The 57671-nt window shown below is 61.9% G+C and carries 51 protein-coding genes and 1 pseudogene (2 of these 52 only partly in view); 18 read left to right on the top strand and 34 right to left on the bottom strand.

The genetic code is table 11. The annotated features are described in order from the left end of the window. From AACY19_RS14730 to AACY19_RS14705, 6 genes are all read left to right on the top strand, one after another. Positions 1-678: the 3' portion of an oligosaccharide flippase family protein gene (locus AACY19_RS14730; RefSeq protein WP_339451313.1), read on the top strand. 630 nt of this gene lie to the left of the window's left edge; 678 of the gene's 1308 nt are visible here — the last part of the coding sequence; its start codon lies beyond the left edge, outside the window; the stop codon is at positions 676-678. Next, positions 675-2597, top strand: coding sequence for a hypothetical protein (locus AACY19_RS14725; RefSeq protein WP_339451311.1), 1923 nt, complete (start codon positions 675-677; stop codon positions 2595-2597). The genes AACY19_RS14730 and AACY19_RS14725 overlap by 4 nt, the downstream gene beginning before the upstream one ends. A 68-nt stretch (positions 2598-2665) precedes the next feature. Then, positions 2666-3355 (top strand): N-acetyltransferase, encoded by a 690-nt coding sequence (locus tag AACY19_RS14720; protein ID WP_339451386.1) that lies wholly within the window; start codon positions 2666-2668, stop codon positions 3353-3355. Between the two features lie 4 nt (positions 3356-3359). Next, on the top strand, positions 3360-4544 hold the full coding sequence (locus AACY19_RS14715) for a GNAT family N-acetyltransferase (protein WP_339451309.1): 1185 nt from the start codon (positions 3360-3362) through the stop codon (positions 4542-4544). Beyond that, on the top strand, positions 4516-5307 hold the full coding sequence (locus AACY19_RS14710; RefSeq protein WP_339451307.1) for a ChbG/HpnK family deacetylase: 792 nt from the start codon (positions 4516-4518) through the stop codon (positions 5305-5307). Before AACY19_RS14715 ends, AACY19_RS14710 begins: the two co-directional genes overlap by 29 nt. Positions 5308-5420: 113 nt before the next feature. Then, positions 5421-6113, top strand: a complete 693-nt coding sequence (locus AACY19_RS14705; protein WP_339451305.1) for a GNAT family N-acetyltransferase — start codon at positions 5421-5423, stop codon at positions 6111-6113. Between the two features lie 81 nt (positions 6114-6194). Here the strand turns inward: AACY19_RS14705 and AACY19_RS14700 are convergent, their stop codons facing one another. Then, on the bottom strand, positions 6195-6992 hold the full coding sequence (locus AACY19_RS14700) for a class I SAM-dependent methyltransferase (protein WP_339451303.1): 798 nt from the start codon (positions 6990-6992) through the stop codon (positions 6195-6197). Positions 6993-7150: 158 nt separating this feature from the next. On the opposite strand from AACY19_RS14700, the gene AACY19_RS14695 reads away from it, so the two are divergent. After that, positions 7151-7498 (top strand): hypothetical protein, encoded by a 348-nt coding sequence (locus tag AACY19_RS14695; protein WP_339451301.1) that lies wholly within the window; start codon positions 7151-7153, stop codon positions 7496-7498. A 144-nt stretch (positions 7499-7642) separates the two neighbouring features. Here AACY19_RS14695 and AACY19_RS14690 read toward each other — a convergent pair whose 3' ends face one another. The 4 genes and pseudogenes from AACY19_RS14690 to AACY19_RS14675 all read right to left on the bottom strand — a co-directional run bounded on the left by AACY19_RS14690 (position 7643) and on the right by AACY19_RS14675 (position 12520). Further along, complete coding sequence (locus tag AACY19_RS14690) at positions 7643-9073, bottom strand: sigma-54-dependent transcriptional regulator (protein ID WP_339451299.1); 1431 nt, start codon at positions 9071-9073, stop codon at positions 7643-7645. After that, positions 9042-10535, bottom strand: a complete 1494-nt coding sequence (locus tag AACY19_RS14685; protein WP_339451297.1) for a sensor histidine kinase — start codon at positions 10533-10535, stop codon at positions 9042-9044. Before AACY19_RS14685 ends, AACY19_RS14690 begins: the two co-directional genes overlap by 32 nt. Positions 10536-10698: 163 nt before the next feature. Then, a pseudogene (locus tag AACY19_RS14680) lies at positions 10699-10905 on the bottom strand (hypothetical protein); the annotation flags it as partial. A 166-nt stretch (positions 10906-11071) separates the two neighbouring features. Then, positions 11072-12520 carry an ATP-binding protein gene (locus tag AACY19_RS14675; RefSeq protein WP_339451293.1) on the bottom strand — a complete coding sequence of 483 codons (1449 nt, stop codon included), beginning with the start codon at positions 12518-12520 and terminating at the stop codon, positions 11072-11074. A gap of 468 nt (positions 12521-12988) precedes the next feature. Here AACY19_RS14675 and AACY19_RS14670 point away from each other — a divergent pair, with 468 nt between their 5' ends. The 4 genes from AACY19_RS14670 (at position 12989) to AACY19_RS14655 (ending at position 18615) form a co-directional block, all read left to right on the top strand. Beyond that, a complete protein-coding gene (locus AACY19_RS14670; RefSeq protein ID WP_339451291.1) occupies positions 12989-14335 on the top strand; it encodes a hypothetical protein in 1347 nt (448 codons plus the stop codon). A 35-nt stretch (positions 14336-14370) separates the two neighbouring features. Beyond that, entirely contained in the window at positions 14371-16599 is a 2229-nt protein-coding gene (locus tag AACY19_RS14665) for an Ig-like domain-containing protein (protein WP_339451289.1), read from the top strand. A 72-nt stretch (positions 16600-16671) separates the two neighbouring features. After that, a complete protein-coding gene (locus AACY19_RS14660; protein WP_339451287.1) occupies positions 16672-17136 on the top strand; it encodes a curlin in 465 nt (154 codons plus the stop codon). A gap of 27 nt (positions 17137-17163) precedes the next feature. After that, on the top strand, positions 17164-18615 hold the full coding sequence (locus tag AACY19_RS14655; RefSeq protein WP_339451285.1) for a curlin: 1452 nt from the start codon (positions 17164-17166) through the stop codon (positions 18613-18615). 129 nt (positions 18616-18744) lie between these two features. Here AACY19_RS14655 and AACY19_RS14650 read toward each other — a convergent pair whose 3' ends face one another. The 22 genes from AACY19_RS14650 to AACY19_RS14545 form a co-directional block, all read right to left on the bottom strand. After that, a complete protein-coding gene (locus AACY19_RS14650) occupies positions 18745-19266 on the bottom strand; it encodes a hypothetical protein (RefSeq protein WP_339451283.1) in 522 nt (173 codons plus the stop codon). A gap of 7 nt (positions 19267-19273) precedes the next feature. Beyond that, entirely contained in the window at positions 19274-19642 is a 369-nt protein-coding gene (locus tag AACY19_RS14645) for a DUF6124 family protein (protein WP_339451281.1), read from the bottom strand. A 963-nt stretch (positions 19643-20605) separates the two neighbouring features. Further along, on the bottom strand, positions 20606-21466 hold the full coding sequence (locus AACY19_RS14640; protein WP_339451279.1) for a CsgG/HfaB family protein: 861 nt from the start codon (positions 21464-21466) through the stop codon (positions 20606-20608). Positions 21467-21494: 28 nt separating this feature from the next. Continuing rightward, on the bottom strand, positions 21495-21926 hold the full coding sequence (locus tag AACY19_RS14635; RefSeq protein WP_339451277.1) for a curli assembly protein CsgF: 432 nt from the start codon (positions 21924-21926) through the stop codon (positions 21495-21497). Continuing rightward, positions 21923-22315 carry a curli production assembly/transport protein CsgE gene (gene csgE, locus AACY19_RS14630; protein WP_339451275.1) on the bottom strand — a complete coding sequence of 131 codons (393 nt, stop codon included), beginning with the start codon at positions 22313-22315 and terminating at the stop codon, positions 21923-21925. The genes AACY19_RS14635 and csgE overlap by 4 nt, the downstream gene beginning before the upstream one ends. Continuing rightward, positions 22312-22851 carry a type II secretion system protein gene (locus AACY19_RS14625; RefSeq protein WP_339451273.1) on the bottom strand — a complete coding sequence of 180 codons (540 nt, stop codon included), beginning with the start codon at positions 22849-22851 and terminating at the stop codon, positions 22312-22314. Before AACY19_RS14625 ends, csgE begins: the two co-directional genes overlap by 4 nt. Further along, a complete protein-coding gene (locus AACY19_RS14620; RefSeq protein WP_007919395.1) occupies positions 22826-23200 on the bottom strand; it encodes a type II secretion system protein in 375 nt (124 codons plus the stop codon). The genes AACY19_RS14625 and AACY19_RS14620 overlap by 26 nt, the downstream gene beginning before the upstream one ends. 5 nt (positions 23201-23205) lie before the next feature. Continuing rightward, positions 23206-23679 (bottom strand): type II secretion system protein, encoded by a 474-nt coding sequence (locus AACY19_RS14615; protein ID WP_339451269.1) that lies wholly within the window; start codon positions 23677-23679, stop codon positions 23206-23208. A gap of 2 nt (positions 23680-23681) precedes the next feature. Next, a complete protein-coding gene (locus AACY19_RS14610) occupies positions 23682-25529 on the bottom strand; it encodes a secretin N-terminal domain-containing protein (RefSeq protein WP_339451268.1) in 1848 nt (615 codons plus the stop codon). Beyond that, positions 25526-26044, bottom strand: a complete 519-nt coding sequence (locus tag AACY19_RS14605) for a hypothetical protein (RefSeq protein ID WP_339451266.1) — start codon at positions 26042-26044, stop codon at positions 25526-25528. The genes AACY19_RS14610 and AACY19_RS14605 overlap by 4 nt, the downstream gene beginning before the upstream one ends. Further along, the gene (locus AACY19_RS14600) at positions 26044-26592 is read right to left on the bottom strand and encodes a GspMb/PilO family protein (protein WP_339451264.1); all 549 of its coding nucleotides are present in this window, start codon (positions 26590-26592) and stop codon (positions 26044-26046) included. The genes AACY19_RS14605 and AACY19_RS14600 overlap by 1 nt, the downstream gene beginning before the upstream one ends. Next, entirely contained in the window at positions 26579-27124 is a 546-nt protein-coding gene (locus AACY19_RS14595; RefSeq protein WP_339451262.1) for a PilN domain-containing protein, read from the bottom strand. The genes AACY19_RS14600 and AACY19_RS14595 overlap by 14 nt, the downstream gene beginning before the upstream one ends. 1 nt (position 27125) lies before the next feature. Continuing rightward, positions 27126-27929, bottom strand: a complete 804-nt coding sequence (locus AACY19_RS14590) for a hypothetical protein (protein WP_339451260.1) — start codon at positions 27927-27929, stop codon at positions 27126-27128. Continuing rightward, positions 27910-29616 carry a GspE/PulE family protein gene (locus AACY19_RS14585; protein ID WP_339451258.1) on the bottom strand — a complete coding sequence of 569 codons (1707 nt, stop codon included), beginning with the start codon at positions 29614-29616 and terminating at the stop codon, positions 27910-27912. The genes AACY19_RS14590 and AACY19_RS14585 overlap by 20 nt, the downstream gene beginning before the upstream one ends. 81 nt (positions 29617-29697) lie before the next feature. Further along, the gene (locus tag AACY19_RS14580) at positions 29698-30228 is read right to left on the bottom strand and encodes a response regulator (RefSeq protein ID WP_236431331.1); all 531 of its coding nucleotides are present in this window, start codon (positions 30226-30228) and stop codon (positions 29698-29700) included. A 219-nt stretch (positions 30229-30447) separates the two neighbouring features. After that, positions 30448-31209: a SurA N-terminal domain-containing protein gene (locus tag AACY19_RS14575; protein ID WP_339451255.1), complete on the bottom strand. Its 762-nt coding sequence runs from the start codon at positions 31207-31209 to the stop codon at positions 30448-30450. Between the two features lie 15 nt (positions 31210-31224). Continuing rightward, entirely contained in the window at positions 31225-32775 is a 1551-nt protein-coding gene (locus AACY19_RS14570; protein ID WP_339451253.1) for an ABC transporter substrate-binding protein, read from the bottom strand. Between the two features lie 9 nt (positions 32776-32784). Then, a complete protein-coding gene (locus AACY19_RS14565) occupies positions 32785-33405 on the bottom strand; it encodes an SCO family protein (RefSeq protein ID WP_339451251.1) in 621 nt (206 codons plus the stop codon). Further along, the gene (locus tag AACY19_RS14560) at positions 33402-34052 is read right to left on the bottom strand and encodes an SCO family protein (RefSeq protein WP_339451249.1); all 651 of its coding nucleotides are present in this window, start codon (positions 34050-34052) and stop codon (positions 33402-33404) included. The genes AACY19_RS14565 and AACY19_RS14560 overlap by 4 nt, the downstream gene beginning before the upstream one ends. A 14-nt stretch (positions 34053-34066) precedes the next feature. Continuing rightward, a complete protein-coding gene (locus AACY19_RS14555; protein WP_339451247.1) occupies positions 34067-35989 on the bottom strand; it encodes a YncE family protein in 1923 nt (640 codons plus the stop codon). A 276-nt stretch (positions 35990-36265) separates the two neighbouring features. Further along, positions 36266-42112, bottom strand: coding sequence for a manganese-oxidizing multicopper oxidase MnxG (gene mnxG, locus AACY19_RS14550; RefSeq protein WP_339451245.1), 5847 nt, complete (start codon positions 42110-42112; stop codon positions 36266-36268). A gap of 200 nt (positions 42113-42312) precedes the next feature. Continuing rightward, positions 42313-42921, bottom strand: coding sequence for a lytic transglycosylase domain-containing protein (locus tag AACY19_RS14545; protein ID WP_339451243.1), 609 nt, complete (start codon positions 42919-42921; stop codon positions 42313-42315). Positions 42922-43127: 206 nt separating this feature from the next. Here AACY19_RS14545 and gspG point away from each other — a divergent pair, with 206 nt between their 5' ends. The 3 genes from gspG to AACY19_RS14530 all read left to right on the top strand — a co-directional run bounded on the left by gspG (position 43128) and on the right by AACY19_RS14530 (position 45267). Beyond that, positions 43128-43556: a type II secretion system major pseudopilin GspG gene (gspG, locus tag AACY19_RS14540; RefSeq protein ID WP_007913548.1), complete on the top strand. Its 429-nt coding sequence runs from the start codon at positions 43128-43130 to the stop codon at positions 43554-43556. 14 nt (positions 43557-43570) lie between these two features. Continuing rightward, on the top strand, positions 43571-44758 hold the full coding sequence (locus AACY19_RS14535) for a type II secretion system F family protein (protein ID WP_339451240.1): 1188 nt from the start codon (positions 43571-43573) through the stop codon (positions 44756-44758). Between the two features lie 74 nt (positions 44759-44832). Then, positions 44833-45267: a hypothetical protein gene (locus AACY19_RS14530; protein WP_339451238.1), complete on the top strand. Its 435-nt coding sequence runs from the start codon at positions 44833-44835 to the stop codon at positions 45265-45267. A 135-nt stretch (positions 45268-45402) separates the two neighbouring features. On the opposite strand, the gene AACY19_RS14525 is transcribed toward AACY19_RS14530, so the two are convergent. Beyond that, positions 45403-46302 (bottom strand): LysR family transcriptional regulator, encoded by a 900-nt coding sequence (locus AACY19_RS14525; RefSeq protein ID WP_339451236.1) that lies wholly within the window; start codon positions 46300-46302, stop codon positions 45403-45405. 161 nt (positions 46303-46463) lie between these two features. Between AACY19_RS14525 and AACY19_RS14520 the strand changes: the two genes are divergently transcribed. Both AACY19_RS14520 and AACY19_RS14515 read left to right on the top strand, forming a co-directional pair. Beyond that, the gene (locus tag AACY19_RS14520; protein ID WP_339451234.1) at positions 46464-47486 is read left to right on the top strand and encodes an alpha/beta hydrolase; all 1023 of its coding nucleotides are present in this window, start codon (positions 46464-46466) and stop codon (positions 47484-47486) included. 108 nt (positions 47487-47594) lie between these two features. After that, on the top strand, positions 47595-49022 hold the full coding sequence (locus AACY19_RS14515) for a mechanosensitive ion channel family protein (protein ID WP_339451232.1): 1428 nt from the start codon (positions 47595-47597) through the stop codon (positions 49020-49022). A gap of 194 nt (positions 49023-49216) precedes the next feature. Here AACY19_RS14515 and ycaC read toward each other — a convergent pair whose 3' ends face one another. From ycaC to AACY19_RS14485, 6 genes are all read right to left on the bottom strand, one after another. Further along, positions 49217-49840, bottom strand: a complete 624-nt coding sequence (gene ycaC / locus AACY19_RS14510; RefSeq protein WP_339451230.1) for an isochorismate family cysteine hydrolase YcaC — start codon at positions 49838-49840, stop codon at positions 49217-49219. Positions 49841-49907: 67 nt separating this feature from the next. After that, entirely contained in the window at positions 49908-51746 is a 1839-nt protein-coding gene (locus AACY19_RS14505; protein ID WP_339451228.1) for an amidohydrolase, read from the bottom strand. A gap of 43 nt (positions 51747-51789) precedes the next feature. Continuing rightward, a complete protein-coding gene (locus tag AACY19_RS14500; protein WP_339451226.1) occupies positions 51790-52416 on the bottom strand; it encodes an antibiotic biosynthesis monooxygenase in 627 nt (208 codons plus the stop codon). Beyond that, positions 52409-52825, bottom strand: a complete 417-nt coding sequence (locus AACY19_RS14495; protein WP_339451224.1) for a DoxX family protein — start codon at positions 52823-52825, stop codon at positions 52409-52411. The genes AACY19_RS14500 and AACY19_RS14495 overlap by 8 nt, the downstream gene beginning before the upstream one ends. 214 nt (positions 52826-53039) lie before the next feature. Beyond that, the gene (locus AACY19_RS14490) at positions 53040-53399 is read right to left on the bottom strand and encodes a DUF6124 family protein (RefSeq protein ID WP_339451222.1); all 360 of its coding nucleotides are present in this window, start codon (positions 53397-53399) and stop codon (positions 53040-53042) included. A gap of 515 nt (positions 53400-53914) precedes the next feature. Beyond that, positions 53915-54838 carry a LysR substrate-binding domain-containing protein gene (locus tag AACY19_RS14485; RefSeq protein WP_339451220.1) on the bottom strand — a complete coding sequence of 308 codons (924 nt, stop codon included), beginning with the start codon at positions 54836-54838 and terminating at the stop codon, positions 53915-53917. A 209-nt stretch (positions 54839-55047) separates the two neighbouring features. Here AACY19_RS14485 and AACY19_RS14480 point away from each other — a divergent pair, with 209 nt between their 5' ends. Both AACY19_RS14480 and AACY19_RS14475 read left to right on the top strand, forming a co-directional pair. Next, on the top strand, positions 55048-55479 hold the full coding sequence (locus tag AACY19_RS14480; RefSeq protein WP_339451218.1) for an AraC family transcriptional regulator: 432 nt from the start codon (positions 55048-55050) through the stop codon (positions 55477-55479). A 128-nt stretch (positions 55480-55607) separates the two neighbouring features. After that, on the top strand, positions 55608-57671 hold the 5' portion of the coding sequence (locus AACY19_RS14475; RefSeq protein ID WP_339451216.1) for an ATP-binding protein. Its footprint extends 789 nt past the window's final position; 2064 of the gene's 2853 nt are visible here — the first part of the coding sequence; it begins with the start codon at positions 55608-55610; its stop codon lies beyond the right edge, outside the window.

Below are 57671 nucleotides of genomic sequence, written 5' to 3'. Positions count from 1 at the left end.
CAGAACGAACTGCTGCGCTACAGCGCCCGCAGTCATCCCGACTTGCTGTTCCAGCAGGTGATTCTGCGTTCGGATTATCTGTTCATCGGCGCCCTGCTCGGCAGCACCGCACTCGGTCATTACGCGATGGCCAGCGCGGCCGCTGAACTGCTGCTGATCGTCCCGGAAGCGGTGACCACGCCGCTGATGAAACGCCTGCTGCAACAGGATGAAGGCATGGACAAGGTCACGCCGCTGGCCTTGCGTCTGACCGCCACGGTAATGCTCGGCGCATGCCTGACCATGGCGGTGATTGGCGAATGGCTGATTGTCACGCTGTTCGGCGCGGTTTACCAACCGGCGTATCCGGCGCTGCTCGCGCTGTTGCCGGGGCTGTTGGGCCTTTGCTACGCGAGCATTCTGCGGCTGGACTTGCTCGGCAAGAATCGCCCCGGCACGGTGTCATTGCTGATGGGTCTGGGGGCGCTGTTGAATCTGGCATTGAACCTGGTGTTGATTCCGGCCTACGGGATTGTCGGCGCGGCGGCGGCTTCGTCGATAGCCTATCTGGCCGTGACCGTGGCGATGCTGGTGCTTTACTGCCGTTTGAGTGGCGTTGCGTTCTGGCAAGTCCTGATCATCCTGCCCCGCGACGTCACGCCGATGTGGCTGATGCTGCAACGCCGGAGAACCGCATGAAAGGCCTGGCCCTGCTGTTCGGTCTCGGCCTGTCGCTGGACGCCTTGGCGACGTCGATGCGGTGGGGCGAGATCCGCGACGGCAGCCTGTATCTGCAAGCGCAGCGCCCGGACACGCTGACCGTGCGCTGGACGCCGGCGTGGCAAGCCGAGGCCAATGAAGAGCATGTGTATCTGCTCGACGGTCAGGGCAAACTGGCCGGCGATCGGTTGATCAAGGCCAGTGAAGTTCGCGGCCATCAGAGCTGGCCGTTGCTGCCCGGTGCGGCCAGTTATCGGCTGGAGATTCCCGGCTACAGCTTCCGCAATTATCGAATTGAACATGACGAGCGCACAGTGGCTTTGTTCGCTCCGGCGAAAGTGCATTTCAGCGCCGACACTCACAACGGCGACGAATTGTATTTCAAGGTCGCGCCGGGTGAGCACGCGGTGCTGGCCGGTAAGTTTCATGGCGGCGTCAGCAGCTTGCAGGCGCAGCGGGTCGGCGATGATCAGCCACTGACATTGGCACTCAAACCCTACCGTGCTTATTGGCAGTTCGATCAGATTGCCCTGCCCGTCAGTGAGCGTGAACAGGTCTGGCGTCTGCGTTTGCAAGGCAGCGGCAAGGCAGCGTTCTGGCTCGACGGCACGGCCAATCTGTTTGCACAGAATCCGCAGCAACTGAAACCGTTGCGCGAAGACGCCGGGCAAACCCGCTTGACCCTGCACGATAAAGTCCTCGGGCGCACGCCGGATCTGGGTATCGCCCTGCCCTACGTGATGCCGCCGGCGGCCAGTCATGCCGCGCTCGATGCGCTGAAACCGACAGCTGCGAGTTTCTACAGCTTTGTCGATGTGACGGCGAAGAACCCGCAGTTCGAAGACGCCTTCCGCAAGATTTATCAGGATCGCTTCGGCATCCGGCAGGACATCACCTTGCTGGCTGGCAGTCAGCGTCAGGCTGATCTGCGCGCTGATGTGCAGAGCAACAGCGGCCTCGACGCGTGGCTGACCAGCACCCGCAAGCTCGGTGGCAAAGGCACGCACTACATCGGTTTTGCCGACGAGCCGAACCTCAACTATTCCAGCTACGCGCAGTATCAGGCGATTTTCGCCAGCATGGCCCGCCAGGTGCGCAGCGATCCGGCGAATGCCAAGGCTGGCGTGCGCATTGCCATGCCGGCCAGTTCGCGGCTGGTCAATGGACCGTTCGCCGACAACTCGGCGGCCAAGCGCGGGATCGATTGGGCGCGGCGCTTACTCAGCGAATCCGGTGATCAGGTCGATGCGCTGGCGTGGCACGAATGGATGATCCGCGACCTGCTCGCCACACGCGTCTACCGCGACAGCGTGCGCCGCGCCGCCGACCTCGTTGGCCTCGACAGCCAAGGCCAGCCGCGCAAAGCCTTGCTGCTCGATCAGACCAACATGTCCAGCGGCTCCAGCCTCAGTCCCTACGATCAGGAAACTCACTACGCGTCATTATGGTGGGCGTCGGTGGTGATCAACGCCTCGCAGGACGGCTTGCTGAGCATGCTCAACTGGTTTCAGGCCGCCGATGAGCCGCAGTACCCCAAGGGCATGTTGCGGGTCTCGACCGATGAACAACACTTCGAGTTGAAACCGGTCGGCCTGGCGCAGCAATTCATTGCCCAACACTGGCTGAATCAAGTGCTGTGGCTGGAGAACGATGCCTTCGAAGTCGATGTGCTGGCGATGGCCGGTGACGATCAACGGGGTCTTCTGGGGGTGAACAAAGGCACGCGCATGCAGCGTGTCGACTTGAGCGGCGCCAACTGCCCGCTGAACAACGGTGCCCTGCGCTACTTCGGTACCGACAACCGCAGCCGTGACGCGCCGTTTACCTGCCAGGACGGTCGCGTGCAGTTCGAGTTGCCGGGGCAAACCCTGTTCGCCCTTCGCTGGAGCGCTTCATGAGCCGTCCTTTGATGTTCCGCCGCGCCGGCCTGTGGCCGCGCGATGCATCGTCATCAGGAGTCAATGCCATGAACATGCTGAGCAAACTGACTGAAAACCTGCGGCAGAAAGGACTCGCTGCCACGGTCAAGAAAGTATGGAAACACTGCATTTTTTCCCATCAGGAACTGCTGTGGATGGAGCGCGACCTCGTCAGCCCGGTGCCGCCGCACAACCTCAAACCCTACCCGCCATTGCGGGTGGTGAAGATCACGGCGGACAACGCCCGCGCTTTCGCGCGCTACTTCGGCGACCGCGTCGGCACCATGGCAGAGCTGTCCAGCGAAGGGCACACCGGGCACATGCACGTGGACGATCAGGGCGACGCGGTGGCGTTTATCTGGGGCAGTTCGCGCGACTATTTCGACCGGCATTATTACGGCTGCCTGTTCCCGGTGAAACCCGGCGAGTTCTTCGAATTCGGCGGTGAACTGGCCCGTGCCTACTGGGGCACGGAGCTGTCGGTCGACCTGCAACTGGAGCTGTGGAAAGCCATGGCTGCGCAGGGTTGCGACAAGGTCGTCGATGTCTGCGAGTTCCATAACATCCCGGCGCTCAAGCTGCACATGCGCATGGGCTATACCGAGCAGAACCGGATCATGAATGTGTACACCCTGTTCGGTCGCTGGCGCTTCTACCGCGAAACCCGCTACAGCGGCTCGCGCCTGGATGCGCTGCGCAAACCGTCCCGTCCACCCGTAACAGCAACGGCAGCCTGAGCCTATGGTGACGCGATTCGAATGGCGCACTTCCCTGTGCGCCGCCGACTTCCCGGCAACAGCGTATGAAGCGCTTCGCCTGCGAGTGACGGACCACACGCCGTTCAACAACCTCGGTTGGTTGTGCGCGGCTGAGCAAGCCCTTGCCGAGGATGAGCGCCTGCACATTCTGCTGGGCTGGGAAGCGCAGGAATTGCGTCTGTGCCTGCCGCTGGTGGCGAGTCGCGAACGCTTTGCCGGTTTGCCGTTTCGCGTGCTGCATCACTTGGGTTATCCGCTGGCGGATCGCTTGGCCCTGCTGTCTTTGCTCGGCAGTGAGGACATGCGCCAGGCGTTGAGCCTGATCCGCCAACGCCTGCCCCACGCACTGCTGCAACTCAATGAACTGTCCGAGCCTGCCGGTGAAGAAAGTGCGCTGACCGAATGGATGGCGCGCAGTTCCACGGGCGAACGGCGATTGAGCTGCCGGGTGCCGGTGCATCTCATCAGCGAAGCCGATCTCCAGGAAGTCTCCGGCGACCCGCGCTACAAGTTGCGCCGGGCGCGCAAGCGCATTGCCGCGTGCGGCGCCGAAGTCCGCCGGATCACTCCCGATGCGCTGAGCATGGGCCCACTGTTGCAGGCCATCAGCGAAGTCGAAGCGGTGAGCTGGAAAGGCGACGAAGGTGTGGGGATTTTCGCCAGCGAACGCAGTCGGCAATTGATCGAGCGCGCCTTCATTGCCCTCGCCGGCCAAGGTCTGGTGCGCGTGGTCACGCTGGAACTGAACGGGCGTTGCATCAGCTATCGCCTCGGGCTGCTCGAACAGGGTCGCCTCTACGATTACAACCTCGCCTTCCTGCCGCAATACGCCGATCTGGGCAGCGGCCGGGTGTTGCTGGAGGAATGGATTCGCTGGGGGCTGCAAGACCACTGGCGCTGGATCGACGCGTCGCGGGTCAGCCTGGAAAACTCCAGCCACCAACTGCACGAACGCATGACCGGACAACTGGAACACTGGCGCTGGAGTTTTTATTCCTGGCGGCCCAGTGGTCTCTTGCTCGGCCTGGGCCTGCGCCTGTGGCACCGCCTCAAACCAAGGCTGCACGCCTGGCGGACGCGCCGTGCGGAACCGGCCAAACCCACACGGCAACCTGTCGCAATCACCAAGGAGGGCGAACATGCCTCGCCAAGTCATAGTCAACGCTGACGACTTCGGCCTCAGCCCGAATGAAAACGCGGTGATCTTCGCTGCGTTTCAGGCCGGGGTCATCAGTTCCGCCACGGCGATGGCAAACATGCCGGCGTTCGAAGCGGCCTGCGCCATGGCTCGACATCCAAGCCTGCAAGGCCGGATCGGTTTGCACTTCAACCTGACCTACGGACGCCCCTTGAGCCGCGCCATTTTGCAGCGCCCGACGTTCTGCGATGGCTACGGCGTGTTCGACCTCAGCCTGCCCCGCCATCGCCTGTGGCTCAGCGCCGAAGATCGCGATGCGGTGCACGAAGAGTTGCAGGCGCAGTGGCAACGTTGCGTCGATCACGGTGTGCGGCCGAGCCACATTGATTCGCACCAGCACGTGCACAACATCTGGCCGATTGGCGAGATCGTCGCGCGCTTCGCGGCGCATCAGGGGGTGCCGATTCGCCTGGCACGCAACCTGGGGCAAAACCTCAATTTGCCCAAGCGCGTGTTCAAGGGTTTGCTCAATGGGCGCCTGCAAAGTCTGGCGGGCGTCACCGCCGATTATGTGTGCACGCCCGTCGACCTGCGCAGCGACATTGCGCCGACCGACGGCGTGCTGGAAGTGGTCGCCCATCCCACGCAACTCGGTGCCGGTTTTGGTGATGCCTATCTGCAGCCCGACGAGTCCCTGAGCCGCGTGTTAGAGCAGCGGCTGGCAGGTGTTTCAAGGATTTCCTATGCCGATCTGAACAAACGTTTTCTACGGGGTGCCACGGCACTCGATTGAGTTACACACGTTGCAATACTTTCCAAAGTGGCACTTTGAAATGAGTTGACCAGCGTGATCTATACCCACAAAAGCACCATCCACTACACCGGGCTTCGGCTACGGAGGGCAGTATGAGCGTGATCAAGAAAATTCAGGAACGCATCCGCCAAAAGGGCCTTGGGCGCACCTTTGGCACCCTGTGGAAACGCTACGTGTTCTTCCACTGGGAACTGCTGTGGATGGAGCGCGATCTGGTCAGCCCGGTGCCGCCGCACAAGCTGCGTCCTTACGATGGACTGCACAAAGTGGATATCACGCCGCAGAATGCCGGGGCGTTCGCCAGGCACTTCGGTGATCGCGTCGAGACCATGGCGGAACTTGCCGCCGAGGGCCACACCGGGCACATGTACCTTGACGCTGACGGGCATGCGGTGGCGTTCATTTGGGGCAGCATTCGCGACTATCACGACCGTCACTATTACGGCTGCACCTTCCCGGTCAAACCTGGCGAGTTCTTTGAATTTGGCGGTGAGATGACCCGCGCGTATTTCGGCAGCAGTCTGTCGGTGGACGTGCAGGTCGCGCTATGGGAGGCCATGGCGGCGCAGGGCTGCGACAAGGTGGTGGATGTGTGTGAAACGCACAATATTCCGGCGTTGAAGCTGCATCTGCGCATGGGCTATCAGGAACAGGGACGCGTGATGCATGTGTATTGCCTGTTCGGGCGCTGGAAATTTTTCCGGGAAACCCGGTATGAGGGGTCGCGGCTGGAGCCACTGCGCAAACCGGGACGGCCGGTGGTGAGCGCGGCGGCGCAGGCCTGATTCAATCTGAGGACTTGTGGCGTCTTCAGGCCCCCATCGCTGGCAAGCCAGCGATGGGGCCAGTGGCAACGACGATGAATTTCAAGCCTTGTTGGCGATGAGGGTGAAGCACATCGGCATCTGCGCCTCCTGATTCAGATACCGGTCATACACCTCTTCCCGGTTCGAATGCGCATACTCCTTGAAGTGCGCAATGTTCAGGCCCGCCGCAATGGCGGCGCTGAAGATGGCGCCAAGGTTATGCACGAACCAATACGACTTCGCCGCCTGCTGCTCAACCTTGCCGACGTAGACAATCGGTTCCTCCTGCACAAACGGCTCGACGCGAAAGTACGAACTGGCGAGGCGGTACGGGTCTTGCGCGTCCGGGTCGACCATTTCCAGAAACGGATGGGTTTCGTAGATCAGCAGTTGGCCGCCCGGTTTCAGCGTCGAGGCCACGTGGCGGAAAAATTCGCCGATGTCGGGCATCCAGTTGAGAACGCCGATGGTGATCAGCGCCACATCGAAGCGATTGTGCAAGGACGCCGGCAGATGATGGATATCGCTTTCGATGAATTGGGCATTGTGCGGTGAACGCTTGTTCAACTCGCGGGCCTGTTCGAGAAACGCTGCCGATTGATCGACGCCGACCACGCTTCTCGCTCCGTGGGCAAACAGCGACAGACTCTCGCGGCCATTGTTGCAGCACAGCTGAATCACTTCTTTGCCGTCGACCTCCAGCAAACCGCTCAACGTCTCATCGAGGCAAGAGAAATCCGCCCGCGTGACCTCTTCCAGCAAGGCCTGCCAGTCAGGCGACTCCTGGTGATGACGGGCCGAATCGTTCCACGCCTGTCGATTGCTGTCGATGGCGGTTCTGTTATCGGGCACTTCCATGGCGCACTCCGGACGATGCTCGTGATTGAGCGGGCCTGAGTCTAGAACAGCGCGCCGGTTCCGGTTGTTATGAACTTGTAAGCCAGCGCCTGCTTTGGATTGCTGTGGGGCAGCTATAGTTAACAGCCTTGGGGAAAACCGCACTCGCAGGTGCCGCCATGCAAAACCTCGCTCGGCTGCTGTTGACCGGCTGTCTGCTTGCCGCCACTCAGGCGCAAGCGCTGGACAGCAATTTCATCTACTACGGGCCCAACCAGCCCTTCGCTCATCCTGCCCCGTATTCGCTGAACGCCACCCCGCCCAGGCCTTACGAAGACACCGCGCCGCCGGATTTCGTGGTGATCCCGGGTGATCATGAGTTCTACGATTCACAACTGCCCACTGTAGCGGATGCGACGGTGCGGGTGTTTATTCGCACTTACGATGCCGAGCGCGGGATTTATGTAAACGATGAGGTGCTGGACCCGAGTTGTTTGCTGGCGTGCTCAAGCCGGCTGCAACATTGATTCGGGATGCTCGCCTATTCTGCTGGCACCGAATACCCCTGTGGGAGCGGGCTTGCTCGCGAAAGCGGTGGGTCAGTCATTTTGATGTCGGCTGACCCACCGCGTTCGCGAGCAAGCCCGCTCCCACATGGATCTCCACAGGAATTACCACTGCCGTTTATCCGGGCGGGCGAGGCCGAGTTTTTCGATGCGGTAGCGCAGCATGTCGCGACTCAGGCCCAGCAGGCGTGCGGATTTGGTGACGTTCCAGTCGGTCTTGTCGAGCATCTTGCGCACCATGTCGCGCTCGACTTCCGGCAGGTTCATCGATTCGGTGTTGCTCGCCGGGCGTGGTTCGTAGTGCGTTGGCACTTCGTGCAAATGCAGCGGCGGTTCGTCGACCAGGCTCATGCACACATTCAACTGGTGCGCGGCAATCGTATCGCTCGGCGCCAGCAGCACGGTTTGCTCAAGCATGTTGCGCAGTTCGCGCACGTTGCCGGGCCAACTGTAACTGAGCAGCAACTCCTCGGCCTGATCGCTGAAATGCAGATTCGGCTTGCCGTAACGCTTGCCGTGGCTGGCGAGGAAATGCCGCGCCAGCAGCAGAATGTCTTCACCGCGCGCATACAGACGCGGCACTTTGATCGAAATGATCCGCAAGCGGAAAAACAGATCGCGGCGGAATTTGCCCTGCTGGACCATTTGCTCAAGGTTGCAGTTGGTCGCGCTGATCACCCGCAGATTGACCTTGCGCTCCTTCACCGAACCCACCCGGCGAATGGTGCGGTCCTCCAGCAACTTCAAAATCTTCGCCTGCAACAGCAGATCCATCTCACCAATCTCATCGAGAAACAGCGTGCCGCCATCCGCCGCTTCCACCAATCCGACACGGCGGTCCTTGGCGTCGGTAAACGCGCCCTTCTCATGACCGAACAGCTCCGACTCGACGAGGTTCGACGGAATCGACGCACAGTTGAATTCAATGAACGGGCCTTTGCTGCGCGGCCCGTCGAAATGCAGCGCGCGGGCCACCAGTTCCTTGCCGGTGCCGGTCTCGCCCTCCACCAGCACCGGCGGCAGATCGGTGTTGGCCATGCGCCGTTCGGCGTCGAGCAATTGGCCGATGGTGTTCTTCAAATACTGCATCGGCGCCGAGTCACCAATCAGTGCCTGCACCCCGGATTTCTGCGCTTCGCGCTCTTGGTAGAACGACAGCGTGCGTTCCATCCGTTCAGTGGCCAACGCCTTGTCCAGCAACAGCTTGAGCTCAGTGAGCGCGACCGGTTTGGTCACGTAATGAAAGGCACCCTCCTTCATCGCCACCACCGCGTCTTCGACGTTGCCGTAGCCGGTCATCATGATCACTTTCAGATCCGGCGCGCTGATGCGCAGCTTCTGGATCAGTTCGTGACCGCTCATGCCCGGCAGCGAGTTGTCGGTGAGGACGATGTCCGGCATGAAGGTCTCCAGTTGCCCCAGCGCGTCTTCAGCCGAATGGCAGACCGTCACCTCGAAGTCCTTGCGCTCCAGGTAGGTCTGAATATTTTCGGCCAGCAGTTCGTCATCCTCGACCAGCAGAATGCTGTGTTCCATATTCCCCTCCCGATGCCACTTTGAAGTTGAGACTGACGCGGGTTCCTTCCTGCTCGCGGCTGGTCAGGACGACCGAACCCTGAAAACGCTCCATGATTCGTTTGACCAACGCCAGGCCAACCCCGAGGCCGCCCTGCTTGGTGGTAAAAAACGGCTTGAACACCAGCAGTTGCTGCTGCGGGCTCATGCCCTTGCCGGTATCGATCACTGTCATGCGCACCCTGTCCGACTGCGGCGACTCGAATTCGACGGTGAGCACACCGCCCTTGGGCATGGCTTCGAGGGCGTTGGCAAACAGGCTATTGAGTATTTGCGTGAGCAGCACCTTTTGACTGACGACCGGAGCGCAAGTCTGTGGCGTGAACCGCACTTCGACGCCGCTGCGTTTGATCAGTGCATCGAAAGCACCCAAGGTGTCCTCGACCGCCAGCACCAGATCCACCGCCTCGCCGTCGTCATTCATCGGCCGCAACGACACGAGCAACTCACGCACCCAGCGTGACATGCGGTCGACCTGGCTGATGATGTCGCCGATGTTGCGTTGCGCCCCTGGGCTGGCGATCTCCTGGGCCAGTTCGGCGCTGGAACGAATGGTCGCCAGTGGATTGCGCAGGCTGTGCGCCACCGCCGAGGACATCTCGCCGAGGGCGACAAAGGTTTCGTTGCTGATCAACTGTTGCTGTTGGCTCTGCAGCAGCTTCGCCGCGCGACGGACGATCCAGAACAACGCCAGAAAGATCGCCGCGCCGCCGAAACACGTGGCAGCCCAGATCGAGGCAAATCCACGGTCGATGCGGTCGACCAGATCCGACGGCTCCTTGTAGATCTCGACCATGGCGACGACTTTGCTTTTGTCGGCGTTGAACATCGGAATGTAGTTCTCGATGAACAGGTATTTTGGCTCGCGCAGCAGGCGCTGTTCGGGACGTTCGTCATCTATTTTGTGATAGCTGGAAGACACCGGGACTTTCATCTCGAACGACTCGTCGAGCTCATCGTCATCCTTGATGTGTACGCCGATCAGTTCGGCGTTGGTCGACCAGATCACCGTGCGGTCCAGTGCGTACACAGTGGCCAGCAAAATGTCCGGCAGGTTTTCGACGTGGTCGAGAAACTCGATGCGCGCCGACACCTGCAACACCGGATCGACATCGGGAAAGTTGCCGTCCTGACGCGGGTCGAGCATCTCGCCCATCGTGCGGTTCGAATTGATTTTGGCATGGCGCATTTCCGCCTCGCCGATGGCCTGGACGAATTGCGCGGTCAGCAAGGCGTCGCGCTCGACGCTTTCGGTGACCACGAAGCGCGTGGAAATGTAACCCAGCCCCACGGCCACGGCGGCGATGATGAAAAAGCTCGCGAGCGAGAACCAGCGCAGCAGATTGAACTGTTCGCGCCAACTTTTGCCCATTGCCGCCGGTGTGTCCGGCGCAGAATTAGTGTGTGCTTCCAGTCGCTGCATGGGAGTGCCCTGGAGGTTTTTGTATCGAGCCAGTTACAGCCATCAGTGTAGGTGGCTCTGACCGCGACACACGGTTCAATGATGCTATTTCGCCGCTACCGCATCCGGCTCACCGTCGCGGCCGCATCGCCCGGTTTTACTGGCGTCAATGCCCCGTCGGCCACGGCGCTGCCGGGGTGGTCGGGTCAAGTTTTTCCGGGCCGAACTCTTCGAACAGGGTCAACTGCTGGGTGAACGACTGCGCGCCATACAGCGGGCTCGGGATGGGACTGGCCCGAACGCCGGCCATGGTGCCGAGGGTCAACATCAGAAAGACGCTCAGAGGCGTCAGCAGAAAGGTGTTGCCTGGATCACGCGTTGTTCTATCCATCACCAGCCGCCTCATCAAGGAAGGGGTGATGGTGTTTTGCAACTAGTGCGCCAATTAATTACTTCCAGCTGTAACAGGACCTTGAGGACGCTGCGGATTCCCCACTCCCCGGTGACCGGGGATTGACACCCACTGGTGGGGGACGTTCAGAGCGTTTTTCGCGGATTTACGGCACCAACTGGAACGCCAGCCGCACGGTGGTGCCCTCGCCTTCGCGGCTGTCGAGCGTCACGCCGCCGCCGAAGCGTTCCATGATGCGCTTGACCAGCACCAGACCGACACCGAGCCCCCCGGCCTTGGTGGTGAAGAACGGCCGGAACGCCATCGTGCGCTGTTCCTCGCTCATGCCTCTGCCGGTGTCGCTGAGCACCACGCACACGCCGCGGTCGTCGCTCGGTTCGAGGCTGACGGTCAACGTGCCGCCCTTGTCCATCGCTTCCAGGGCGTTGGCCAGCAGGCTGTTGAGGATCTGCGTCAATTGCACCGGCTGGCTCAACACCATCGGTGTGTTCTGCGGATGAAACACCACCTGCACACCCGCCCTGGCGATTTGCTGTTCGAAGGCGACGAGGCTTTCGTACAGCGCCGCCACCAGATTCACCGGCTCGGGATCATCGTTGAGCGGGCGCAGGGACTGCAGCAGTTCACGCACCCATTTCGACATGCGGTCGACCTGGCCGATGATGTCCTTGATGTTCTTCTCGGCTGGACCTGCGTCGAACTCCAGCGCCAGCTCGGCACTGGAACGGATGGTCGCCAAAGGGTTGCGCAGGCTGTGCGCCACCGCCGAGGACATCTCACCCAGCGCGACATAGGTTTCGTTGGCGATCAGTTGTTTCTGCTGAGCGGCCAGCAGAATCGCTGCGCGCCGCACGATCCAGTAGAGCCCCAGGTAAATCAGTCCGCCACCCAGCGCCGTGGCGAGCCAGATCAACACCAGACCGCGTTCCATGCGCGCAATCAGGTCTTTGGGCTCCTTGTAGATCTCGACCATCGCCGTGACGTTTTTGCCCTCGGCGTCGAACAACGGGATGTAGTTTTCGATAAAGATGTAATCCGGCGGGATGACGAATTTCTGTTCCTCTCGGGCCTTGTCGACGCCGTGGTAGCTGGCGGACACCGGAATTTTTTCGTTGAAGGAGCGATCAAGGTCTTCATCGGCATGAATGCTGGTACCGACAAGAGCGGGATTGGTCGACCAGATCACCTGGCGGTCCGGCGCGTAAATGTTGGCGAGAATCACGTCCGGCAAGTGTTCGATGTGGTCGAGAAACTCACCCCGCGCGTCCGCCCGGGCTTGCGGGTCAACATCGGGGAAATCCTTGTCCTGACGGGGATCGAGCAGCTCGCCCATCGTGCGAATGTTGGGAATGGACACATGGCGCACCTCGGCCGAAGCGATGGCCTGGATGAACTGCGCGGTCAGCAAGGCGTCGCGCTGCACGCTTTCTTCGATCACGAAACGCGTTGAAACCGCCCCAAGAGCAATGGCCACACTACCGATCACGGCCATGCTGATCAGCGAAAACCAGCGCAGCAGGTTGAACGGCTGCTTACGCGAGCTCGACCGTAAATTGCCCTCCTCAACCGGTAGCGACTTTGACTGCATGTTCATGGCGGCGACTTCCCGATACGTCCCTATAGGGTTATAGCCCACGGGTGGGGGTTTGCCCGGATGCGGGGCAACAGGCCCGGTTGCACCGTCCCCACAGACACCCGCTCCCCACAGGGATTCGGGATGGGATCTGGATTTATGGCTCGACACATATCCAATGTGGGAGCGGGCTTGCTCGCGAAAGCGGTGGGTCAGGCCATGATGATGCTGACTGTGCTGACGCCTTCACGAGCAAGCCCGCTCCCACAGGTTCTGCATCCAGTCGAATTTCATTTTCGTCCCCACCGTCCCCGATTCTGGGGAATGACGCCCTTTCCCCGGCTGTCCCATCCAGCACTTTCCAGCCTCTGAACCCCTCTACCCCGGCTCTCTCCCGCACATTCACCGCACCTTGGCATGGAAGGTGTACAGGCTCTGTGCAACTGACCCATCCCCAAGGGGCAGGTACTTCGATAGAGGGATTAACTCATGCACCCTTTACTGTCCAAAACCGCGACCGTCCTGGTCGTGAGCGCCTTGGCCCAGGGCATTGCTCAGGCCGCTTTGTTTGCTGTTGACCAGGGTCCTTACTTACCGGCCAACGGCGGTTTCGCCGGCTGGTATCAGGACACCCACGGTCGCACCCTGGATCTGTGCCTGTCCAAAGCGCTCAGTTCACGAGTGCCGAGCACACCCGGCGCGCCTTCGTATATGTGCTCGCTGCTGCCGACCCCCGGCGTCTTCGACGATGCGCAACCGATTGTCTTCCCGACAAACTTTCCCGATGAAGCGTTCTGGTTCACCGGCGAAACCAGCCTGGTCGACGCCGCACGCGGCATTGATCTGGGCTACGTCAGCGCCATCGAAGCCGCATTCGCCGCTGAAGAACCGGTCGAGGGCGATCAAGTCAGCTTCGCCCGAATCCGCATTCGCGTCGATGTGCCCACCGCTGGCACCTACGTGATCACCCACCCCTACGGCGTCGACGTGTTCAACATCGATACACCCGGGCAGCGCGCCATCAACATGACCCGCGACATCGGCATCGGCACGCCGCAAACCTATGACGGCGCGCTCAAGGGCGACATCGGCCCGTTCCTGCGCAGCGTCAACGGCCCGTACACCGAAACCAATCCGCTGACTGGCGCTGCCGAACAGTTTGTCGGCGACCCGAACCTCAGCGAGGCGGTCACCGGCAGCCCGTTCAATACCAACTACGTGCGCATCGAAGGCCCCAACGGGCTGGACCTGCGCACAACCACGTTCGCCGTCTCCGGCAAGTTGTCGACGGTGGTCCGGCCAACGCCAATGATCACCCAGCGCAGCACCTACTCACGCAAGGCCGGCGACAGCGCACCGGTGGCCCAGCAAGACGTGTTCGTCCTCGCGCCACCTGCCCCTGGCACAGTCGCCGTCACCAGCACCACACCGGTGCTGAACATGACCGAAGCGAACAGCACCGGCAGTTGGTATGCACAGTCCTCCGCCAACCCGACCTTGCCGACCACCTTGCAAGTGACCGCCGACAACCAACTGGCCATCGCCAGCAGCACGCCGACGACCCTGCCCATGGTCCTGACCGACCTGGTGGTGATCCAGAGCGCCCAGTACAGCCTCAGCTCCGGTCAACTGACCGTGGTGGCCTCGACCAGTGACGAAACCTCACCGCCACTGCTCACCGCCAGCTCCATCAGCGGCGCCGCCATCGGTGCGCTGGGTGGCGACGGCGCGGTGAAAACCCTGGCCACCGGGATCTCGCCGATACCACCGGCCAAGGTGCGCGTGACGTCGTCCAACGGCGGCAGCGACACCGAAGAAGTGGTCATCGTGCAATGAACGCTCACATGCCCAGATCCGCATCAGGAGGCATCATGAACAAGTGGCCACGCTTCGCGCTCAACGCGCTCGGGCTCGCTCTCTCGCTGACCGGCAGTGCCTATGCGCAACTCGCCGCCGTCGACCCCGGCCCCTACACCTTCGCCACCGGGAAATTCCCGATGTGGTATCAGGACGAAAACCAGCTGTCGATGGAGCTCTGCCAGTCGCGCGCCGCCAGCTCGCGCGTGGCGGCGACCACGCCGCCGGCCTACATGTGCATTCTGCTCGCCGAGCCGGGTATCTACGACGATGCCCAGCCGATGATTTTCCCTGACAACTGGCCACCGGAGGCCTTCTGGTTTCTGGCCGAAACCACGATTGCCGACAACGCTGCCGGTTATGGCGTGGACGCCTATGTCGCCGGGATAGAAGCGGCATTCGCCTCGGAAAATCCGGTGGACGGTGATCAGCAAAGCTTCGCGCGGATTCGCATCCGGGTGAACGTGCCCCTGGCCGGCACCTATACGATCACTCACCCCTACGGCGTGGAAACGGTCAATGTCACCGCGCCAGGCCGGCGTGCGATCAATATCACCCGCGACATAGGCATCGGCGCACCGGGCAACTTCAGTGGTGCTGTCGGTGGTGCAATCGGCCCGTTCCTGCGCAGCGTCAACGGCCCCTACACCGAGGTAAACCCGGACACCGGCGCCACGGAAACTTTCGTCGGCGACCCGAACCTCACCGAAGCGGTGACCGGCAGTCCGTTCAACACCAACTTCCTGCGCATCACCGGGCCGGCGGGAACCATCCAGTCAAACGTGTTCAGCCTGTCCGGCAAAGTGCTCGACAACCGTCAGCAGACGCAGGTGGAAATCGACCGCGCCACCTATCGCCGCACATCGGCCGGAGTGCGTGCCGAGGTGTTCGCCAAGGCTGACAGCAGCTCGACCCTGTGCTTCCGCGAATCCGTGGCGCTGCTTCCCGGCCCACCGCCAACGCCGTGCCAGACCAGTCTGTTGGGTGACAACAATGGCCTGTTCTTCGGCCATCGCCTGGGCACCGGTGCAGTCCCTCCAGTGGTGGTCGTGACCGCCACCAACCCGACCGGTACGACCCGGCCGACCGCCGTGTCGGCCAAGCTCACCGACGTGGTGAAAGTGCAAACCGCGCGCTACAGCTGGGACAACCACAGCCTGCTGATCGAGGCGACATCGAGCGATGAGGTGGCGATTCCGGACATGGTTGCCCAAGGCTTTGGACGCCTGTCGAAGAGCGGCACCCTGCAGCGCATTACCGTCGCCGACCTGACTCAGCCGCCCGCCACCATCACGGTGAAATCTGCCGCAGGTGGCAGTGACACCGAGCCCGTCGTCGTGGTCGGCACTGCGCCGGACACCGGTGAAAACCAGGCACCGATCGCCAACGCCGACACCGGCAGCACCAGCTTCGGCGTGCCGATCACCCTCAGTTTGCTGACCAACGACAGCGACCCTGATGGTGACAATCCGCTGGGCATCACCGCGTTGACTCAACCGGCTGCCGGTCAAGGCACCGTCGCGCTCAATGGCACCACCTCGGTGGTCTACACCCCGCCAGCGGTGGTGAACGCGCCACTGACCACCACCTTCACCTACAAGGCGCAGGACGCCAAAGGCCTGGCCTCGGCCAATCCCGCCACCGTGACAATCACCGTCGCACCGAACCAGGCACCGACCGCCGTTGCTGACAGCGTCGCCACCCTGGGCGTTGCGATCCCGATCAACGTGCTGGCCAACGACACCGATCCGGAAGGCAACGTGCCGCTGGCCGTCGCCAGCCTGACCCAACCCGCCGCTGGTCGCGGCACGGTCAGCAGCAACGGTACGGTGATCACCTACACACCACCGGCCACCGTGACCACGGCGTTCACCACGACCTTCACCTACATCGCCCGGGACAACTTCGGTGCCCTGTCGACGCCGGCCACGGTCACGGTGCAAGTGTCGCCACGGCCAGCGGCGGAGACGTTCACCGTCACCGCATCCACGGTGCGGGCACGCTCCGGTGATCGCTTCAACTGGGACTTCACCGGCACTTCGTCAGTCACCACCGGCAACACCATCACTGTGCAGGTCACCACCCCGTCCGGGCTGGTCACCCTGGGCACCACCACCGTACCGGTCACCGGTCGCTGGCGGCTGACGCTGAACAACACGCTGGTGGTGCCATCGGCCAACCCGACCGCGACGATCCGCTCGTCCCAGGGCACCGTGCGCACAGTCTCGGTGACCACGCTGTAAGCCTGAGCCCCAGCCACTTTCGGGTGGCTGGGGGTGAATTGAAACCGGTTAACGCCTGACAGGATGTGAGCCATGAACACGCCGACCGCCGCCCTGCTTTGCCTGCTTCTGCTGTGCAGCAGCGAGGGCGTGCGCGCCGACGACCTGATGGACAACGACGATCTGGCCCCGACCAGCAGCGACCTTGGCGAGTTGCCCCCACCCGTGGGTCAGCAAGCCCTGATCGATCAGCTCGGCCAGGCCAACGTCGCCCTGCTGCTGCAGAACGGTCAGTCGCTGCTTGGGCAGATCGTGCAGTCGGGCAGCAATCAGGAAGCGTACATCCTGCAACAGGGCAACGACCTGATGGCGCTGATCAACCAGAACGGTTCTGGCAACGCCGCTTCGATCACACAAACCGGCAGCCACAACCGCGCGCAGATTTCGCAAAACGGCAACAACAACGACGCCAGCATCGAGCAGGCCGGCGCGGGGCTGCAAAGCGCCGTGACCCAGTCCGGCAATGGCATGAGCGTTTCGGTCAAGCAATATCGCTAAGCACTGCAAATCATCGGAGAGATCATCATGTTCAAACTGACGCCCCTCACCGCCGCCCTCCTGGTCATGATCAGTGCCCAGGCAATGGCCGACGACAGCCTGTCCAATCAAAGCCAGGCCGGTACCGCCAACATTGCGGATGTGAAACAGACCCAGGCCCCGTTCAGCACCGCCACCCAGACCCAACTGGGCCAAGGCAACGACGCTGCCGCCGTGCAAGACCACGCCAGCAGCGTGATCACCCAGGACGCGGCCGGCGACTACAACGCCGCTTATGCCGAACAGCTTTACGAAGACAACGGCACCATCACCCAACAACAGGCCGGCGCGTTCAACACCGCCCACGCCAGCCAGTCGCTGGGCTTCGGCTCACCGAATACTGCGCTGCAACAGCAGCAAGGCACCGGCAACTTCTCGTTTGTGTACCAGGACTCGCAGACCGGCAGCGAAGGCAAAACCTTCCAGTTCGGCGACAGCAACGAAGCCAACATCGAGCAACTTTATGAAGGCAGCGGCAACAGTTCAGTGATTACCCAATACGGCACGGCCAACTACGGCACCGCCGAACAGGTGCTGCACAACGGCGGCCAGATCGGCATCAACCAGGCCGGCGAAGGCAACTACGCCTACGGCGACCAGCGCAACGGCACTGGCGGCAACATCACCATCAACCAGTTCGGTAACCTCAACGGCACTGAAATCTGGCAAGACGCGCAACTGGCTAGCCAGGCCACCGTCAACCAGTACGGCGACAGCAACGAAACCGTGGTCGACCAAAGCTTCGGCGAAAACAACAACGCCGCCGTTACCCAGGTCGGCAACACCAACGCGATCTACGCGGATCAGTTTGAATCGGTCAACTCGACGCTGGCGCTGTACCAGGTGGGCAACGGCAACGTGCACTTCACCTACCAGAGCGGCGACGGCCACGCGCTGAGCGCCACCTCCGCGGGTAACGACAACAAGGTCTACGCCAGCAACTGGAAAGGCCCGCAATCGGGTGGGCAGTTCGGCAGCAACCAGCGTGCGACCGTAACCCAGGCTGGCAGTGGCAACATCGCCAGCTTCACTCAGGATGGCGTTGGGCATGTGATGACCACCAGTCAGACCGGCACGGGCAACAAGACCACGGTCAGTCAGACTGAATCGTATAACGAGCTGTACTTTGATCAGAATGGCAGTGACAACATTTTGATCTCGGATCAGCGCGGGACGACCAACCTGATTCAGGGGTCGTCGAACGGGACTGGCAACAGTGCTGAGTTTGATCAATCCGGGACGGGGAACCAGGCGTATACCGCGCAACTGTATGGCAGCGACAACATGATCACTGTTAAGCAGGCGGACACGATGAATGTGGCGTATGTGACTCAGGGCGGGACCGGGAACATTGCCAATGTCGATCAGAGTGGCATGACGCAGACGGCGAATATTCAGCAGTTTGGATCGGCTAACCAGGCAACGGTTTTGCAGCAGTAGGGGTTGGGTGTTGATGGGCCGCGATTCTCTGGTGAGGGGGGTCGCGGTTTTTTTTGGCCCTATGGAACTGGTCAATCTGGCATCGAGCGAATAATGTCGGCCAGATCATCCTTGGTTATTTCATTAGACTTAATAGCGGCGGCAATGTCTTTTTTGGAAAGGGGGGGAACGCTTGAAAGTTTCTTTCAACGTGTCTGCATCAACATCAGACAACCAAAGGGGATCAACAAGCGAACCTTGATATTTTGCCTCCATTGGAACCTCATCACCAACAATGGGCCCATGGTGATTAAAATAAACCATGTATCGGCTAAATCCTTCCGAGAAGCTTTTGTCATAGTAAACAGTAGCCCCCATAGGCAGCACATAGTAATTTTCATCACCGTTCTGCCCACCAATCAACATAGGTTCTCGAGTCTTAATCATTTTCATGCCTTGCGTCCTCGAAAAACCATCAAACATCACAAACATCAGCACTGCGATATTCACAAACACTGAAAAAACCAACAAAACGACAACCAATTTACTTTTTATGAATGTTTTTCTTGTCATAGTGCGCTCCCATATTTCCTTCAAGCATTGCCTGAAAATCCGCAGGCATGAAAATACCATTTGATCGTTCCCACGCTCTGCGCGGGAACGATCAATCAATAAGCGATCAGTTCTTAACTTCGACGTGATCCAAGGCTTGGTTGACGGCGAGCTCACCCAGCATGACGACTTGTGCGATACCGAGTGCAGTTTTGCGCTGTGGGGTTTCCAAGGAGGCGGCGAAGTTGATGAGCATTTCGCTGGCCGAGCCGAGGGTTTCGCTGGCGTTGGTCAGCAGGGATTCAGTGTTGTACCTGGGGTTGGCGAGGGACATGGGTTCCGGCTCGTTGGCGCTGGACATGATGCGGGCGGCGGGGTTGAGGTAGAAATCGAGGGCGAGGTCGGTGGCTTCGTGGAGTTTTTTGCTGTCGACTGAGACGTAGGGGGATGTGGTGTTGGTGTCTGATTCTGGGGGGTTGGGTGTTGGTTTTTTCATGGTGACTCTCTCTCATTGATAGTTGCAGCTGGCCCATTCGACTTCCAGGAAAAATGGGTGGCAGCTGTACGCAGGCTGGAAATCCGGGAGAGAGCAACCCGGCAGACACGAATGTCTCCCGCGCACAACCGCCATAACAGAGAGCACACAATGAAAGTGCGCAAGCATACGTTATGAAAGGCGTATCTGCTCTCTCGTGTCTTCGGGTTTCCATGCCCGGTCGCTGAATTGGCAGCGACGAACACAGGCTAGAGACCGGGCGTCCGACGGACAACCTGAAAACATTGTGGGAAGGTTCCGCCGATTCAGACACTTCTTTAAACACACTTCAGATCGCTGCCCTCACCCTAGCCCTCTCCCGGAGGGAGAGGGAACTGACCGAGTGGTTTGGGAGAGGTACGCCGACGTGCAATACCGCGTTGAACTCGGATTTTGAAAGGCCCAAAAATCGGCTCCCTCTCCCTCGGGAGAGGGCTGGGGTGAGGGGCGAATCCACCACAAAATCAAAGCCGACCACGCTGTGCTCTTCACCACTCAATAGGCCGAGTGTCAGCTCGCCTGCTCTTGATCTTGATCCACGAGCGACGTCGGAAGGCTGAGCAGAGGGATTGATCCGGGCGTGGGAGCGCAGCGACCGTTTGGCGAAGCCAAACACAGCGAAAGGAGGTGCAGCGAAGCAAACCGTAGGCGCTGCGCCCGGATCGATCCCGCAGCGAAGGAACCCCGAGCTTTAGCGAGCGGGCCGCACGTAGGAGCAAGCCTTTTGGGTTACCTTTTCGGCGTTTGGAAAAGGTGACCCGCCGTAAGGGCGGAACCCTAAGCAGCCGTTACCGCAGAAACGGATATGTACTCAATCAGAAAGAACCCCACCACCTGACAGAAAGCCTTCGCGAGCAGGCTCACTCCTACAGGTTTGAACCGGTTTCGACCAAAAGAACTTGGTCGGCCCGAAAGCCGCCACGTTCACTCCGCCTCAGGATCAATCTTGTTCTGCGTCAAATACCGATTCAACACATCATCCTGCCCAGGCACAGAAGCGTCCCCCGCCACCTGCCACAACCGCCGCTCAATCCCCTGCGCCACCATATGCCCCACCGCCGCCTCAATCGCCGACAACACACACAACTGCGCCGGCTCGTTAGTCGTATAACCCACTTCAGCTTCGAGCAACTTCTTGAACTCGATAAACTTGAAAATCCCCGCACTGCGCGCCACCGAATAAATCGTCTTGCTGGTCATGACATTCGCCAACACCTGCCCACTGCGCACATCCACCGCACGCAAGTTGACGGTCACCTGATCCACCCGATACTCACGCTGCAAATCGATCCCCAGATACCGCGCCCCTTCCCCACCGCTACGCACATTGGTGTCATAGGCGATGATCCCGCCCTCGAGCATCATGTTCGCCGCCTGCAACGGTGGCAGCTCACCCTGAATATTCACCGGCGTATTCGGCTTCTTCTGCGAGGCGCGAATGATCTTGCGTTCGGTCAACAGGTTCTGCAGCCCTTCCCGCTCCAGCACCACAAACCAGCCACTGGCCTGCATCGCGTCCATCAACATCGACGCCGCGCCCTGGGTCACGCTGGTGGAGAACGAACTCGCCGGGGTCGGTTTGTACTGTCCGGTCTGGTCACGGAAGCCGTACACCACCGCCATCAAGCGGCCCTTGGGTCGCGGCATCTTCAGCAAGTCGTAGTAGGTCGAGGCCCTGGGGGTCAGGGTCGGGGTTTCGGTGTCCTGCTCGGCCGGCATCGGCTCACGCAGACTGCACCCTTGTAATGTCGCCAGCATCAGCCCTAGCGCGATGATCTTTTTCATGTCCGTTCTCCCCGGAACCGTCAGCCCGTCATGGGTTGAGGCCGTTCACCTGAATTTCCGAAACCTCACCGGTCGCTCGGTCGGTCACTTCAATGCTCAGTGCCCCGGAGTCGTCGATGACATTGACGATAAAAGTGTCAGTGGACAGGCTCCCCGTGTTGCCGGTGGAGATGTTGTCCAGCAACTGCCCCAGCAGCCGCGATTGCAATTGACTGGAAAAACGCTCCAGCGCTGACGTGCCGGCCACCGTCGAGCGGCTCTGGATGTCCGGATCGTCGTAGTCGTTTTGCGCCTGGGCGTTGTTGAGCAGCCAGGTGCCGTTGAGCGGGTTGCCGCCGAACGATGGGTTGACCGGCGTGTAGACCAGCTCGGTGGCCTGGACAACCGCAGCGCTGGCGAACCCGATCAACAACCCCGAGATCCAGAATCCGCTGCGCCGTGAGAACGTTGTGGTGTTCATAGTTCGTCCTTCTCAAGGTCGGTGGTGTCCTGCAACAGAGCCTCCAGCTTGCGCTGGACAACCTGGCGTCGAACCCAGTCGGCGGCCGCGTAGGCCTCGTCCTTCAGTTCCACGGTGTTCGGCGGCAGGAAGCGCCGATAAACCAGGCGTTGCTGATATTCCACGGTCACCAGGCTGCCCCAGCGCGCGTCGGGGCGCTCGCGCACCACCAGGTTGAAATCCATCGGGCTGGTGTCGCGCAGGCGTTCACTGAACGAGTAGTAAAAGTCGTGTCCGATGTGCGAGATCGTGTCGTCGACGATGAAGCCCATCATTTCGTCTTCTTCACCGCCATGGGCGCAGCACGCCGCCACCGCGAGCACCAGCGCGCACCACCACTGGCGAGTCATGGCTGCAACGCCTGGGGCAGGTTCGACTGGCCTTTGGCCGGGCCATTGGCGCCGTCGAGGAAGGCCTTTTCGGCGACGAACTGCCAGTCCGAATAACGCTGCATGCCTTCGAAATCCGACCACTGCGTCGGGAAATCCGCCTGTTTCAACGGCAGCTCGGTCGAAGGACTGTTGAGGCCGGTGATGCGCCCGTCGAAGCCACGTTGCAGTTCCCATTCACCCTGACCGATCGGGTCCGGATAGAGCTGACGCAGATGATGCTTCGCCTCCGGAAAACGCTGATCTTCAAGCAGATCCGCCAGCTCTTTCGGGTACTGCGCCAACCCCGGCGAACTGCGGTAATAGCTGCGCAGCGCCTGGGCGTACTGGGTACCGACCCAAAGCAACTGGCGCTCACGATCACGGCGCGAAGCGGTCGACCACAACTCGCCGGCACTGGCCAGGCCCATGCCCATCACCGCAATCAGGAACAGCACGCCCAGGTAAGTGAAGCCACCCTGCTGCGCGCGGTTACCACTCGGAATACTGGCTGCCATCACGCGCCCTCCCGGTAGCACCGCTTTTGATGTCGGCCACGCCACCCGCCACACCGTCCGGTGGCGCGATCAGTACCCATTGGTCTTTGCGTTCGGTGATCGGATCGAGTGGCGCGTTGCGCAGGTAACGTTGCTCGATCAGTTGCTCGATGGAATCGGGGTAGCGCCCGGTGTCGCCGTAAAAGTGATCCAGCGCCTCGCGCATCGCCGACAGGCTCTGGCGCAACGTGGTTTCCTTCGACGCTTCGAGGCTGTTGAAGTAGCGCGGCAGCGCGATGGTCATCAGCGTGGCGATGATCGCCATCACCACCATCAGCTCCAGCAAGGTAAAACCTTTTTCCCGGCGCATGAGGTTCACCACTCGCGGTAGGCGATGCCGTTGAGGCCCTTGCCCCGGGCGTGGGAGTAGACGTCGAAAACGTCTTCGCCATCGCGCGGGTTCTGAGCCGAACTGTTGTAGGCGCGCACGCCCCAACCCCCTTCATCGTCACGTTTGGCCGGCACCAGCGGGTCGCGCGGGATGCGGCGTAAAAAGTAGAACCTGGCGCCCTTGGCGCTGCGCACGTCGCGCACACCTTCGACCAGCACTTGCAGGTTCGGCGGGTAGCCGCTGCTGTTCAGCGACTTCTCGATGTAACCGGCATCGAAGGCGCGCTTGTAGGCGTCGATGGCATCGCGAATCTGATACAGCGCGTTGCGCAATTCCTGCTCCTTGCCACGCCGCACCAATGTCTCGGTCAGCGGCGCGGCCATGCTCGCCAACAGGCCGATCAGGGCCAGCGTCACCACGACTTCGATCAGGGTGAAACCGCGTTGGGAGGTGTTCATGATCAAGGCTTCTCGACGGTGACACGGGTGGTGGCCACGGCCGACTCACCGACGGCACGCGGCTGCGCGGCAGGCGACGGCATCGCATAGCTCTGCGAACGATCAGGCGCCTGGATGTGCATGCTGGTTTCGGTGCCGGTGGAGAACTCCATGTCCGAAGGGCTCTGGTACGGCAGGTTGCGCACGATCCGTGGGGTGATCGACAGCACCAGTTCCGATTTGCCGACGGTGTCTTTGTTGCTGCCGAACAGGCGGCCCAGCCCGGGAATGTCACCCAGGCCCGGAATCTTGTTGCCGGTAGCGCCGTGGTCGTTGCGCATCAGGCCGGCGAGGATCTGGGTTTCGCCGTCATGCAGGCGCAGCGAGGTTTGCGCATTGCGGGTATCGACCTGCACCGGGATCGTGCCCTGGCGGGTTGGCTCCAGCGGTGTGGCGTTACTCACTTCCAGAGCAATCTTGATCGCCACTTCGTTGTTCAGGTGCACGGTCGGTTGCACTTCGAGCTTCAGACCGACGTCCAGGTAAGTGACGCTTTCGGTGATCACCGGGCCTTGAGTCGACGGCACCGACGTGGCGCTGATGATCGGCACGCGCTGACCGATGTGGATGCGCGCCTGTTCGCGGTTGCTGACGCGAATCACCGGGCTGGCCAGGGTGTTGATGTCGTTGTCCTGGGCGTTGATCTTGGCTTGCGGCGATGGCGAGATCGAGATCCGGCTGGAGTTGATGCCTTTCAGTTGATCGAGAAGGGTCACCGCCGAACCGTCGCTGTTGACCACGCCGAAGGTGTTGGGCCATTGCAGGCCAAGGTCGAGGATGCGCTGGGTGGCGACTTCCATCACTTCCACTTCAAGCACCACTTCCGGGTTGGACTGGTCTTGCGACTGGAGGAGTTTCTCGGCCATGCGCACGGCGTCTTCGGTGTCGCGCATGGTCAGGGTGTTGAGGCGTTCGTCGACGAATACGTCGCGGGTCTTGAGCATGGTTTTGACCATGTTCAGCGCGGTGTTGGCGTCGATGCTGGTCAGGTAGAAGGTGCGCATCACCAGCTCCTGGTAATCCTTCAGTTTCTGCGGCGAATCCGGGTAGATCAGCAAGGTGTTTTCGTTCACCACTTTCTGGTGCAGCTGGTTTTGTTGCAGCAGCAGGGTTACGGCGTCTTCGATGCGCACGTCACGCACGAAGATGGTGGCTTTCATGTCCGGGCGCAGGTCTTTGTCGAAGATGAAGTTGAGCCCGGCGACCTGCGACAGCACTTCAAAAATGGTTTTCAGGTTGGCGTCGCGAAATTCCAGGGTCACTGGACGGTCGAGTTTGGTGCGCAACTGCGGATAGGCAATCACGTTGCGGCTCTGCACCAGACGAATGTTGCCTTGCAACTCCAGCGCGCCTTCGTTGTTGGGGTCGAGTTCGAGGATCTGTTTGACCTGGCGATCGGCACCGTAGATGTCACCGCGACGCAGGTCGCCACGGGCCAGTTCGAGCTTCTCGTCCATGCTGCGCAAGTAGTCCAATTGCTTCAGGGCATCCTGGGCGCGGCGGTTGTTCGGCTCGATGGTCAGCACGCGGTTGTAGGCAGTGCGGGCCGAGGGAAAGTCGCGGCGTGAACGGTCGGTATCACCGGAAGTCAGCAGCGCAGTGATGGCCTTGGCCCGACCACTGTTGAGCAGCAGGTGCAATTCGGTGTCGCGAGGGTTTTCGCGCAGGCCTTCCTCGATGCGGGCCAGTCCCGCCTCGTACTGACCCTGTTCAATCAGGTCGGCGGCTTCCTTGTTGGCCACTTGTGCGGAACTGCAGGCGGCCAGCCCGGCACACAGGCCCAGGCTCATCAGCAAACGGGAACGGTTCATTGCGTACTCCCCACAGACAGGGTCTGCGACAAATGCAAAGGCAGGTAAACCAGGCTCAATTCCAGATCGGAAATGCCGGTGATCTTCCAGGTGTCGTCGATCACATCCCCGTTGCGCACGACGTAGATCTTTTCGCCGTTCTGCAAAAACACTTGCAGGTCGCTGCGGTCATGCAGCCTGCCGACGAACTGAAACGGCACCGGTGGCAGGCTCGGGGCTTGCACCACTGTGGCCGGGCTGATCGCTTGTTCAGTGACCGTGGCCAGAGTCGGCGCGGCCTTCCAGGATTTGGCGGCGAACAGATCGCCAGCCGGGCTCAAGTCCTTGATCGAAGTGTTTTTGACTTTGGTATTGCCCGGCGGCAGCGCGCCACGGCTGGCGGCTTTTGCCGGGGCGGCCACCACCACTTCGTTAGGATCGGCGTCTTCGCTCGGCGAGAAATATGCCGGCAACCACGCCAGTGCCGCAGCGACGCCGAAGAACGCTACCCAGCCTGACACGCGCTTGGTATTCATCACGACCTCGACAGGAAAAGGGTCAAACGAATCCGGCCATTGAGGTCGGTGTCGCCAATCTTCTTGCGTTGCAACTCAAGGTCTTCCACCACCACCGCCGGTAACTGGCCGAGCAAGGCGTGCACGAAGCGGCGCAGTTGCGGATAGCTGCCGCGCACGGGCAACAGGATCTGATAGCGCGCCAGATGGGTTTTCGGGTCGACGCCGAGGGCGTATTCGCCGCGCGCCAGGGTGATGTGCTCCTGGGCTGCGAGGGCATAGATGCGGTCGATGGCGACAGTGGCTTGCGGTTGCGCCGGCAGTTTGTTGCGAAAGTCGTCGAGCTGACGCTGCGGCACCATCGGCGGCGCGATGCTGCCGTCTTCAACCTTGGCCAGGTACTCGCTGGCTTCCTGAGTCTGCTGGCTCAACTGCTGCAACGATTGCCAGCCCGGCAGCAAGCCACCGAGCGCCCAGGCCACGGCCACCAGCGCCAGTGCCAGTCCGGCGAGGCCCGGAATGCCGAGGCCTTGCAGGTATTCGTGGACGATCAGTCTAGGGATTCGCATCGCCCATCTCCCAGGTCGCCGACAGGTTGAATTGCACCGGTTGTTCCGGCGATTTGACGACGATTTCGTGGCTCAGCAGCGAGACGTCGGACAGCTCGTCGCTGGCTTCCAGACGTTTGTGGAAATCGAGCATCGCTTGCAGATCTCGCGCTTCAGCGCTGATGCGCACCTGGCCTTTGCGCGCATCCGGGGTCAGGGTCAGCAGCGCGATGTCATCGCGGGGCATCGCTTCGAGCATGGCGAACAGGCGTTCCCACGGACGGCGCAGTTGCTGCGAGACCTTGCGCATCTCGGCGAGGTTCTGCGCTTGCTCGCGGGTTTGTGCCGGGCTCAGGGTGCTTTTCGCGCCGCTGTCACCGCTGAGTTGACGCTGAGTGGTTTGCAGGTGGCCTTGTTGCTGTTCGGTGTGCGCGTCGAGGTGCTGCTGCACGCCCAAGCACAGCAGCGCCAGCAGCACACCCGCGCCGAGCAGGCTCCAACCCAACGGGCCGGAACGTGGGCGCGGCTGGAAGTCGAGATTGAGCGCGCGCATGTCAGGCCACCGCCCGGGACATGACGTACAAGCCGTCACGCACGGTCATCGAGGCACCTTCAAGGGTGCGCAGTTGCACCCCCGCCACCTCCGGATGCGCATCAAGGCGCGCCGGCGCATGCAGATAAACGTTGAAGGCGCGCTCGCTGGTCGAGGCCTGCAGTTGTCGTTCGCGACCGATCAATGCACTGAGCGCCGCGTCACTGTCACTGCCGCCGACCGAACGCACGCCCGCCCAACGCCCTTCCCTCGCCAGCAACAACACGCTGCGTTGCGGCTCGGCCACGACGAACAGAAAGTCGCCGGCATCGAGGCTTTTGTCGAAGAGGTTGAACGCGGCCATCAGGTACGGCTGCACCGAGCGCAGACGCAAACCGCGACCTTTGACCAGCGTGCGCAGGCGTTCGAGCAAGTCCTGCGGCAAGGCGCTGGCGATGCGGTCGTAACCGGCCGGTTCGGCGGACAGCACCAGATTCCAGGCCTGGGTTGGCGCACCGAACAGGTCTTCGAAACACAGCTGGGCAAAGCCGCGCAGTTCTTCAGGGCTGCTGATCTGATCGCTCCATGGCACCAGGCAGAAACGACTGAAGTGCCCGGAGATGACCACGCTCAATTCGGCACCGGCGCGGGCGTGTTCCCCGAGCAGGCAGTCGAGGGTGTCCAGCGCCACCGCGTAGCTCTGGAAGCCTTCGTCGATGTAGCCGACGCTGCCCAGCCACAGGGTCTCGCTACCGCGCCGCTGCCCCAGGCCAACACCGCTGGCGCCGAGCACGGCGACAAAACGCTCACGCGATAAAAGTGACACGATTGATCTCCTCCAGCGTGGTGCAACCTTGTTCCACCAACTCCAGCGCCGATTCGCGCAGCAAGCGCAAACCACGGGCGCAAGCCAGGGCTTTGATTTGGGTGATCGGTTGGCGCTCGACGATCATCTGGCGCAGTTCGTCGTCCAGGTGCAGCAGCTCGGCAATCGCCGTGCGCCCGCGATAACCGCTGCCCCGGCAGTGGCCGCAGCCCTTGCCGTGGACAAAGTGGTAGTGGTCGACTTTCTGCGGATCGAGGCCCGAGGCGCGCAGTTCTTCATCACTCGGATTGACCGGTGCGCTGCAACTGGCGCACACAAGCCGGATCAGGCGCTGGGCGAGAATCGCGTTGAGCGCCGAAACCAGGCTGTAGGGGTCGATTTCCATTTGGGTGAAGCGGCCAATCACGTCGAAAACGTTGTTGGCGTGGATCGTGGTGAACACCAGGTGACCGGTGAGCGCCGACTGCACGGCGATCTGCGCGGTGTCCGGGTCGCGGATCTCGCCGACCATGATCTTGTCCGGGTCGTGGCGCAGGATCGAGCGCAGGCCACGGGCGAAGGTCAGGCCTTTTTTCTCGTTGACCGGGATTTGCAGCACGCCCGGCAATTGGTATTCGACCGGGTCTTCGATGGTGATGATCTTGTCCACGCCGTGATTGATCTCAGTGATCATCGCGTACAGCGTGGTGGTCTTGCCGCTGCCGGTCGGGCCAGTGACCAGCACCATGCCGTAGGGTTCGGCAGCGAGGCGACGCAACTGGCGCAGGGTTTCGTCTTCAAAGCCCAGCGCCTGCAATTGCACACCGCAGACCTTGTCGGCCAGATCCTGTTTGTCGAGCACCCGCAGCACCGCGTCTTCGCCAAAGATGCTCGGCATGATCGATACGCGAAAATCGATCTGGCGGCCGCTGATGCCGATCTTGAAGCGACCGTCCTGCGGTACGCGTTTCTCGCCGATGTCCAGTTCAGCCATGACCTTGACCCGCGAAATCACCTGCTCGGCGAACTCGTTGCCCTGGACTTTGCTGATGTTGTTGAGCACGCCGTCGATGCGGTACTTGATCACCAGACCGTTGCCGGTGGTGCCGAGGTGGATGTCGCTGGCGTGCATTTTCAGCGCGTCATACAGGGTCGAGTTGACCAGCTTCACCACGCTGCTCGCGTCTTCGCTGATGCTGGTCAGCGACAGGCTTTGCAGGGTGTCGGTTTCGCTGTGGGTGTCGCCCTGGGCGTTCAGCGATTCAACGGCGTGGAAGCTTTCTTCGTGACGGGCCAGATAGGCCTTGAGGTCATCGGCGTGCACCAGATGCAGCGGCGCGCCATGCAGGCAATCGTCGATCCAGGCCAGCCGCGCCGGGTCGAAGGGGTCGGCGAACACGCCGATGACTTCGTCGTTGTGGCGCAGCAGGATGAATTCACGTTTCAGGCATTGTGCGAGGGTGACGCGGTCGAACACCGGCGTCGCTTGAAACAGGCTGTCGGTGTCGAGCACCGGGTAATGCAGGGTCGCGCCGAGGGTGACAATGAACGGCATCGGCGCCAGCTCACAGAGTACGCCAAGGGCTTCAAGCACGCGTTCGCCAGAGGTGGCGGCCCGCGCACGGGCCTGGGCAAGCTGCTCACTGGAAAAGCGATGCGGTGCGCTTTCGGCCGGCAGCGGTTCGACGACAACGGACAGACGTTCCATGGCTTGCTCTCCAACCGGGGCTCAAAGCCCTGTCGGCGCGGCAAACCTTGGCGGCAAGTGCCGGAACGTCTGATCGCGCCATTACTCCCCGGTGAGCATTTGATCGTCGTCCGGCGCCATGGATTGCGACTGTCGTCGCCGATCCGCCAACACCCAACTGCCATCGTACAACTGCAACGGGAAGCTCTCGGTCCTGCTCTGGCGTCGTTCGACAAACCCTTCGGAAGGGCTCGCGCCGGGTTTCGCTTCGCGCTTGATGCCCAGAAGGTCGCAGACAGCTCGGGCCAGTTCCGCCAATGGAAACGGTTTGAACAGGATGTGGCTGACTTGCAGTTGCCGCGCCCGCTCACAGACTTCGGCGGTCGGGTGACCCGTTATCAGCACAAAATGGCACGTCCTGTTCTGGCGGACTGCGTCGAGCACCTCAAAGCCTTCCATATCAGGCAAGCGGTAATCGAACACCAGCACGTCGGGGGCAAAGGTTTCGGCCAAACCGATAGCCGTCGCTCCGTCATGTGCAATCCGGACGTCCAGCCCTTGCGCCGACAGATAATCCTGAAGGTTTTGTGCAAGCAGCTGCTCGTCTTCGACAACCAGTACTTTGTTAACCAAGGTCGACTCCTTGAAACAGCAGGTCCGATGACCCCGCCCTGAGAGTGCGCCTTACCAGGGGTAACGCACACTTCATGCCAGGCTGAGCGCCGGTAACTTTATGTCTTCATGTCCTTGAAATTAATGACAATGCCCGCTCGTCCCGGCACCCCGTCCCCCAGAAACGGGGAAGCACCTGAATGGACATCGAAGCCATTCCCCACTATTGGGGGGGAACCTTCAGTCGTCGTCAATTCGTTCGATCCTGTTCTGCACCCGTAATTGCGCGAGCACCTGACGACGAGCCTGGGTCTGTTGTTGTCGGGCGAGTTGCGTCCTGACTGTGTCCAGCCCCTGCAAATCTGGGACATCGACGGCCTCCAAGTGGTTCGGCAAATAAATCACATGCCAGCCGAACGGTGACCGCACCGGTTGGCTGGCAAACATCGCGCCGCTGATGATCGAGGCGCGCATCTGTATCAAGCGTAGACGCGCCGCCGCCACTTTGGCGGCGTCCGCCTGCAACGGCACGCGGATCAGCAGGTGCCGGGGCTGCAGCGTGTTCGCCCGAATCAACGCGGCGAACGTTTGTTGCGCGGCCAGTTCACGGCGGGTGTATTCGGTGAAAGACGCCTCGTCGAAACCGGCATCCTGCAAGCGACGCAGGAACTTGTCGGTGCCGCCGATCGCGCTGCGGGTCTGCTCGACTTGCGCAAGCACCACCTGCTCGTCGATCTGCACGCCGCGTTTTTGCGATTCCTGCCAGAGCAATTCCTTGTCGATCAGGGTTTGCAGCGCCGCCTGGCGCAGCTGTTTATAGGCTTTGGGATTGCGAATGCTCGCCACGGCGCGGCCCTGATCTTCCAGGTATTCGACGAAGAAACGCTCGAAGCGAAACCCGGAGATTTCCTCGCCATTGACCCGCGCCACGGCCGGTTCGTTATTGGCCCACGTCAGCGGCAGCCAGCCGATCAGCAGCCACAGCAGCGTTGTGAGTTTCATGATCGGGCTCTCCGTTCAAGGGCTGGCAACAACCGGTTTATAAGGCGCGACCAGATAGAAACGCTGGTCGGGCAACTCCACGGTGACCACGTGCGCGCCGCTCAACCCCAGGCGTCGACCGGGGCCGAAACTCAGACGTGGGGTCAGGCCGGTGTCGAAGTCGTGCAGGCCTTCGAGTGCCGCCACCAGTTTTTCGCGGCTGGCATCACGGCCGGCCTGTTTCATGCCTTCGCTGAGCAGCAGCATCGAGGCATAGGCGCCGACTTGCAGCACCGCGTGCTGGGCGCCGAGGCCTTGGCCTTCGCGTAGCAGTGTCAGGGCCATGCGCCCGGTCTGCGTCCAGTCGCTGGGCACAAATGGATAAGCGAGAAACACCCGCCGGGAAAATCCGTCCGGCATTTGCAGCAAGTCCCCGGCCACCTGGCTCGACGCGGCGAACAGGTAAGGGACTTGGCCGGCACTTTGCAGCCGGGTCGCCAGGCGACTGAAACCGCCGCCGCTGCCCATGTAAAACACCGAACGCGAGCCCAGCGGCAGCGCCTCCGCCGCCGGGTCGTAGGCTTGCAGATGAACTTTCTGCCAGCCGTGACCCTGCAGATACTCGCCGAGCTTCTGCGCCGCCTGGGCTTGCGCGGGGTCATCGGGATAGGCAATCAGCGTCGGCCCTTGCAGCACGCGCAGGCTGGCCGTGGCGTAGTCGGCCAAGGCAATCAGTTGCTCGCGCAAGCCCGGCAACGGCTCGAAAATCTGCGGGCTGGCCTGCACCGAGCCGAGTAACGACAAGGCCCCGATCAGCGGCACGCCGGCCTGTTCCAGGCGCGGAACCAGTTGGTCGTTGAGGGCCGGTGCCAGCGGAGCGATCAGGGCGAACACCTGTTCCTGTTCGATCAAACGCTGCAAGGCCAGCTCGGCACTGGCGCTATCCGGGCCGGGATCAATCACCGTCAAGCGCAACTGCCGACCATGAATACCGCCCGCCTGATTGATCCGCGCCACGCTGCCGTTGAGCACCGCGGCGATGGTCATCCCCTCCTCGGCCAATGGCCCTTGGCTGGGCAACAGCGTGCCGAGGTGCAAGGTCTCGGCGTCAAGGCCGGGGTCGCGGTCATCGGCCAGGCGTTTGAGGTACGCGGTGAGGTTGCGCTGATCCTTCATCGACAGCACAAAGCGCGGCATGCTCGGGTCGAGACGATTGTGGCCGGGGTCGCGGCCCTGCTCGATGACGGTCGCCAGACTGCGCTCGGTATACGCCGGATAGCTGCGGCCGTTGACCTGTTGCTGGCCGTAGGTGCTGGTCAGTCGCGCCCAGTTCAGCGGCGGCGGACGCACCCCGCCTTCGGGTCGCCCGAGGCCATCGGCGCCATGGCAGTTGGCGCATGGCAGGCTGGTCGCCGGCAGCAGCACATCCGCCGCGCCGACTCGCGCCATGATCGCTTCGCCGCTGGCCGACAGGCCTTGGCGATACAAGCGCTTGCCCGCCGCCTCTTCCGGGGTCAGCGGCGCAGCACTCGCGCCAAGGCTGAGGCCTGCGAGCAGGATCAGGGCGAGGACGCGGCAGCCTTGCATGGCGCGGGCTCAGCGACCGGCCACGGGCATTGTCAGCAACTGCAAACGCTGGGCAATGGCGGCGGCCGGGGCATCGGGACGGATTTTGCTCCAGCGTTTATTGGCGACATCGCCGACGATCAACTGCGTGGAGTGCTGCTCGGGCGTCGGCACGATCTGGCCGATTCGGCTCAGCACCAGGTCCATCTGCGCTTTGTCGCCGGTAAGAAAAAGCCAATGAGGGTCATCGGAACCCTGCTTCAAGGTGTAAGCCTTGAGCACCGCCGGCGTGTCGCGCAGCGGGTCACTGGTAAGGGAAATGAAGGTGATCTCGTCGGCCTTGTCACCCAGCAGCTCGCGGACTTCCTTGAGCTTTTGCGTGATCAGCGGGCAGGCATCGTTGCAACTGGTGAAGATCACGTTGAGCAGAACGATGCGGTTTTGCAGGGCATCGCTGTAGAAGCGCAGGGTTTCGCCGTTCTGATCCTGCAACGGCGTGTCGGTGAACCAGGTTTTCGCGTCATGGGTGCCTGTGGCCGGGGCGGCAGCAACCGCCGCAGGTGCCTCAGGGGCATGGCCTTCGTGGGCCAGCGCCACGCTGCTGAAGACCCAGAAACACACGCTCAGGGAGATCCAGTCGAGCGTTCTCATGGCTGTTGCTCCATGGCGATGGCGGTGTGCTTGGCGTGGGTGCGCAGGCCGCTGAGTTTCTCGACTTCCTTGGCCAGCAGCGCCGGGTCGGTGAAGCCGTAGTAGCGCGTCCAGTGGCGACTGTTGCCGTCGCCGACGAGAATCAGCGGTTGGTGACTCTTGAAGTCACCGCTGAAACTGCCGAGGCCTTTCAGGGTTTCAGTGATCGATTGCGGCGTCCCGGTCAGCCAGCTCCAGCCGGGGCCGCGCTGGAACGTGCGGGCGTAATCCTGCAAGCGTTTCGGGTCGTCGCGCTGCGGGTCGATACTGATCGACACCAGCTGCACTTCGTCGCCAACCCGCGCGCCGAGCTGTTTCTGCACCTTGCCCATGATCGACGACACCACCGGGCAGACCGTGGTGCAACTGGTGTAGATGAAGCTCATGACGACGATTTTGCCCTGCACCAGGTCTTGTTCGAGGCGCACGGTTTTGCCGGTCTGGTCAAGCAGCGGCACGTTGGCGAACTTCACCTGAGCATGTTCCTGCGTATTGCTGGCCGGGGCTTTGTGCCCGGCGTGTTCATCCGCTGAATGGGCCTGGGCGAGTTGGATGCCGACGCTCAACAGACACAGGGTCAGCAGGCCACTGGATGCAAATCGGTTCATGTCGAAACTCCTCTTCAACGGGACTGGCCGGGGATTACCCGAACACTGGCAAAGGTCTTGTCATCGAAACTGGCACCCAGCGACGCCGCGCGCACGTGCAGATACCAGGCGCCGCTGCGGTCGAGAGAAATCGGGGCTTCGTACACACCGTCGGCGACTTCCAGTGCCGCCACTTGGCGGGGGTGTGAAGTGGGCGCGAGGTAATAGCGCAGTTGCACATCTTTGACGCCGCTGCGCTGGGTTTTGTCCTTGCCCTGAACGATGCGGAAGCGCACGACGTAGGGGTCGTTGAGCGCTACCGCAGTCTTGTCGAGGAGGAACTCGACTTTCGGCTGGCCGAGGTGTTTTGGCTGTTTACCGTCAGGATCGATCTGCGCGGTGAAGCAATGAATGATGTTCGGCTGGTTGAGCAGGAACGCCACGTCGAAGCGCCCCGCCGCCGGCAATTTCACCCGCGCGCTGTAAATCCCCGGCGAGACTTCGCGCAGGCTGCGGTCGACGACCAGCGCGGCACGGGCGATCTGGCCACGGTTGGGGTAACCGGACATCGGCGCGTTCATGCCTTCGGCGTAGAAGTAGGTGGTGTTGTCGACCGGATTGACCACAAACACCGCGTTGTCATCGCGTGACACCGCGAGGCTTGAGGCCAGCGGCAGATCCCCGGCCAGGCGCGGCGCTTGCGGGCCGGCTTCGAAGCCTTGGCTGATCGGCTGGCGGCCTTCGCCGAGGGACGACAGGTTGATCATGGTGACTTTCGGTGAAGCGAGTCCGCGGATGTAGGCGTAGGCCTGGGTGAACACCACTTGGTAGGGTTCGGCGCTGACGTCCAGATCATGGATTGCGGTGTTGGTGGCGGCGTCGATGACGGTGGCGCGGTTTTCCACGGTGTTGAGCACCACGCCGAAGCGGCCATCGGCACTGAAGCCCATGGGGCCGAGACCTTGTTGCAGCTTGATCACCCGGCGGATGGCGTGGGTGCTGCCGTCGATGACCGTCACGCTGCCGTCCTTGCCATCGGCCACATAGACCGCGCCCGACAGTGCTGAATAAGCGACTGACAACGGGTGGGAGCCGGTTTTGATCTGCTGGACGATGCTCAGTCGGGCGATGTCGACCACGCTCAACGTGCCATCGTCACGGTTGCTGACGAAGGCGAAGCGGCTGTCCTTGCTGAAGCTGATTTCGTGGTGGCCGCGCCCGGTCGGCAAATATTTGAGGGGCTTGAGGCTTTGGGTGTCGATCACGGTGACGCCGGATTGCTCGGTTTTGCTCGCGTTGTTGCCGACCCAGAGCAAGCGTTCGTCCGGTTGCAGGGCCACGCGAAACGGTTGGCTGCCGGCGCTGATCGAGTCGATGACTTTGAATTGCTCGCTGTCGATGACGGCGATTTCGCCCGCCGTTGGCATCGAGACGAATACGCGTTTGTTGTCTTTGGGGGTCACCCAGTCCATCGGCGCTTGCTTGAGTTCGATCCGCGCCAGAGTGCTGGTGATGCCGCCGACCGAGACCGAGGGATCGACCACCGAGACGCTGGCGTCGCGGTTCATCACCAGCAGGAAATAGCCGTTGAGGTCGAGCAACGGACGCGCGCCGATGTTGGATTTGAGGAACACGCCGACCCGGGATTTGCAGCTCTTGTCGCGGCCCTGGGCCTGGTCGGCGGCGAGGGTTTGCGGATCGACCCAGGCCCCCGGAGCCACGCCGGACAACGGCTGACCGGAAGCGCTGTCGCTGATACGGAACTGCACATCGGCTAATTCGCCTTCGCGCAGCTTGCCGTCAGCGGCCAGCGACTTCAGGTTGAAATCCACCGCCACGCCGTCGCGCTTCAGCGTCTGCTCACCCGCGGTTTGCGCCAGCACAATCTCACTCAGCGTCAGCACCGCCCCGGCCATGGCCAGCGTACAAATACCGATGATGTTGATGATCCTGTTCATCTAGCACTCCCCTATCTCTTCATCTGGCAAACACACCGCCCCCGTGGGAGCGAGCCTGCTCGCGAAAGCAATCTGTCAGCCACCACGCCTCTCGCGTGTGCCAGCCTCTTGGCGAGCAAGCCCGCTCCCACAACGGATCTGCATCATCCCGCGCCATCACTGCCCACCGCCGACCCTGTGGGAGCGGGCTTGCTCGCGAAGGCGTCTTCAGCCTCACCCTCACAAACCGAGTCGCTCCCACAGGATGTGTATCCACCGGGGGCATTGTCATTGTGGCTACTGCCCCTGCGGCGCCGGTTCCGGTTCGTTGGTCACCCGCAGCAAGCCCCACAACCCGGCGGTGTTGCCGAACGAGGCGTTGTCGCGGAACAGGTAGTCACCCGGTATTGCGTTGCTGCCGCCGGCACTCGGCAACATGAAGCTGAAGTGCGCCGCTGGCAGCACGCTTTCCCTGGCGCCGATATACATCGACATCGGGTTGTAGCCGTACTTGATCGAGCCCACCCCCGGCGTGCTCAACGGGTAGCCACCGAGGTCGCTCTTCTCTGACTGGAACGGGTTGACCGACCACAGATGCCCGTCGAGCTGGAAGGTCGAGCCACGGCTGCCACCGCTCGGCATCAGGACGTGCGTGCGGAACGGCTGCCCCGGTTTGGCATAGAACACCGGCGTTTGCGGGTCGCCACCGATCAGCGCGTTGCTGTAGGCCATGTGCGCGTTCGGCACGTCGCCGTAGCCATGGCCATCGGCGCGGCCAAAAGGTGCGTCCGGGGCGAGGCCGAAGCGGTACCACATCGGCTCGGCCTTGAAGTTGATGGCCATGCCGGCGTTGTCCTTCGGATCGTTCGGCACGCCCATGCCTTCAGACGCAATGCCTTCCACGGGCCGACCATTGGCCCAGCGCAGATTCAGGGCTTTCTGCCAGACCATCGCAAAGTCACGATAAGTCGTCTGCCCCGCCGCCGTGACCGTGGCGGAAACCTTGCGTGCATCTTCAACCCAGGTCGCGCCAATTGGCAGAATGCTCATCGCCCCGCCCAAGCCTTTTTGCGGCTGCTTGATCACGTCCGCCGGGGTGAAATTCAGCCCGCCGAACTCCACCGCCGTGGCGTTGATGTTGTCGACGCTGCGCCCCAGTTGCGTCACCGGTTTGCCTTCACGCTCCAGGTGCCCGGCGTAGTACTGATAAGTACGGGTCGGGTACGCACCGGTGCTGCCGACACGCGGTGGCACGGTCTGGATCGGGTTGGCGCCGACGTTGACGCCGTCGGATTTGGTGATGTCATACGCCAGCAGCTGCGCATGCAGACCGACATGGCTGGACGGCCGCAACAGGTTGTTGTTGAACGTCGTTGAGCCGTCGCCACCGTTGCGATCACGTTTGACCAGCCCTTGCAGAATCGCGGTCTGCGCCAGATCCGGCATCACGCTCGGCAGACGGTTTTCCAGGGTGATGTTGATGCAATCCCCGGCTGCGGCGCGCAGTACCAGCGGCTCGACCGGAATGCCTGCCTTGAGCTTGCCAGTGAGCGGATCGAGATCAGCTTTACGCACGTACAGCACAGCGGTCGGGTCGTGAATCGGTCCGCTCTGACCGCCAATGGTCAGGGTTTCGCCGTCCTCGGGATCGGTCACCGTGACCTGCGGAATGCTCACTGCCCGCGAGTTGTACACCAGCGTGCCACCCGCCGGGTTCAAGGCGCCGCCGACGTGTTGGCCGAGCCCGGCCGGATCCCCCATCGCCAGCCCCAGAGAATTGCCCAGAATGTCGTTGGCCAGCGCAGCAACCACTTCATAGTTGCGCTGCACCGTCGGCCGGGTGCCGATGCCGTTGGGGTTGGCGCTGTAGCGTGGGCAGCTGCCCTCGAACGCCACGGTGTTGCGCATGCCCGCCGGTTTCGGGTTGTTCGGCAGCGCGAACAGGTCGCTGCGTTGCGCGGTGTAGTTGCGCATCACACCCCAGATGCCGTTCCAGTAGCCTTCAATCGAGGCGTCCATCGAGTACAGATAGTCGCCCGTGGTTGCCGCCGAACTGGAGAGCATCGACACCGGCGCGATGAAGCCCATCTGCTCGGAAATCCCGACCATTTGCGAGGCGCGCCAGCCCGAGTTGGAGCTGTTGCCGAAACCGGAGCCGCTCTGCAGCCATTTCACACCGTGCAGGGTGACGTTGTGCTCCTCTTCGTGGCCTCCGGCATGTACCCGCAACCGCACGTTGTCGCCAGTGTAGGTACGCAGCATCGGCGTGAACGGATCGCCCGGTTCGGCACCGCCCTTGTTGATGTGCGGCGGGAACAGCGTGGTGCCGCCGGTTGGGCCGGTGGCCGAAGTGATCAGGTTCGGGGCCAGGTTCATCGCCGGGATCGCCCGATCCGTGCGGCTGTGCATGGCGTAAGCCAGATCACCGCCGAGGCCGTCGGCCTGCATGCCGCGCTTGCCGTCCGGGGCGACTTTGTTCGGGTCGTACACGCGCAGCGCCAGCGGCTCGTTGCGATAGTTGACGACGAACATGCCCGGGTCATCCACCGAGATCGCCTGCGGACATGGACGGCTTGGACAGCCCGGCTTGATCCCGCCACGGGCCTCGATCACCGCTTCGAGCAAGTTGTCGGCGTTGTTGCGCACCGGCGGGTTGATCGCGTATCGGAAGCTGTCGGCGGTGGCCGGGAACGCTTGCGCATTCGGCACGCCGTTAGGCCCGGCGCCGACATATACCCCGGCTTCATAGGCGTGCTGGAAGTCGCTGTATTCGAGGAAGAACTCGCGGAAGGTGTCGTTCTTGCCGTCGCCATCCAGGTCGCCGGTGTTGATCACGGCCTGCCATGAGGTCGGCCCGCCGTCCTGGCGCGCGCCGCTGTAAAGCGGCTCGCCGGTTTCGGCGTGGAACCAGGTCGAACCGGCTGGCTCGGCCAACACGGTGGCGTACAGACCAATCTGCTGGTGAGTCGATGGGCCGAGGTGGTCGTGGGTGAAGATCGTGCCGAGGCCGCGATCGACGCCTTTGGCGTTGACCACCGGATCGACAAACCAGCGCTGCATCGCCGTGCGCGCACCGACCCAATCGGCCCGGCCATATTGACCGAAGAACGGATGGTTCCTGGCTTTCGGGCAGGCCTGAGTGCCGTCGCGCGGGTCGGTGTCTTCGCACTGGTTGAACTCGCGAATCGCATGCACACGTTCCTGCACGGCGCCGGGCGAGAGCACGCCGTCCTCGTAGTTCCAGCCGTTGGAGGAACCATCGGCAGCGGTCAGGTCCCACTTTGGCAGGTGGATGTGCTGACCGATCACGTCGGTCGGCGTGCGCACCTGATAGTCGTCCATCTCGTAGGTGGCCGGCACCAGGTTGGTTTGCTGGTATTGCACGCAATCGAAGGTGTTCATGCGCATCACCAGTGGCTCTGGCGGACGCTGCTTGGTGATGACCGGCCAGGCGTCTTCCCACAGCGCCAGAATGCGCGCCTGCGGGAAGTGATAGCCGACTTTGTTGTACACCGCGTCAAACTGAATATTGGCGGCCTTGTAGACCCGTGGCCGGTCGGCGGTGAAGGTCGAAGCGCCGACAAAGGACATGCCGTCGAGGCGCTCGCCGCTGGCGAACTCACCGGTGCCGGCGCTGCTGGTCAGGCGTTTTTGCCGATCATCCATGCACGGTTCGTAGTACGGCGCGCCAGCCATCGGCAAGGCACCGTTGGTACGGAACGCCTTGGCCACCACTTGGTTGCCGGGCAGCAGGGCATAGCTTGGGTGGTCTTTTTTCGCGTGGAACGCCATCGCCGCCTGTTCGACTTCGGTGCCCTCTTCCGGCAGGTAAATCGGTTTGGCCCGAGTGACCTGCTTGGAAAAATCCAGCGAAGTCGTCACGGTTTCAGCCTCGCCCCCGGCAGAGACTCCATCCAGTGCATGGCGCTGCAAGCCGCCATCCCAACCGCCGGATTGCGCCGGGTCGAGGTTGGCCCACAACGCTTTGCCGCTGGCCTTGAGCGATTGCGCGGTGGCGGCGTCGAGCATGTCCAGCGGCGGGGTTGGCGGACGCTGACCGACCGAACTTTCCATGCCGCCGATCCAGAATGGATAGCCGGGGTTTTTCAGGCTGCCGTCGGCGTTGCGGTTGGCTTCGCTGCGATCAACCAACGCGAGTGAGCCGATGGCTTGTGGGCCGGCATGGCCGCCGTGGTGTTCGCCGTCGTCGCCCTCTTCTTCATCATCGTCATCATCATTGCCAGCGACCAGGGTGTCGCCGATTTTCGGCACCACCACGACTTTGCCAGGCATCGGCGCCATGGCTTTGCCGGGCAGAGGCACGATGGCCGGAATCGGTGTGCCGGCGACGATTTCGCCGTCGGGCAAGGCCCGTGCGCCCGCCGCCGGTTTGCCGCTGCGCAGGGCAAACGGTTCGGTGTGATAACCGTCGGCGCCTTGCTGGGAAACCTCCAACGGCGTGCCTTCTTCAAACACATCGTGCACGCGCCACATGGCCCACATGCCTTGGGCGAAGTGCGGGTAGAAATGGCAGTGGAAAATCGCATCGCCGGCCACACGGTTGCGGTTGCCCGAACCGCCGTTGGCGATTTCGTAGGTGTAACCGGCGCCCGGGCCGATGCCTTGGGCGTCGACGTAATCGGAGTTGTCGTCGTTGGGGTTGAACAGCCATTGATGACCGTGCAGGTGGAAAATGTGGTGCTCGTAGCCGTTGTGGGTGTTGCGAAATTTGACGAAGTCACCGATGTAGCTGTGGTTGACGTTCGACGGCTCCGACGGATACAGGGCCATGGTCGCTTTCACACCCACCTGATCGGCGCGCGGCGTCTGGCCCGGGGCGATGCCTTCCAGCCCCGTGTTGGCCGGCACGTCCACCAGCATCGCGACGTCGCCGACGGTGTGCGAGCTGAGGAAGAACTCTTCATAGGCACAGGACAGGCAATCGTGCATCGGCCCGACGCCGAGACGGTTGGCGATGACCTCGGCGCCCATGCCGCCGGAGCCGTAGTTGATCATGAACGAGTCGCGGGTCGGCTCCAGCACGTGGGCCATCACCGGGTCGGCAAAGTACGCCGGGAACGCTTGGGTGACGGCGGTTTCGTCCTGGAACTGCGCGGCGAAATCGCGGAACGGTTCCAGCCGGTTCGGCAGCGCCGGGTTGCGTTTGCCGATGGATTCCAATGGATAGGTAATCGCCGGAAAACTGCCGTCGGCGTTGCTGCCCATGACGATTGCGTCACTTTCGCTCGAGATGATTTCGTTGCCATCGACCATGTTGATGATCGGCGTGCCAGCCTTGCCTTCACGTATCCACGGTTCGCGCTGTGGATAGCGTGCCTGGTAATCGACGATGGGATGTCCGGCGGGAGTACGGCCGGTGCTGGCCAGGCGCATTTCTTCTTCGGTGAGCGTGTTGCGATACGTGCGGCCGGCCTTCGGCACGACGACCACTTGAGCGAACAAGCCATTGGCGTTGTTGCCGGCCGCGCCCTCGCCACCGAAGGTAGCGCCACGGCTACTGACGTCGAACGCACCTTCGCGCTCGGCGAACAAGGTGTAGGAACGACTGGCGCCGGGGGCGATCAGGCTGTTGCCGTTGCGCCCGGTGAACGAGGCGATATCGTCGATGCTGTTGACCGCTTGCAGGCCGTTGACCTGGAAGCCGACGTGGCGGTCAGCGACTTGTTCGTCGGCCTTGAAAGACTCACCGCCGTTGGCGTTTGCCAGACCTTCCTGTTCTTCGCCCTCTTCGTCACCACCTTCAGGCGAGTGATGATTCGGGTTGGCCTGATAAGCGAGCAGGTTCTGCAGATTGATGGTCAGGCAGTCTCCCGCCGCCACACGCAAGACCAATGGCCGTGGCCGCTTGTCCGGACGCAACGAGACTTTGCCCGGCACCGCTGAGCCACCTTGGGCCAACGACAGGTTGTGATCATCTACCACGTCGCGGCGCAAGGCGAACATCATGCCGTTGATGTTCTGCGCACCGAGGCGATTGAACATCAGCGGCTGATCGAAGGCGACGACGTTGGCCACCAAGTTGCGCTCGCAACGCACGGCTGCGCTGGTCAGCTCGACGCTGAGCATCGAGGCCAGAATCACCAGCCAATTCAACAGGGACGGAGCGTGATGAATGCCAACCATGATCAGTAACCTCGTAGTGGGTGCTCACGGAAATAATGCTCGACACATTCGCCGGAGCAATCCGCATGCCACAAAAAAAATCGATAACGTTCAATCGGTTACCGCACCGACTTGAGAATCCGGGGAATATTCCCCACCCGTTTCCCCCACATTTCGGGCCTGCCCGGTTTGCCCCGAAAGTGGGGAAAACCGGGTTGAGGTCACAATGGCGCATCCATCGCCAGGCCCTGCAGGCGCCGGTATTGGCGCAACACGTTCGGCACGTAGCGCTGGGTTTCGGCGAACGGCGGAATCACCCGGCCACGGCTGAGCACCGCGTCCGGCCCGGCGTTATAGGCCGCCACCGCGAGCGCGATGTCGTTGTCGAACAGGGTCATCAGGCGTTTGAGGTATTTCGCTCCGCCCTGGATGTTGGCCTTGGGGTCGTAGACGTCAGTGACGCCGAGTTCGCGCGCGGTGTCGGGCATCAACTGCATCAGCCCGCCGGCGCCTTTGGGTGAGGTGGCGCCGGGGTTGTAGCGAGATTCGGCGTTGATCACCGCGTGCAGCAATGCTTCAGGCAATTGATTGACCCTGGCCGCTGCGGAAACCAGTTCCGCGTAGGGCTGATTGGCGATCATTTGCGGCTGCTGATCAAGGCTGACCACCGTCGCTTCAGCCTCGCGAATCACCCGTTCGTAGGTGCGTCCGGGCCGGTGCACGTTGGACAGTACATAGCTGCCCTTGGCGTCCACGGAGATAAATACATCGGCTTGCGCGGCGCCGCTGAGCAGCACACAGCCGAGCAATCCGCTGGCGAGAAATTTCATGTCGGGCCTCCCCGGACCGACCCCGATAAATTGGGGGAAATGCCCCAATGGCCGATCACGTTTGAGCCATACGCAAGCACTGTGCCGACTCTTGAAAGGCCCGTATTTCAAGGGTTTCAGCGTATAGACGGGTTTTCAACGGCGGCTGAGCATGGCAATTGCATAAGCGCTTCAGGCGACACGACTGCCACTGACGGGAGGTCATCATGAAGCTGCAATTTCGTCCGCGCGGGCAACGCGGTTTTACCCTGCTAGAACTGCTCGTGGTGCTGGTGGTACTCGGCCTGTTGGCCGGGATCGTCGCGCCGAAATACTTCGCTCAACTCGGTCGCTCGGAAGTGAAAGTGGCCAAGGCGCAGATCGAAGGGCTGAGCAAGGCACTGGATATCTATCGACTGGAAGTCGGCCACTACCCGTCCACCGAACAAGGCTTGCAAGCCTTGGTCACCGCACCCAGTGACGAGGCGAAATGGACGGGCCCGTACTTGCAGAAAAAACTGCCGCAGGACCCGTGGGGGCGTAATTACGCCTACCGCTATCCGGGCGAAAACAGCGAGTACGACTTGCTGTCGATGGGCAAGGACGGCCAGCCCGGCGGCGAAGGTGAAAACGCCGAAGTGACCAATTGGCAGTGAGCGGAGCGCGGCCCATGCGATTTCACTTGAAAGCGGTCGGCAAGGCTGGCGTGGTCTGCTTGAGCGTCGAGGCGCCGGGGGACAGCGAGGCAAGACGCATCGCCGAGGATCAGGGGTTGCGCGTGCTCAGCTCGCACGCCGACAAGCATTGGCGCTCGCTGAAACTGCGCCAGCGCGAGACCTTCAACCTGGTTTTATTCAGCCAGGAACTGACCACGCTGCTCAACGCCGGCCTGCCGTTGATCGATGCGCTGGAAAGCCTCGCCGAAAAAGAAACGGCCCCCGCCGCCCGGAAAACCTTGAGCGAGCTGGTGCGCCTGCTTTATGAGGGCAAGTCTTTCTCCCAGGCGTTGGGCCAGCTGTCGGCGGTATTCCCGCCGTTGTACGTGGCGCTGGTACAGTCCAGCGAGAAGACCGGCGCGGTCGGCGATGCGCTCGGTCGCTACGTCAGTTATCGCCAGCGCATGGACGAGGTGCGGCAGAAGATCATCAGCGCCTCGATCTATCCGATGCTGTTGCTGGTGGTCGGTGGCGGCGTGGTGCTGTTCTTGATGGGCTACGTGGTGCCGCGCTTCAGCCTGGTGTTCGAAGGGCTGGGCAATAACCTGCCGTGGCTGTCGCAGGTCTTGATGAGCAGCGGCATGTTTCTGCATGCGCATCAGGCTGAATTTTTCGGCGCACTGGCGGCAATCGTCATCGCCCTCGCCGTGCTGCAAAAGCAACCGGCGTTTCGCCGTGGGCTGGATCGGTTGGTGGAAAAACTGCCGGCCGTGCATCAACGGATTTTCATGTATGAACTGGCGCGGTTTTATCGTTCGCTGGGGATTTTGCTGCAAGGCGGGATTCCGCTGGTGACCGCCATGAGCATGGTGCGCGGCTTGCTCACCGTGGCGTCGCGGGGGCGCCTGGATCAGGCTTGCGAGCGGGTGCGCGAAGGGCAGTCGCTGTCTACTGCGCTGGAACTCAATCACCTGGTGACACCGGTGTCTCTGCGCTTGCTGCGTGCCGGCGAACAGTCCGGCAATCTCGGACAGATGATGGAACGCAGCGCCGACTTCTACGACGAAGAAATCAGCCGCTGGCTGGAGTGGTTCGTGAAGTTGTTCGAGCCGCTGCTGATGACGTTTATCGGCCTGCTCATCGGAGTCATCGTGATCCTGATGTACATCCCGATTTTCGAACTGGCTTCGAGTATTCACTGACCCCGGGAACGGGTCGGATCCGTGCAGGAAAGCTCATCCACGTTCCCAACAAAACCACAACGACGGAGAACGATATGCACATTCAAAAGCTCGTGCTCGCAATGGCCATCGGCGCAGTTCTGTCAGCGTCTGCGGTATTGGTTCCGGACAGCCTTTCGGGCGTGTCCAGTGCTCATGCCAAGGATGGCGGGAGCGGCGGAGGTGGCGGTAGTGGCGGTAGTGGCGGCGGTAGTGGCGGCGGTGGAGGTGGCGGCGGCAATGGTGGCGGTGGCAGTCACGGCGGCGGAGGCAACAGCGGCAGCGGTGGTGGCGGCAGTCACGGCGGCAACAGTGGCCACAGCGGCAGCGACCACGGCTCGGGACACTCGGGCGACAGCGGTTCATCCGGCCGCAGCGGCACCCATGCCGAACCTGGGGATGACCATGGCGTCCACCGCGCCGGCGAAGTCGGCGATGATCGTGGCGTACATGTCGGCGGCGAGCCGGGCGATGACAAGCGCGCCAACTGATCCCTCCTGAAAACACCAGCTCCCACAAGGTTTTGCGGTATTTACAGATTGCGCAGACAACCATAAATCCAATGTGGGAGCGAGCCTGCTCGCACCCACAAGGGCTTTGCAGTGGTTGAAAAGTCCAGCGCTGGTTCAGAGGTCGACGTCGCTTTGGTTCAAGCGCTCGCGCAGAAACTCGACCAGCGCCTGCACCGGTCTGGAGGCCTGGCGATGTTGCGGATACACGGCTGAAAGCGTCAGCGGCTCCGGGCGCAAATCATCCAGCACCGGCACCAGCCGCCCATCTTTCAGCGCCGCGCCGACAATGAACGTCGGCAGATAAGTGATCCCCATCCCCTGCACCGCCGCATCCCTGAGCAACTCGCCATTGTTCACCCGCATGCGTCCGGCGACGTTCACCAACAGCGGTTTGCCCTGCCCCGCATTGAACCGCCACTGCACCGAGCGCCCATGCCCATAAGGCAGGCAATGATGGCTGTGCAGATCCTCAGGTTCAAGCGGCGTACCGCGCTCGGCCAGATACGCCGGGCTGGCGCAATACACCCGTTCGATGGAGGCGATACGCCGGGCAATCAGGGTCGAGTCTTCGAGCACGCCAATGCGCAGCGCCAGATCGTAACCCTCACCGAGCAGGTCCACCGGTCGATCACTCAAGTCCACCTCTACCGTGACCTCGCGGTAGCGCTGCAAGAACATCGGCAGCAGGCACCCCAGATGCGCGACGGCAAACGACAGCGGCGCACTCAGGCGAATCGTGCCCCGAGGCTCGGCGGTCTGTCCGGCGATGCCCTGCTCCACCTGCTCGACTTCGCCCAGCAAGCGCAAGGCCGATTCGTAATAGCTCTGCCCCAGCGGCGTGACATCGAGGCGCCGGGTCGAGCGATTCAGCAGCCGCACGCCGAGGCGCTCCTCCAGCTGCATCAACCGCCGGCTGACGAACTGCTTGGACAACCCCAACTGATCAGCCGCCGACGTGAAGCTGCCGGACTCCATCACCTGGCAAAAAATACGCATGTCTTCGAACGGGTTCATTGTCACTCTCTGGTGGACAGTTAAACGCTTTATAGCCGCTTTTTCACTTTCGAGCAGCTCATTAATCTGTGCTCACGGTGTTGCTGAGGCCTGAAGCCCAGCGCCACAGCAGCCCGCAACCCAGGCATAAAAATTCAAAAACATTCAAAAGGATTTCCACCATGAACATCGTCAAAAAAACCCTCACCGCTTCCCTCCTCGCCCTGTCCATCGGCAACGCTTTCGCCGCCCAAAGCAGCGGTGTCGAACACAACACGCAGGCGTTCCTCAACGCTCTCGCCGCCGGCGGTGGCAAACCGCTGGAGCAACTGAGCCCGAAAGACGCCCGAGCGGTACTGACCGGCGCCCAGGCTTCGGTGAAGGTTGACCTGTCCGGTGTTGAGGTCAGCGACAAGGCGATCAAGGTCGATGGCCAGACCATCAACCTGAAAGTGGTACGTCCAGCCAAGGTCAAAGGCGAATTGCCGGTGTTCATGTTCTTCCACGGTGGCGGCTGGGTGCTGGGTGATTACCCGACGCACCAACGCTTGATTCGTGATCTGGTGGTGGGCTCTGGCGCCGTTGCGGTGTACGTCGATTACACGCCGTCGCCGGAAGCCCAGTACCCGACCGCGATCAACCAGGCCTACGCCGCGACAAAATGGGTGGCCGAGCACGGCAAGGACATCGGTGTCGACGGCAAGCGTCTGGCCGTGGCCGGCAACAGCGTCGGCGGCAACATGGCGGCGGTCGTGGCGTTGATGGCCAAGGAACAGAAAGCCCCGGTGCTGCGCTTCCAGTTGTTGATGTGGCCGGTGACCAACGCGCAGTTCGACGACGGTTCGTACCAGCAATTCGCCGAGGGCCACTTCCTCACCAAAGGCATGATGCAGTGGTTCTGGGACAACTACACCACCAACCCGGCCGAGCGTGCGCAGATCCATGCCTCGCCGCTGAACGCCAGCGCCGAACAGCTCAAAGGCCTGCCCGCCGCGCTGGTGCAGACCGCCGAGTTCGACGTGCTGCGTGACGAAGGTGAAGGCTATGCGCGGCACCTCGATGCCGCCGGTGTGCCGGTGACGTCGGTGCGTTACAACGGGATGATTCACGACTTTGGCCTGCTCAATCCCCTGAGCCAGATTCCCGAAGTGAAAGCGGCGGTGCGCCAAGCGGCGGCTGAGCTGAAAACCCACTTGCAGCCTTAACGGCAGAAGATCGCAGCCTGCGGCAGCGCCTACAGGAAAACGCATTCCAACGTAGGCATTACCGCAGGCTGCGATCTTTTTATTGGCAGACATCGCGGAGCACCGGTCATGACCCTTTTCTACACCCACTTGCTGTCCTGGAGCGCCGCCCTGCTGCTGCTCGACGCGTTGCTCTGGCACTTCACACCCTTCACCCATCGCGCCCCGAGAGTGGGTGTGCGGATGGTGCTGTTTCTGGCGTTCACGGCGCTGGTGATCAACGCCGGCGTCAGTCCGTTGCAAGCGCCACTGTTCGCCGATGACCGCGTCGCACAACTCGGTGCGACGGCGCTGGGCATTCTCTGGTGGCTGTACGCCGCACGGGTGCTGACCGAAGTGATCGGCCTGGCGCTGGTGCGGCGCATCGGCCACAGCGGTCGCTTGCTGCAAGACGTGATCGGTGCCTTGGTGTTTCTGATCGCCACGGTCGCGGCGGCGGGCTACGTGCTGGAGTTGCCGGTGAAAGGCTTGCTCGCGACCTCCGGCGTGGTTGCCATCGTCGTCGGTCTGGCCCTGCAAAGTACCTTGGCCGACGTGTTTTCCGGGATCGTGCTCAACACCACCAAGCCGTATCAGGTGGACGATCTGGTGATGATCGACGGCGTCGAAGGCAAGGTTTTCGACATCGACTGGCGCGCCACTCACCTGCTGACCAGCGCCGGAACCATGGCTGTGGTGCCGAACTCGGTGGCGGCCAAGGCGAAAATCGTCAACCTCAGTCGGCCGAACAACATGCACGGGGTTTCGATCAGCATCAAAGTGCCGAACCACATTCGTCCGCGCCGGGTGCTCGATGCGCTCGACCGCACATTGCAGGGCAGCAGTTCGCTCTTGCTGAGCCCTGCGCCAAAAGCCGTGCTGAAAGAGGCCGGCGAAACCACCTCGGAATACGTCGCCAGCGGTTTCATTGCCGAGCTCGGCAAGAAAAGCGAAGTGCGCAATCAACTGTTCGACCTCGCTCACCGGCATCTTGAAGCCGCCGGCATTTCGCGGCACCCGGGTGGCGTGATCGAACCGTCGACCCGCGCCCGTGCGCTGCTGGATGAAGTGAAAATCTTCCGCTCGCTGAACAGCGAGGAGCGTGATCGCCTCGCCGAATCGATGGTTGCGCAGCAATACACCGCGGGCCAGGTGGTGCTGGACCTCGACGAAGTGCCGGACAGCCTGTTTGTAATTGCCACAGGCGTGGTCAGCGCGACCGTGCCGGACGGCGACAGCAAAATCGAAGCCGGCCGGATGGGGCCGAGCGAGGTCATGGGTGAACAGAGCATTCTCGCGGATACGCCGTCGCAGGCGACGTTCACCGCGCTGACGTCGAGCATCATTTACCGGCTCGACAAGAACCTCACTCGTCAGTGCATGGAACAGCGCACGGAGGTGGGTCGGGCCTTGAATAAATTGCAGGCGGTGCGGCAGCAGAACAGTCGCCTCGCGTTGATGGCCAAACCGGTGACGGTGAAGAAAGGTGGTTTTTTGGGGTGGTTGCAGAAGCGTTGAAGCGGCAAGATCAAGATCAACAGCTACCCCCTCACCCCAACGGGGCGAGGGGGAAAGGGAGCAGACCGCATGCAATTCAGAACCTGAGTTCGGCTCGGTATTGCACGTCGGCGTATCTCGAACAAGCCCCTCGGTCAGTCCCCTCTCCCTTTGGGAGAGGGTTAGGGTGAGGGGCTTTTCAAACTCACACCCGATTACTTGGCCGTGAACTTGGTGTAGCTGTTGATCAGGTTGCGGTAGTTCGGCAGACGCTCCGACAGCAGATGCGCCAAACCTTCCATGTCGTTGCGCCAGTCACCCTGCAGCTCGCACGCCACCGAGAACCAGTTCAGCAGGTGTGCGCCGGCTGCCGACATGCGCGCCCACGCCGCTTGCTGCACGGTGGTGTTGAAGGTGCCAGACGCGTCGGTCACCACAAACACTTCATAGCCTTCAGCAATGGCCGAGAGGGTCGGGAACGCCACGCAGACGTCAGTCACCACACCGGCGATGATCAGTTGCTTGCGACCGGTGGCCTTGATCGCCTTGACGAAATCTTCGTTGTCCCAGGCATTGATCTGGCCCGGACGCTGAATGAACGGCGCATCCGGAAACTGCTCGCGCAGCTCAGGCACCAGCGGGCCGTTGGGACCGGCGTCGAAACTGGTGGTCAGGATGGTCGGCAGCTTGAAAAACTTGGCGATATCGCCCAGCGCCAGCACGTTGTTCTTGAACTCGTTGGGGGTGAAATCCTGGACCAGCGAGATCAGGCCGGTCTGGTGGTCGACCAGCAGTACAACCGCGTCATCTTTATTCAGACGAGTGTAAGGAACGCTCATGGGAAACTCCTCGATGGATGGATGTTGCATAAAGCGCCGCACCCGCAGGCCGGCGCGTGTTCAGAAATCAGAAAGCGAAGCAGGAACAGCCGAACGCGCCCCAGAAACCGGCGAAGTCGCTGACCGGCGCGTTCGACATCCGCGCCTTTTCATGGCTGTGGGTATGCACCGCGCACGGCCCGCTGCACTGGTGAACCTGCGCCTGCAGCGGCGAGTTCGGGCGCCAGTGGCCCGGGACTTTCACCACCGGTGACCAGTCCGGCAGCACTGGAATCGAGCGCGGGCCGAGGTCTTCGAAATCGCCCGCGGCGTAGACAATCTTGCCGCCGACCACAGTCATGACCGACTCAATCCACTTGATCGCTTCTTCTTCGACATGGAAGAAGTCCGCGCTCAGCGCCGCCAGATCCGCCAATTGGCCGACCTTGATCTGGCCCTTCTTGCCCTGCTCCGAGGAGAACCAGGCGCTGCCGTGGGTGAACAGTTCCAGCGCGGTGGTGCGCGGCAAACCTTCTTCGTACAAGGCCAGACCGCCGACGGTGCGGCCGCTGACCATCCAGTACAGCGAAGTCCACGGGTTGTAGCTGGACACTCGCGTGGCATCGGTGCCGGCGCCGACCGGCACGCCTTCGGCGAGCATGCGTTTGATCGGCGGGGTCGCCTCGGCGGCTTGCTTGCCGTAGCGGTCGACAAAGTATTCGCCCTGGAACGCCATGCGATCCTGAATCGCGATGCCACCGCCCAATGCCTTCACCCGCTCGATGTTCTGCGGGGTGATGGTTTCGGCGTGATCGAAGAACCACGGCAGGCCGTTGAACGGAATATCACGGTTGACCTTCTCGAACACGTCGAGCATACGGCTGATCGACTCGTTGTAAGTCGCGTGCAAACGGAACGGCCAGCGCTGCTCGACCAGATGGCGCACCACCGGCTCCAGTTCTTCTTCCATGGTCTGCGGCAGATCCGGGCGCGGTTCGAGGAAGTCTTCGAAGTCCGCCGCGGAGAACACCAGCATTTCGCCGGCGCCGTTGTGGCGCAGGAAGTCATCGCCCTGATGCAACTTGACGCTGCCGGTCCAGTTCTTGAAGTCGCTCAGTTCTTCTTTGGGTTTCTGGGTGAACAGGTTGTAGGCGATGCGCACGGTCAACTGGTCGTCTTTGGCCAGTTGTTCGATCACCTGGTAGTCGTCCGGGTAGTTCTGGAAACCACCGCCGGCATCAATGGCGCTGGTCAAGCCGAGGCGATTGAGTTCGCGCATGAACTGGCGGGTCGAGTTGACCTGGTATTCCAGCGGCAGCTTCGGCCCCTTGGCCAGCGTCGAGTAGAGAATCATCGCGTTCGGCCGCGCGACCAGCATGCCGGTCGGGTTGCCGTTGCTGTCGCGGACAATCTCGCCACCCGGCGGGTTCGGCGTGTCGCGGGTGTAACCGGCCACGCGCAACGCGGCGCGGTTGAGCAGCGCGCGGTCATACAAATGCAAAATGAACACTGGCGTGTCCGGCGCGGCCTGGTTGATTTCTTCCAGGGTCGGCATGCGTTTTTCGGCGAACTGGAATTCGTTCCAGCCACCGACCACGCGCACCCATTGCGGAGTTGGTGTGCGGTCGGCCTGATCCTTGAGCATGCGCAGCGCGTCGGCCAGCGACGGCACGCCTTCCCAGCGCAGTTCGAGGTTATAGTTCAAACCGCCGCGAATCAGGTGCAAGTGCGAGTCGTTGAGGCCGGGAATGACGCAGCGGCCATGCATATCGACCACTTGCGTGTTCGGCCCGCGCAGGGCCATGGCCTGGTTATCATTGCCGACAACGACAAAGCGACCATCGGTGATGGCCACGGCGCTCGCCAGCGGTTTGGTGCGGTCTACGGTATGAAACTGGCCATTGAATAAAATCAGATCGGCGCTCATCGCAGTTCCTCAAGCAAAGTGAAAAGGAGCAAACCCCGCGCGCTCAGCGTGGCGAGGTTTCTTGGGAGTCGAGGTGTTCATGGGCCTGGCTGGCTTCCAGCCACGGCGTAAATAAGCGGGTGACCGGCGGCATCACCACGTACACCACCGACAGGACGATGGTCAGGGTGATCAGGAACGTCGCGACCACGTAATTCGAAAGAAGCGGATGCAGCGCCAGCAGCGGCCCCCAGAGCAGCGGCACGAGCAAGGTGTGCGGCAGAATCACCAGCAGGGTGACGACGGCCTGCTTCCAGCGCGGCGGCGGCGAAGTGGCATCGGCCAGTGGCGTAAACCAGAATTCATTGATGGGGGCGACTTCGGTCTGATCGCCATCAGCCAGCATCGGCGCGGCTTCGGCGACCAAGGCCTGACGCTGCGGCGATTCCAGCCAGCCTTGCATTGCTTCGGTGGAGCTGAAGCGCAGTACGCAGGTGTAGAAGTCGAGACGGCCGCGCTTGCCGCGTACCACGTCGACGCCCAAATGGCCTTCACGCTGCCCCGCCACGCGGACGATATTGCGCAGCCAGGCCTCATACGCTGACTCGAAACCGGCCTTGACCCGGTGCTTGATGATCAGCGTGACCGTCTCATCGGCCCCCGGTGTTTGTGGATCGAGGACTTCAGGCATAACGCAGCACTCCGGGTAAACGAACAGGAATCACCAGCCGACCCGGCCCGGCGATCAGCACAGTGGTAAACAGGATCAACAGCAACCAGCCGAACTGCCCTTCAGCCACACTCCATTGCGGATGCACGACCAACAACGCCACCACCAGCACAAACAGAATAGGCAAGCACGCCAATCGCGCCAGCACCCCGGCGACGATCAGCAGTGGGCAGACAACTTCGGCGAAGATCGCCAGGATCAGCGTGAGGTGGGCACCGAGGTGGAACGGGTCTTCGATCAGTTGCAGTTGCGCGGTGAAGTCCAGCAGCTTGGGCAAGCCGTGCACCCACAGCAGGAACAACCCACCGGCCACTCGCAGAAACAGCAATCCGAGATCGCGCGCCGGTTCATCCCGTTGAGAAACGTGCATGGGCCCACCCTTGAATAGTTATTGGGGTGAATCATGCCGGGGATGGGTGGATGGAAATTGGATACGTGTGCTCAGTTCCACGGCGTGCCAGGATTTTTGAAACACCGCAGAACACTGTGGGAGCGAGCCTGCTCACGAAGGCGTCGGGTCAGTTATAAATACTTTGAATGACACAGCGCTTTCGCGAGCAGGCTCGCTCCCACAGGGGGGGGGCTTAGGCCGGTGGTTCGAGGTTATCCAGCACCCGACTCACCGCCAGTTCACCGAGCATGATCAACTGCGCAATCCCCAACAACGCCCGACGCTGCGGCGCGGGCAACAGATGGGCTACGTCCTGGGCGATGGTTTTGGCCGAGGCGAGTGTTTCGCTGGCGTCAGTCAGTAGTTCTTCGGCTTTGGTGTCGGCAGTTACCGCGTACATGCCGCGAGTTCTGCGTGGAGGTGGTGTGGAGCCGGGGGGAAGGAGGTAATGGTCGAGGGCGCGGTCGGCGGCTTCGTGGAGTTTTCTCGAATCGATGGACTCGTAGGGGGATGTGGGGTCGATGTCTGGTGGGTTGGGTGTGACTTTGAACATGGTGAATCTCCTTTTTAGAGCCGGGATCACCACGTCCTGTCGCTAAACAGGATGGGTGGCGACCGTATGCAGGTTAGCGAACCGGTAAAAAGGCAACCCGGTAGACCCGAAGGTCTCCCGCATACAGCCGCCATAGCGAAGTGCAGACGATAGCCTGCTACGAAGCATGGAGCGCTGATGCACTTTTTTGGTCCGAGTCGCTAAACCCGATCGCTGAGTTTTCAGCGACCACCAAACGATAGAGACCCGACCACAAGCGCACAAGCCGGAGGATTCTGGCGTAGCTGTAGGCAAAGGCGCAAGGTTGCGTAGCCTGAAAGAGTGTCTGAGGGTGTTGCTTAAACGGCTATGTTTAAACCACCGAAAATCTATGGATCGCACCGAGCCAATGTGGGAGCGAGCCTGCTCGCGAAGGCGCCGGGTCAGTCAAAAAATGTTTTGAATGACACACCGCTTTCGCGAGCAGGCTCGCTCCCACAGGGGATTGGTGTTGTTTTTGAGATTTGCGCAGGGATTTAAATCGGCGAGATATCCAGCGGTGCCGCCATGAACTGGCTGATCCGCGATCTGAGCCATTTCTCCGCCGGATCGTTGTCGTGCACGCCGCTCCAGGCCATCGACAACTGCGCGGCATCAATCGCAAACGGAGGGTCTTCGGCGCGCAACGCACAGCCTTCCACCAACGCGCAGGCCGCGTAGTCCGGCACGGTGGCGATCATTTCGGTGCCGGCGAGCAACGCGCGCAACCCGCTGAACTGTGGCACACCGAGCACCACGCGACGGCAACGGCCAACCTTGGCCAGGTCCATGTCGATATTGCCGCTCAAGTCGCCGGAGAACGACACCATCGCGTGGGGGCGCTCGCAGTATTCGTCGAGGGTCAGCGGTCCCGGGCGATCATCACCGCGCAGGACTTTGCAGGGAATGTCGCGCAGCTTCTTGCGCTTGGCATTGGCCGGCAGATCGGTGGTGTAACTGACGCCAACCGAGATTTCCCCGGACGCCAGCAGCGCCGGCATCAACAGGTAGTTGGCGCGGCGAACCACCACAACAATGCCCGGTGCCTCTTCCTGCAGTTGGCGCAACAACGGTGGGAACAGGCCGAACTCGGCATCATCCGACAGGCCAATGCGGAACACGTCGCAACTGGTCGCCGGGTCGAACTCCTTGGCCCGGCTCACTGCACCGGAGATCACGTCCATCGCTGGCTGCAACTCTTCAAGTATCGCCAGCGCACGCGCCGTCGGCTCCATGCCGCGACCGTTGCGCAACAGCAACGGATCGTCGAACAGATCGCGTAAACGCCCGAGTGCCGCGCTCACCGCCGGCTGGCCCATGAACAGTTTTTCGGCCACGCGGGTCAGGTTCTTTTCGAACATCAGCGCTTCGAAGATCACCAGCAGGTTCATGTCGACGCGACGCAGATCGTTACGGTTCATGGGCTCGAATTCCTTAGGGCCAGACAGACGCAAGTGCTGCGCACTGTACGCGACCAGCGGCCTTGCAGCGCCGGTTCGCGCTGAAAATTAACAACGATTAACTCGTCAGTTTCAAGCCCCCAACCCAACAATGGCCCACCGCGCAGCGTTGTTTTTTGACCTGTGGGAATGCGCCGTGCGCACATTCCCCACCGACACGGACCTTGGCCATGGCTCAATTGCAATCCACCGTCGCCCTCGCCCCTGCCAGCGAACCGCGTAAAACCAGCACCGGGGGGCTCAGCCCGCAGCGCGAGCGGCAAGTCAAACAACTGATCCTCGAACGCCTCGGCGAAAGCCTGGAAGTGACCGAACTGGCCCGCGCCTGCTCCCTGTCGCGCAGTCATTTCTCCCGCGCTTTCAAGTGCAGCACCGGATTTTCGCCGCAAGACTGGATTCGTACTCAGCGCATCGCCCGGGCGAAACTGCTGATCCAGCACACTGACCTGAGCCTCACACAAATCAGCCTGGAATGCGGCTTTTGCGATCAGGCGCACTTCTGCCACATGTTTACCCGCAGCGAGGGCACCAACCCGTTTGCCTGGCGCTGTCAGGTCATGCGTGAACACAAGTCCAACCGCCCACACCCTGCGCTGTTTTGAGCCAAACACGCACCGCCCCCGTTGCGCTGACGCCAAAACCTGAGGATTATGCCCGGACACCCCGGAATAGAAGGCCTGCACGCGCCTGCGATTCCGTCTGTCCGCCGCATCACCGCAGGAGTGAGTTGTTGAGTCTCCCCCCGAATCAGGCCCTCGGTTTCGGCCCCTATCGGATTCATCCCGGACAACGGCTGCTGCTTGAAGGTGACCAGCCGTTGCGTCTGGGGCGCCGGGCCATGGATATCCTCCTGATTCTGCTGGCCCATGCCGGTGAAGTGGTGAGCAAACAGCAATTAATGGCCGGGGTCTGGCCGGATAGCGTCGTCGAAGACATCAACCTGCGCGTACACATGGCGGCGCTGCGCAAGGCGCTGGGTGATGGCCAGGCCGGGCAGCGTTTTATTGTCACCGTGGCGCAGCGCGGCTACAGCTTTGTCGCACCGGTGCTGCTGGAGTCCATCGAGCAACGACCCACGGACGCTGCTGACGTGCGGCACAACCTGCCGCTGCGCCGCACGCGGATAATCGGTCGCCAGCCGCTGGTCGACAGCCTGATGCACCAGTTGCCGCGCCAGCGTTGCATCAGCCTGGTCGGCCCGGGCGGCATCGGCAAGACCACCGTGGCCCTGCGTGTGGCTGAACAGTTGATCGGCGAGTATCGCGACGGCATTCGGCTGGTGGATCTGGCGCCGCTCAACGATCCGGCGCTGATCTACACGCACCTGGCCGCCCTGCTCGACCTCGCGCTGTTCGACGGTGATCCGCTGGCATGTCTGGTCAAAGGTCTGCAGTCGCGGCAGATGCTATTGGTGATCGACAACTGCGAACACCTGATCGACGCCGTCGCCCTGCTCAGTGAAAGTATTCTGCGCGGCGCGCCGAAGGTGCATATCCTCGCCACCAGTCGCGAGAGCCTGCGCGCTGAAGGTGAGTTCGTGCAGCGTCTGGAATCCCTCGATTACCCGCCACTGCAAGCCGACCTCGACCGTCAGCAAGTCCTTGCTTTCCCGGCGCTGCAACTGTTTGTCGAACGCTCGGTGGCGACCCAGGAAAATTTCGAGCTGACGGATACGCAATTGCCGCAAGCGATAGAAATCTGCCATCGACTGGACGGCATTCCGTTGGCATTGGAGCTGGCGGCGGCGCAGGTCGCCGAGCTCGGTCTGGAGGGCCTGCTGACCCAGTTGCAAGGGCGTTTGCCACCCTTGGTGACGGGCAATCAGTCCAGCCTGGAGCGTCATCTCACCCTGCGTGCCACGCTGGACTGGAGTTTCAACCTGCTCAGCGTCTGCGAGCAAACCTGCTTGCAGCGCCTGGGGGTCTTTCGGGGTGGCTTCAGCCTGCCGTCGGCAGCGGCGGTGATCGTCGGTCGGCACATCGCACCTGACGGGATGTTTGCTGCGATTACGCAGTTGGTCGCCAAGTCATTGCTCTGCGTCGAGGTCGGCGATGAAGAGGTGTTCTACCGGCTGCTCGACACTACCCGCCGCTACGCCCTGGAAAAACTCGACCAGGCCGGTGAATTGAACGACACCCGTGATCGGCATGCCGAACGCTGCCTGAGCTTGATGCAGCAGGCGCAGCGCGATTGGGAAGACACGCCGACGGCGTTGTGGATCGAGCGTTATGCGCGCGGCCTGGAGGATTTGCGCGCCGCGCTGGGCTGGTGCCTGGCCAGTGCAGACCGCCATGCGTTGGCGATTGATCTGGCGGCCACTTCGGCGCCGTTGTGGCAGGAACTGTCTTTGCTCCGGGAGTATGGCGGCTATGCGCGTCGCGCGTTGAGCCTGTTGGAGAGCGCCAGCCAGCCATGCCCGCGTCTGAAAATCGCGTTGAACCTGGCCCTCGGCAGCGCCTGTTATCACACCTGGGGCGGCACCCCGGAAACCATTGACGCCTTCGTCAACGCACGGCAACTGGCTCAGGAGCACGGCGACGTGGCCGGGCAATTGCGCGCGGTGTCCGGGCACATGGCGGTCAATCTCAGTTGCGGGCATTACCGGACGGCCCTGGCGCAGAGCGAACAGTTCGACCGCCTCGGCCTGCACGGCGACCCGCTGCTGTCACTGAGCACGCATCGCCTGCGGGTGCTGGCCCTGCATTATGCCGGTGATCAGCCGCAGGCCCGGGTGCATGCCGAGCAGGTGCTCGAGCGCATGGCTCACAGCGGCCATCTCAACCGATTCACCCAC

Origin of the sequence: Pseudomonas sp. EA_5y_Pfl2_R50, assembly GCF_963970475.1 — a bacterium.
Taxonomy (GTDB): domain Bacteria; phylum Pseudomonadota; class Gammaproteobacteria; order Pseudomonadales; family Pseudomonadaceae; genus Aquipseudomonas.
Note: the sequence above shows the minus strand (reverse complement) of the source record. Positions and strands in the feature narration are given on the sequence as shown.

What these genes read in the sequence shown, in the direction of transcription:
- AACY19_RS14690 (WP_339451299.1), bottom strand. Translation starts at nt 9,073, where the DNA reads ATGGAACACAGCATTCTGCTGGTCGAGGATGACGAACTGCTGGCCGAA.
- AACY19_RS14615 (WP_339451269.1), bottom strand. Translation starts at nt 23,679, where the DNA reads ATGAACACCTCCCAACGCGGTTTCACCCTGATCGAAGTCGTGGTGACG.
- AACY19_RS14600 (WP_339451264.1), bottom strand. Translation starts at nt 26,592, where the DNA reads ATGCGAATCCCTAGACTGATCGTCCACGAATACCTGCAAGGCCTCGGC.
- AACY19_RS14570 (WP_339451253.1), bottom strand. Translation starts at nt 32,775, where the DNA reads ATGCAAGGCTGCCGCGTCCTCGCCCTGATCCTGCTCGCAGGCCTCAGC.
- AACY19_RS14720 (WP_339451386.1), top strand. Translation starts at nt 2,666, where the DNA reads ATGAACATGCTGAGCAAACTGACTGAAAACCTGCGGCAGAAAGGACTC.
- AACY19_RS14665 (WP_339451289.1), top strand. Translation starts at nt 14,371, where the DNA reads ATGAACAAGTGGCCACGCTTCGCGCTCAACGCGCTCGGGCTCGCTCTC.
- csgE (WP_339451275.1), bottom strand. Translation starts at nt 22,315, where the DNA reads ATGACTCGCCAGTGGTGGTGCGCGCTGGTGCTCGCGGTGGCGGCGTGC.
- AACY19_RS14520 (WP_339451234.1), top strand. Translation starts at nt 46,464, where the DNA reads ATGAACATCGTCAAAAAAACCCTCACCGCTTCCCTCCTCGCCCTGTCC.
- AACY19_RS14625 (WP_339451273.1), bottom strand. Translation starts at nt 22,851, where the DNA reads ATGGCAGCCAGTATTCCGAGTGGTAACCGCGCGCAGCAGGGTGGCTTC.
- AACY19_RS14715 (WP_339451309.1), top strand. Translation starts at nt 3,360, where the DNA reads ATGGTGACGCGATTCGAATGGCGCACTTCCCTGTGCGCCGCCGACTTC.
- AACY19_RS14610 (WP_339451268.1), bottom strand. Translation starts at nt 25,529, where the DNA reads ATGAACCGTTCCCGTTTGCTGATGAGCCTGGGCCTGTGTGCCGGGCTG.
- AACY19_RS14670 (WP_339451291.1), top strand. Translation starts at nt 12,989, where the DNA reads ATGCACCCTTTACTGTCCAAAACCGCGACCGTCCTGGTCGTGAGCGCC.
- AACY19_RS14495 (WP_339451224.1), bottom strand. Translation starts at nt 52,825, where the DNA reads ATGCACGTTTCTCAACGGGATGAACCGGCGCGCGATCTCGGATTGCTG.
- AACY19_RS14525 (WP_339451236.1), bottom strand. Translation starts at nt 46,302, where the DNA reads ATGAACCCGTTCGAAGACATGCGTATTTTTTGCCAGGTGATGGAGTCC.
- AACY19_RS14585 (WP_339451258.1), bottom strand. Translation starts at nt 29,616, where the DNA reads ATGGAACGTCTGTCCGTTGTCGTCGAACCGCTGCCGGCCGAAAGCGCA.
- gspG (WP_007913548.1), top strand. Translation starts at nt 43,128, where the DNA reads ATGAAGCTGCAATTTCGTCCGCGCGGGCAACGCGGTTTTACCCTGCTA.
- AACY19_RS14535 (WP_339451240.1), top strand. Translation starts at nt 43,571, where the DNA reads ATGCGATTTCACTTGAAAGCGGTCGGCAAGGCTGGCGTGGTCTGCTTG.
- AACY19_RS14490 (WP_339451222.1), bottom strand. Translation starts at nt 53,399, where the DNA reads ATGTTCAAAGTCACACCCAACCCACCAGACATCGACCCCACATCCCCC.
- AACY19_RS14620 (WP_007919395.1), bottom strand. Translation starts at nt 23,200, where the DNA reads ATGCGCCGGGAAAAAGGTTTTACCTTGCTGGAGCTGATGGTGGTGATG.
- AACY19_RS14515 (WP_339451232.1), top strand. Translation starts at nt 47,595, where the DNA reads ATGACCCTTTTCTACACCCACTTGCTGTCCTGGAGCGCCGCCCTGCTG.
- AACY19_RS14660 (WP_339451287.1), top strand. Translation starts at nt 16,672, where the DNA reads ATGAACACGCCGACCGCCGCCCTGCTTTGCCTGCTTCTGCTGTGCAGC.
- ycaC (WP_339451230.1), bottom strand. Translation starts at nt 49,840, where the DNA reads ATGAGCGTTCCTTACACTCGTCTGAATAAAGATGACGCGGTTGTACTG.
- AACY19_RS14705 (WP_339451305.1), top strand. Translation starts at nt 5,421, where the DNA reads ATGAGCGTGATCAAGAAAATTCAGGAACGCATCCGCCAAAAGGGCCTT.
- AACY19_RS14635 (WP_339451277.1), bottom strand. Translation starts at nt 21,926, where the DNA reads ATGAACACCACAACGTTCTCACGGCGCAGCGGATTCTGGATCTCGGGG.
- AACY19_RS14710 (WP_339451307.1), top strand. Translation starts at nt 4,516, where the DNA reads ATGCCTCGCCAAGTCATAGTCAACGCTGACGACTTCGGCCTCAGCCCG.
- AACY19_RS14695 (WP_339451301.1), top strand. Translation starts at nt 7,151, where the DNA reads ATGCAAAACCTCGCTCGGCTGCTGTTGACCGGCTGTCTGCTTGCCGCC.
- AACY19_RS14605 (WP_339451266.1), bottom strand. Translation starts at nt 26,044, where the DNA reads ATGAATACCAAGCGCGTGTCAGGCTGGGTAGCGTTCTTCGGCGTCGCT.
- AACY19_RS14480 (WP_339451218.1), top strand. Translation starts at nt 55,048, where the DNA reads ATGGCTCAATTGCAATCCACCGTCGCCCTCGCCCCTGCCAGCGAACCG.
- AACY19_RS14595 (WP_339451262.1), bottom strand. Translation starts at nt 27,124, where the DNA reads ATGCGCGCGCTCAATCTCGACTTCCAGCCGCGCCCACGTTCCGGCCCG.
- AACY19_RS14500 (WP_339451226.1), bottom strand. Translation starts at nt 52,416, where the DNA reads ATGCCTGAAGTCCTCGATCCACAAACACCGGGGGCCGATGAGACGGTC.
- AACY19_RS14545 (WP_339451243.1), bottom strand. Translation starts at nt 42,921, where the DNA reads ATGAAATTTCTCGCCAGCGGATTGCTCGGCTGTGTGCTGCTCAGCGGC.
- AACY19_RS14530 (WP_339451238.1), top strand. Translation starts at nt 44,833, where the DNA reads ATGCACATTCAAAAGCTCGTGCTCGCAATGGCCATCGGCGCAGTTCTG.
- AACY19_RS14675 (WP_339451293.1), bottom strand. Translation starts at nt 12,520, where the DNA reads ATGAACATGCAGTCAAAGTCGCTACCGGTTGAGGAGGGCAATTTACGG.
- AACY19_RS14700 (WP_339451303.1), bottom strand. Translation starts at nt 6,992, where the DNA reads ATGGAAGTGCCCGATAACAGAACCGCCATCGACAGCAATCGACAGGCG.
- mnxG (WP_339451245.1), bottom strand. Translation starts at nt 42,112, where the DNA reads ATGGTTGGCATTCATCACGCTCCGTCCCTGTTGAATTGGCTGGTGATT.
- AACY19_RS14565 (WP_339451251.1), bottom strand. Translation starts at nt 33,405, where the DNA reads ATGAGAACGCTCGACTGGATCTCCCTGAGCGTGTGTTTCTGGGTCTTC.
- AACY19_RS14555 (WP_339451247.1), bottom strand. Translation starts at nt 35,989, where the DNA reads ATGAACAGGATCATCAACATCATCGGTATTTGTACGCTGGCCATGGCC.
- AACY19_RS14725 (WP_339451311.1), top strand. Translation starts at nt 675, where the DNA reads ATGAAAGGCCTGGCCCTGCTGTTCGGTCTCGGCCTGTCGCTGGACGCC.
- AACY19_RS14575 (WP_339451255.1), bottom strand. Translation starts at nt 31,209, where the DNA reads ATGAAACTCACAACGCTGCTGTGGCTGCTGATCGGCTGGCTGCCGCTG.
- AACY19_RS14655 (WP_339451285.1), top strand. Translation starts at nt 17,164, where the DNA reads ATGTTCAAACTGACGCCCCTCACCGCCGCCCTCCTGGTCATGATCAGT.
- AACY19_RS14645 (WP_339451281.1), bottom strand. Translation starts at nt 19,642, where the DNA reads ATGAAAAAACCAACACCCAACCCCCCAGAATCAGACACCAACACCACA.
- AACY19_RS14685 (WP_339451297.1), bottom strand. Translation starts at nt 10,535, where the DNA reads ATGCAGCGACTGGAAGCACACACTAATTCTGCGCCGGACACACCGGCG.
- AACY19_RS14505 (WP_339451228.1), bottom strand. Translation starts at nt 51,746, where the DNA reads ATGAGCGCCGATCTGATTTTATTCAATGGCCAGTTTCATACCGTAGAC.
- AACY19_RS14640 (WP_339451279.1), bottom strand. Translation starts at nt 21,466, where the DNA reads ATGAAAAAGATCATCGCGCTAGGGCTGATGCTGGCGACATTACAAGGG.
- AACY19_RS14485 (WP_339451220.1), bottom strand. Translation starts at nt 54,838, where the DNA reads ATGAACCGTAACGATCTGCGTCGCGTCGACATGAACCTGCTGGTGATC.
- AACY19_RS14560 (WP_339451249.1), bottom strand. Translation starts at nt 34,052, where the DNA reads ATGAACCGATTTGCATCCAGTGGCCTGCTGACCCTGTGTCTGTTGAGC.